Annotated in this window: 54 protein-coding genes and 3 tRNA genes (1 of these 57 running past the window's edge); 12 read left to right on the top strand and 45 right to left on the bottom strand. The window is 46.5% G+C overall.

Features of this window, described 5'->3' with window-relative positions:
- From AAAT87_RS07605 to AAAT87_RS07595, 3 genes are all read left to right on the top strand, one after another.
- Window positions 1–1,591 carry the 3' portion of a helix-turn-helix domain-containing protein gene (locus AAAT87_RS07605; RefSeq protein WP_349226093.1) on the top strand. Its footprint begins 14 nt before the window's first position, so only the last 1,591 of its 1,605 coding nucleotides appear in the window; its start codon lies off the left edge, out of view; its stop codon occupies window positions 1,589–1,591.
- A gap of 179 nt (window positions 1,592–1,770) precedes the next feature.
- Window positions 1,771–4,308: a glycoside hydrolase family 31 protein gene (locus tag AAAT87_RS07600; RefSeq protein WP_349226092.1), complete on the top strand. Its 2,538-nt coding sequence runs from the start codon at window positions 1,771–1,773 to the stop codon at window positions 4,306–4,308.
- 72 nt (window positions 4,309–4,380) lie between these two features.
- Window positions 4,381–4,842 (top strand): CBS domain-containing protein, encoded by a 462-nt coding sequence (locus AAAT87_RS07595; protein ID WP_349226091.1) that lies wholly within the window; start codon window positions 4,381–4,383, stop codon window positions 4,840–4,842.
- 103 nt (window positions 4,843–4,945) lie between these two features.
- Here AAAT87_RS07595 and AAAT87_RS07590 read toward each other — a convergent pair whose 3' ends face one another.
- Together AAAT87_RS07590 and AAAT87_RS07585 are read right to left on the bottom strand one after the other, a co-directional pair.
- Entirely contained in the window at window positions 4,946–6,391 is a 1,446-nt protein-coding gene (locus AAAT87_RS07590) for a TonB family protein (protein ID WP_349226090.1), read from the bottom strand.
- A 77-nt stretch (window positions 6,392–6,468) separates the two neighbouring features.
- Window positions 6,469–6,831: a BlaI/MecI/CopY family transcriptional regulator gene (locus AAAT87_RS07585; RefSeq protein WP_295025603.1), complete on the bottom strand. Its 363-nt coding sequence runs from the start codon at window positions 6,829–6,831 to the stop codon at window positions 6,469–6,471.
- Window positions 6,832–7,205: 374 nt separating this feature from the next.
- Here AAAT87_RS07585 and AAAT87_RS07580 point away from each other — a divergent pair, with 374 nt between their 5' ends.
- The 3 genes from AAAT87_RS07580 to AAAT87_RS07570 all read left to right on the top strand — a co-directional run bounded on the left by AAAT87_RS07580 (window position 7,206) and on the right by AAAT87_RS07570 (window position 9,249).
- Window positions 7,206–7,412 (top strand): hypothetical protein, encoded by a 207-nt coding sequence (locus AAAT87_RS07580; protein ID WP_349226089.1) that lies wholly within the window; start codon window positions 7,206–7,208, stop codon window positions 7,410–7,412.
- Between the two features lie 251 nt (window positions 7,413–7,663).
- Window positions 7,664–8,410: an ABC transporter ATP-binding protein gene (locus AAAT87_RS07575; RefSeq protein ID WP_349226088.1), complete on the top strand. Its 747-nt coding sequence runs from the start codon at window positions 7,664–7,666 to the stop codon at window positions 8,408–8,410.
- Window positions 8,407–9,249 carry a CvfB family protein gene (locus AAAT87_RS07570; protein ID WP_349226087.1) on the top strand — a complete coding sequence of 281 codons (843 nt, stop codon included), beginning with the start codon at window positions 8,407–8,409 and terminating at the stop codon, window positions 9,247–9,249. Before AAAT87_RS07575 ends, AAAT87_RS07570 begins: the two co-directional genes overlap by 4 nt.
- Window positions 9,250–9,361: 112 nt before the next feature.
- On the opposite strand, the gene AAAT87_RS07565 is transcribed toward AAAT87_RS07570, so the two are convergent.
- The 11 genes from AAAT87_RS07565 to AAAT87_RS07515 all read right to left on the bottom strand — a co-directional run bounded on the left by AAAT87_RS07565 (window position 9,362) and on the right by AAAT87_RS07515 (window position 18,453).
- Entirely contained in the window at window positions 9,362–10,924 is a 1,563-nt protein-coding gene (locus tag AAAT87_RS07565) for an ATP-binding protein (protein ID WP_349226086.1), read from the bottom strand.
- Window positions 10,925–11,122: 198 nt separating this feature from the next.
- Window positions 11,123–12,463, bottom strand: a complete 1,341-nt coding sequence (locus AAAT87_RS07560; RefSeq protein ID WP_349226085.1) for an ATP-binding protein — start codon at window positions 12,461–12,463, stop codon at window positions 11,123–11,125.
- 118 nt (window positions 12,464–12,581) lie between these two features.
- Window positions 12,582–12,923: an addiction module toxin RelE gene (locus AAAT87_RS07555; protein ID WP_349226084.1), complete on the bottom strand. Its 342-nt coding sequence runs from the start codon at window positions 12,921–12,923 to the stop codon at window positions 12,582–12,584.
- Window position 12,924: 1 nt separating this feature from the next.
- Window positions 12,925–13,206 carry a hypothetical protein gene (locus AAAT87_RS07550; RefSeq protein WP_296972324.1) on the bottom strand — a complete coding sequence of 94 codons (282 nt, stop codon included), beginning with the start codon at window positions 13,204–13,206 and terminating at the stop codon, window positions 12,925–12,927.
- A 130-nt stretch (window positions 13,207–13,336) separates the two neighbouring features.
- Entirely contained in the window at window positions 13,337–13,753 is a 417-nt protein-coding gene (locus tag AAAT87_RS07545; protein WP_153098156.1) for a putative toxin-antitoxin system toxin component, PIN family, read from the bottom strand.
- A 2-nt stretch (window positions 13,754–13,755) separates the two neighbouring features.
- Entirely contained in the window at window positions 13,756–13,977 is a 222-nt protein-coding gene (locus tag AAAT87_RS07540) for a DUF8507 family protein (protein WP_153098155.1), read from the bottom strand.
- Window positions 13,978–14,125: 148 nt separating this feature from the next.
- On the bottom strand, window positions 14,126–14,467 hold the full coding sequence (locus tag AAAT87_RS07535; protein ID WP_295024988.1) for an addiction module toxin RelE: 342 nt from the start codon (window positions 14,465–14,467) through the stop codon (window positions 14,126–14,128).
- 2 nt (window positions 14,468–14,469) lie between these two features.
- A complete protein-coding gene (locus AAAT87_RS07530; protein WP_349226083.1) occupies window positions 14,470–14,748 on the bottom strand; it encodes a hypothetical protein in 279 nt (92 codons plus the stop codon).
- A 70-nt stretch (window positions 14,749–14,818) separates the two neighbouring features.
- Window positions 14,819–16,579: an ATP-binding protein gene (locus AAAT87_RS07525; protein WP_349226082.1), complete on the bottom strand. Its 1,761-nt coding sequence runs from the start codon at window positions 16,577–16,579 to the stop codon at window positions 14,819–14,821.
- Window positions 16,580–16,672: 93 nt separating this feature from the next.
- Window positions 16,673–17,311, bottom strand: coding sequence for an HU family DNA-binding protein (locus AAAT87_RS07520; RefSeq protein WP_349226081.1), 639 nt, complete (start codon window positions 17,309–17,311; stop codon window positions 16,673–16,675).
- A 377-nt stretch (window positions 17,312–17,688) separates the two neighbouring features.
- On the bottom strand, window positions 17,689–18,453 hold the full coding sequence (locus AAAT87_RS07515) for a YaaA family protein (protein WP_296972331.1): 765 nt from the start codon (window positions 18,451–18,453) through the stop codon (window positions 17,689–17,691).
- A 191-nt stretch (window positions 18,454–18,644) separates the two neighbouring features.
- On the opposite strand from AAAT87_RS07515, the gene AAAT87_RS07510 reads away from it, so the two are divergent.
- The 4 genes from AAAT87_RS07510 (at window position 18,645) to AAAT87_RS07495 (ending at window position 20,947) form a co-directional block, all read left to right on the top strand.
- Window positions 18,645–19,154 carry a methylated-DNA--[protein]-cysteine S-methyltransferase gene (locus tag AAAT87_RS07510; RefSeq protein ID WP_153127805.1) on the top strand — a complete coding sequence of 170 codons (510 nt, stop codon included), beginning with the start codon at window positions 18,645–18,647 and terminating at the stop codon, window positions 19,152–19,154.
- A gap of 77 nt (window positions 19,155–19,231) precedes the next feature.
- Window positions 19,232–19,711, top strand: coding sequence for a DUF4186 domain-containing protein (locus tag AAAT87_RS07505; protein ID WP_349226080.1), 480 nt, complete (start codon window positions 19,232–19,234; stop codon window positions 19,709–19,711).
- Between the two features lie 41 nt (window positions 19,712–19,752).
- Window positions 19,753–20,340, top strand: a complete 588-nt coding sequence (locus AAAT87_RS07500; RefSeq protein WP_349226079.1) for a cellulase N-terminal Ig-like domain-containing protein — start codon at window positions 19,753–19,755, stop codon at window positions 20,338–20,340.
- 100 nt (window positions 20,341–20,440) lie between these two features.
- Window positions 20,441–20,947 carry a glycoside hydrolase family 9 protein gene (locus AAAT87_RS07495; protein WP_349226078.1) on the top strand — a complete coding sequence of 169 codons (507 nt, stop codon included), beginning with the start codon at window positions 20,441–20,443 and terminating at the stop codon, window positions 20,945–20,947.
- Window positions 20,948–21,007: 60 nt separating this feature from the next.
- On the opposite strand, the gene AAAT87_RS07490 is transcribed toward AAAT87_RS07495, so the two are convergent.
- The 25 genes from AAAT87_RS07490 to lptB form a co-directional block, all read right to left on the bottom strand.
- Window positions 21,008–23,017 carry a glycoside hydrolase family 20 protein gene (locus AAAT87_RS07490; protein ID WP_349226077.1) on the bottom strand — a complete coding sequence of 670 codons (2,010 nt, stop codon included), beginning with the start codon at window positions 23,015–23,017 and terminating at the stop codon, window positions 21,008–21,010.
- 80 nt (window positions 23,018–23,097) lie between these two features.
- A complete protein-coding gene (locus AAAT87_RS07485; protein ID WP_349226076.1) occupies window positions 23,098–23,646 on the bottom strand; it encodes a 2-oxoacid:ferredoxin oxidoreductase subunit gamma family protein in 549 nt (182 codons plus the stop codon).
- A 5-nt stretch (window positions 23,647–23,651) separates the two neighbouring features.
- Window positions 23,652–24,416, bottom strand: a complete 765-nt coding sequence (locus AAAT87_RS07480) for a thiamine pyrophosphate-dependent enzyme (protein ID WP_089544971.1) — start codon at window positions 24,414–24,416, stop codon at window positions 23,652–23,654.
- A complete protein-coding gene (locus AAAT87_RS07475; RefSeq protein WP_349226075.1) occupies window positions 24,413–25,495 on the bottom strand; it encodes a 3-methyl-2-oxobutanoate dehydrogenase subunit VorB in 1,083 nt (360 codons plus the stop codon). Before AAAT87_RS07475 ends, AAAT87_RS07480 begins: the two co-directional genes overlap by 4 nt.
- 3 nt (window positions 25,496–25,498) lie before the next feature.
- A complete protein-coding gene (locus AAAT87_RS07470) occupies window positions 25,499–25,729 on the bottom strand; it encodes a 4Fe-4S binding protein (protein ID WP_349226074.1) in 231 nt (76 codons plus the stop codon).
- 77 nt (window positions 25,730–25,806) lie between these two features.
- Window positions 25,807–25,986 carry a tetratricopeptide repeat protein gene (locus AAAT87_RS07465; protein WP_089544974.1) on the bottom strand — a complete coding sequence of 60 codons (180 nt, stop codon included), beginning with the start codon at window positions 25,984–25,986 and terminating at the stop codon, window positions 25,807–25,809.
- A 197-nt stretch (window positions 25,987–26,183) separates the two neighbouring features.
- The gene (locus AAAT87_RS07460; protein WP_296972368.1) at window positions 26,184–27,470 is read right to left on the bottom strand and encodes an MATE family efflux transporter; all 1,287 of its coding nucleotides are present in this window, start codon (window positions 27,468–27,470) and stop codon (window positions 26,184–26,186) included.
- 82 nt (window positions 27,471–27,552) lie between these two features.
- Window positions 27,553–28,638: a tryptophan--tRNA ligase gene (gene trpS, locus AAAT87_RS07455; protein ID WP_006848325.1), complete on the bottom strand. Its 1,086-nt coding sequence runs from the start codon at window positions 28,636–28,638 to the stop codon at window positions 27,553–27,555.
- Between the two features lie 174 nt (window positions 28,639–28,812).
- Window positions 28,813–30,240 carry an asparagine--tRNA ligase gene (gene asnS / locus AAAT87_RS07450; RefSeq protein ID WP_089544977.1) on the bottom strand — a complete coding sequence of 476 codons (1,428 nt, stop codon included), beginning with the start codon at window positions 30,238–30,240 and terminating at the stop codon, window positions 28,813–28,815.
- 66 nt (window positions 30,241–30,306) lie between these two features.
- Complete coding sequence (locus AAAT87_RS07445) at window positions 30,307–31,773, bottom strand: pseudouridine synthase (protein ID WP_349226073.1); 1,467 nt, start codon at window positions 31,771–31,773, stop codon at window positions 30,307–30,309.
- 116 nt (window positions 31,774–31,889) lie between these two features.
- Window positions 31,890–33,236, bottom strand: coding sequence for an adenylosuccinate lyase (gene purB, locus AAAT87_RS07440; protein ID WP_089544979.1), 1,347 nt, complete (start codon window positions 33,234–33,236; stop codon window positions 31,890–31,892).
- A gap of 129 nt (window positions 33,237–33,365) precedes the next feature.
- Window positions 33,366–33,443: transfer RNA gene (locus AAAT87_RS07435), tRNA-Val, on the bottom strand.
- A gap of 47 nt (window positions 33,444–33,490) precedes the next feature.
- Window positions 33,491–33,565: transfer RNA gene (locus tag AAAT87_RS07430), tRNA-Val, on the bottom strand.
- A 48-nt stretch (window positions 33,566–33,613) separates the two neighbouring features.
- Window positions 33,614–33,688, bottom strand: a tRNA-Val gene (locus AAAT87_RS07425).
- A gap of 150 nt (window positions 33,689–33,838) precedes the next feature.
- Window positions 33,839–34,723, bottom strand: a complete 885-nt coding sequence (locus AAAT87_RS07420) for an OmpA family protein (protein ID WP_349226072.1) — start codon at window positions 34,721–34,723, stop codon at window positions 33,839–33,841.
- Between the two features lie 92 nt (window positions 34,724–34,815).
- Window positions 34,816–36,693, bottom strand: coding sequence for a DNA mismatch repair endonuclease MutL (gene mutL, locus AAAT87_RS07415; RefSeq protein ID WP_349226071.1), 1,878 nt, complete (start codon window positions 36,691–36,693; stop codon window positions 34,816–34,818).
- 14 nt (window positions 36,694–36,707) lie between these two features.
- The gene (locus AAAT87_RS07410) at window positions 36,708–38,525 is read right to left on the bottom strand and encodes an OstA-like protein (protein ID WP_349226070.1); all 1,818 of its coding nucleotides are present in this window, start codon (window positions 38,523–38,525) and stop codon (window positions 36,708–36,710) included.
- On the bottom strand, window positions 38,522–39,976 hold the full coding sequence (locus AAAT87_RS07405; RefSeq protein ID WP_089544983.1) for a peptidylprolyl isomerase: 1,455 nt from the start codon (window positions 39,974–39,976) through the stop codon (window positions 38,522–38,524). Before AAAT87_RS07405 ends, AAAT87_RS07410 begins: the two co-directional genes overlap by 4 nt.
- A gap of 28 nt (window positions 39,977–40,004) precedes the next feature.
- Window positions 40,005–41,435, bottom strand: coding sequence for a peptidylprolyl isomerase (locus tag AAAT87_RS07400; protein WP_349226069.1), 1,431 nt, complete (start codon window positions 41,433–41,435; stop codon window positions 40,005–40,007).
- Window positions 41,436–41,451: 16 nt separating this feature from the next.
- Window positions 41,452–42,936 (bottom strand): IMP dehydrogenase, encoded by a 1,485-nt coding sequence (gene guaB, locus AAAT87_RS07395; RefSeq protein ID WP_298530243.1) that lies wholly within the window; start codon window positions 42,934–42,936, stop codon window positions 41,452–41,454.
- 103 nt (window positions 42,937–43,039) lie between these two features.
- A complete protein-coding gene (recQ, locus tag AAAT87_RS07390; protein ID WP_295024153.1) occupies window positions 43,040–45,223 on the bottom strand; it encodes a DNA helicase RecQ in 2,184 nt (727 codons plus the stop codon).
- Window positions 45,224–45,331: 108 nt separating this feature from the next.
- The gene (gene clpX, locus AAAT87_RS07385) at window positions 45,332–46,561 is read right to left on the bottom strand and encodes an ATP-dependent Clp protease ATP-binding subunit ClpX (RefSeq protein ID WP_117662330.1); all 1,230 of its coding nucleotides are present in this window, start codon (window positions 46,559–46,561) and stop codon (window positions 45,332–45,334) included.
- An 82-nt stretch (window positions 46,562–46,643) separates the two neighbouring features.
- Entirely contained in the window at window positions 46,644–47,306 is a 663-nt protein-coding gene (gene clpP / locus AAAT87_RS07380) for an ATP-dependent Clp endopeptidase proteolytic subunit ClpP (protein ID WP_089544988.1), read from the bottom strand.
- Between the two features lie 134 nt (window positions 47,307–47,440).
- Window positions 47,441–48,799 (bottom strand): trigger factor, encoded by a 1,359-nt coding sequence (gene tig, locus AAAT87_RS07375; RefSeq protein WP_153090981.1) that lies wholly within the window; start codon window positions 48,797–48,799, stop codon window positions 47,441–47,443.
- Between the two features lie 163 nt (window positions 48,800–48,962).
- The gene (gene lptB, locus AAAT87_RS07370; RefSeq protein ID WP_089544990.1) at window positions 48,963–49,781 is read right to left on the bottom strand and encodes an LPS export ABC transporter ATP-binding protein; all 819 of its coding nucleotides are present in this window, start codon (window positions 49,779–49,781) and stop codon (window positions 48,963–48,965) included.
- Window positions 49,782–49,913: 132 nt separating this feature from the next.
- Here lptB and AAAT87_RS07365 point away from each other — a divergent pair, with 132 nt between their 5' ends.
- Together AAAT87_RS07365 and AAAT87_RS07360 are read left to right on the top strand one after the other, a co-directional pair.
- Window positions 49,914–50,660, top strand: coding sequence for an MlaE family ABC transporter permease (locus AAAT87_RS07365; RefSeq protein ID WP_349226068.1), 747 nt, complete (start codon window positions 49,914–49,916; stop codon window positions 50,658–50,660).
- 11 nt (window positions 50,661–50,671) lie between these two features.
- Window positions 50,672–51,439, top strand: a complete 768-nt coding sequence (locus AAAT87_RS07360) for an ABC transporter ATP-binding protein (protein ID WP_153098129.1) — start codon at window positions 50,672–50,674, stop codon at window positions 51,437–51,439.
- Between the two features lie 89 nt (window positions 51,440–51,528).
- On the opposite strand, the gene AAAT87_RS07355 is transcribed toward AAAT87_RS07360, so the two are convergent.
- The 7 genes from AAAT87_RS07355 to AAAT87_RS07325 all read right to left on the bottom strand — a co-directional run bounded on the left by AAAT87_RS07355 (window position 51,529) and on the right by AAAT87_RS07325 (window position 57,505).
- Complete coding sequence (locus AAAT87_RS07355) at window positions 51,529–51,927, bottom strand: hypothetical protein (RefSeq protein WP_118312284.1); 399 nt, start codon at window positions 51,925–51,927, stop codon at window positions 51,529–51,531.
- A 49-nt stretch (window positions 51,928–51,976) separates the two neighbouring features.
- Window positions 51,977–53,290: a ribosome biogenesis GTPase Der gene (der, locus tag AAAT87_RS07350; protein ID WP_254953337.1), complete on the bottom strand. Its 1,314-nt coding sequence runs from the start codon at window positions 53,288–53,290 to the stop codon at window positions 51,977–51,979.
- Between the two features lie 149 nt (window positions 53,291–53,439).
- Complete coding sequence (gene era / locus AAAT87_RS07345; protein ID WP_089544995.1) at window positions 53,440–54,321, bottom strand: GTPase Era; 882 nt, start codon at window positions 54,319–54,321, stop codon at window positions 53,440–53,442.
- 121 nt (window positions 54,322–54,442) lie between these two features.
- Window positions 54,443–55,456 carry a beta-ketoacyl-ACP synthase III gene (locus AAAT87_RS07340; protein WP_153090983.1) on the bottom strand — a complete coding sequence of 338 codons (1,014 nt, stop codon included), beginning with the start codon at window positions 55,454–55,456 and terminating at the stop codon, window positions 54,443–54,445.
- On the bottom strand, window positions 55,456–55,641 hold the full coding sequence (gene rpmF, locus AAAT87_RS07335) for a 50S ribosomal protein L32 (RefSeq protein ID WP_006848356.1): 186 nt from the start codon (window positions 55,639–55,641) through the stop codon (window positions 55,456–55,458). The genes AAAT87_RS07340 and rpmF overlap by 1 nt, the downstream gene beginning before the upstream one ends.
- 29 nt (window positions 55,642–55,670) lie before the next feature.
- Window positions 55,671–56,189, bottom strand: a complete 519-nt coding sequence (locus tag AAAT87_RS07330) for a YceD family protein (protein ID WP_296972387.1) — start codon at window positions 56,187–56,189, stop codon at window positions 55,671–55,673.
- Window positions 56,190–56,335: 146 nt separating this feature from the next.
- Window positions 56,336–57,505, bottom strand: a complete 1,170-nt coding sequence (locus AAAT87_RS07325) for a sensor histidine kinase (RefSeq protein ID WP_349226067.1) — start codon at window positions 57,503–57,505, stop codon at window positions 56,336–56,338.
- Between the last annotated feature and the right edge of the window lie 166 nt (window positions 57,506–57,671).

Raw genomic sequence — 57,671 nt, 5'->3', positions numbered from 1 at the left:
ACCATATATCATCAAACTATGCATCGTTTTCCTCTGCTTTGGCAGCCGGATACTTACCAGCTCTGCCCAGAAGGTAGAGACAAACGATTATTTCTATGTACTCAATACCCAACAGGGGCTTTCTGATAACCATGTCCTACAGATGATGCAGTTGACAGATGGCAGATTGGCGGTGAGAACTCCCAAGGGCATCAATCTCTATGATGGAAGGCGCTTCTCCTTGATTCCCCTTCCTGCAGAAAAGGCAGAAAACATCACGAAATACAAGGGGCAGACGCATCTTTATGCCGATAGCCAGGACAGGTTATGGGTAAAGGAATACCAGAAGATATTCTGTATTCTGCTTGCAGAGGGCAGAATTCTGGAACATCCCCTTGACGCTCTGTCAGGAAATGGAAAAGAGAATAAGATGAAAATGATGCGAAACGGCCCGACCCGGAATGACATTCAGGATCTGTTTGTAGATAGCAGGAAAAATGTATGGGTTGTTATGGGTGATTCGCTGCTCAATACGCAGGATGGCAATCTAATCCATTTGAAGAAGGAATGGGGGTGTCTGCAGGATCTGGATACCGATGGCAGACAGGTTTATACTTTCATGGATTCAGGAATCGTGGCGGTTTTTCAGAATGATAAGCTGACCTATACCGCTTCTGCCTATTCAACAGCCGAAGCTCAGCATTATCAGAACACCTCACTCACCGTTCAGACACCGAGCGGACAGTTTTACCAGATAAGAACCGGACGTGATGAAAAGAACAAGACGGATGCTTCCATCTTCCTGCATTTTAATCCGGAAACCCGGAAATATTCCAGGATATACGCATGCGATTACCTCTTGCATACATTGAACATGTCATCAGACAATCAGGCTCTGATCAGCTGTCAGCATGGTTATCTGATGTTCGACTTCAAGTTGGGCACTACTCCACGCGAGGTAAAGGAATTGGCTTTGCCTGACGGAAAATCGCTCACAACAGGCATCAATACGGTTTATCGGGATAAGGAAGGAGCCATCTGGCTGGGAACCTATCACGATGGTCTGATTTATGTTTCACCAATGTTGGGTCTCTTTTTTACCATAGACCAACCCTGGTGGAAGTCGGGATGGGCGATAGCTGGCTTGGTGGTTTTCCTCGTGATTCTGGTGGGCATCATCATTCTTTATCTTCGTAGAGAAAAGAAAACAAATGTAATAAATACCGATTTTACAAAAGATGACATTCCTTCCTTGCCAGAGGATAGCCTGCTACCGGAAACAGCCGAGGCTGTCAATCGGGAACCCGAGCTGATTCTTCAGGTGCGTGCTCTGATAGAACAGCATCTTGAAGATGGCGAATATGGCGTGGAACAACTGGCACAGGATCTCTGTATGGAGCGGACAGGACTTTATAAAAAGCTGACGGCTCTGACCAATACTACTCCCGTGGCATTTATCCGCAGCATCCGGCTTCATCGTGCAGCAGCCTTGCTTCAGGAAGGTAAGCAGAGTGTGAATGAAATTGCCGAGCGAACGGGCTTCAGCTCGCCCAGCTATTTCACCAAGTGTTTTAAGAAGGAATTTGGCGTATTGCCTTCCGAATATAGATAAATGATGCCGGAATAGCCCTGGGATGGGGCTTTTCCGGCATTTTTCAACAAATGTACCACTCGAATCTTCATTTGTTTTATCCCTTTTTCACCATTTAGCATTACTTTTGCAGTCGAAATACAATCTTATGTATTTGGAACAGTACAAATCATAAACCCTCTAATAAAATAAACAGAAGTATGCTAAAGAATTTATCTTTCATTGCCCTTTTGGGCATCGCTGCTGTTGGCGTTCCAAGTGAACTCAGCGCCAAGATCGTAAAGGTGGCAGGCACCCAGAAAGGTGCGGCTGCCAAGTCTATCACCCGTCAGGTGGCTCAGCAGAATGTAACCATCGAATTCTATTCTCCATCCATCGTCCGCATCTTGAAATCTGATGCCGGACTTGGTGCTCCTGTTCAGAAGAAAAGCTATTCTGTCATCTTGAAACCTCAGCAGATGAAGGGCGTTCAAATACAGGAAAACGGTGATATTGTAAAAATCAATTCTAGTTTTATTTCCGTCGAACTGAATCAGCAGACTGGCGAAATCCGCTTCCTTTCGAAGGATGGAAAGCTGCTGCTTACTGATACGAAGACCCGTCTGGAAGCCCGCAAGGATGAAGCCAACAAGGGCAAGTACCGCATAGAGCAGGACTTCCGTCTTGCTGATGACGAAGCAATCTATGGTCTGGGACAGTTGCGCGATGTTTACATGAATCAGCGTGGCCGACAGAACATCGAACTCTGGAATCATAACACCTATATCGCCATCCCTTATTTCACCAGTGAGAAGGGCTATGGTCTTTACTGGGACAATGCAGGAAAAACCTATTTCAATGATGTAGTAGCATCCAAGGATAATGGCAATCAGCCATCCCGAACTTCCTTTACCAGCGAAGTGGGAACCTGCGCCGACTACTATTTCATGTACAAGGATGGTACGCAGGATGGAGTCATCGCCAGCATCCGTGAACTCACCGGACAGGCTACGATGTTCCCGAAATGGGCGATGGGCTTCTGGCAATGCCGTGAGCGCTATAAGACCAGCGATGAACTGGCTGGCGTATTGGATAAGTATCGCGAACTGAAGATTCCTACTGATGCCATCGTGCAGGACTGGCAGTATTGGGGCTGCGACTCCAACTGGAATGCGATGAAGTTCCAGAACCCATACTATATAAATAAGGTGGGCGACCCAGCCTATGCCAAGTATCTTCCTACCGATATGAAGCAGATGAAGGCACAAGGAGAACCCCGTCTGAAGAGTCCGGAAGAGATGGTGAAGTATGTTCACAAGAACGATGCCCACCTGATGATTTCCATCTGGGCAAGTTTCGGTCCTTGGACAGAGCAGTATCGTGAACTGAAGAAGATGAATGCCCTCCTTCCTTTCGAAACCTGGCCAAGAAACAGTGGCGTGATGCCATACGATGTCTTCAATCCGAAGGCTCGCAACCTCTACTGGAAGTATCTTACCCACCTCTACCAGATGGGCTTCGATGCCTGGTGGACCGATTCAACGGAGCCAGACCATTTTGAGAAGCCGGGCGATGAGAACTATCAGACCTTCGATGGTTCATGGCTGGGCGTGAAGAACGCCTTCCCATTATTGCACAACAAGAGCATCTACGAGCACCAGAGAGCGATGAAGGGCAACACAAAGCGTTCGCTCCAGATGACCCGAAGCGGCAGTTTCGGTATTCAGCATTATGGCACCCTCTGCTGGAGCGGTGATGTGGTGGCTTCCTGGAATGAGATGAAGAATCAGATTCCATCGGGCTTGAACTTCTCGCTCTGCGGTATCCCATTCTGGAACACCGACCTGGGTGGTTTCTTCTACTGGGAGTTTGAACAGAATCCAAAGAACCCTGCCATTCAGGAACTGCAGACCCGCTGGATGCAGTGGGGAACCTTCATGCCATTGATGCGTAACCACTGTTCTTCGCCGATGGTAAGCGAACTGTATGAATTCGGAAAGCAGGGCGACTGGGCTTATGATGCTATGATTAAGGCCATCAAGCTGCGCTATCGCCTTTTGCCTTATATCTACAGTACGGCTGGAGACTGTGTACAGAATAGCGGAAGCATGATGCGTGCCCTGGTAATGGATTATGCAGCAGACAAGAAGGCTTCCCGCCTGAACGATGAGTATCTCTTTGGCCGCAACATCCTGGTGAAGCCGGTAACCGATCCTTTATACACCTGGAAGGATAAGGAAAAGAAGGGCCATACCATCTATCCTGATGTAAGGAAGGCAGCTGCGCCTGTGAATGTTTACTTGCCAAAGGGCAATAAATGGTATGATTTCTGGAGCAATGCCCAGTATGAGGGTGGTCAGGATATCCAGCGCCTTTGTCCTATCGACATCATGCCTGTATTCATCAAGGCTGGTACCATCCTGCCATTCGGTCCTGAAGTGCAGTATAGTTCAGAGAAGCCTTGGGATGAGCTGGAAATCCGTGTCTATCCTGGTGCTGATGGCAAATTTACGCTCTATGAGGATGAGGGCGACAACTACAACTATGAGAAAGGTAAATTCTCAGAAATCAAGTTTGTATGGAATGAAGCAGACAGAACCCTGAGCATCGCTCCACGCAAGGGCAGCTATAAGGGAAGGCTCCAGCATCGCAGATTCCACATCGTGATGGTGGGCGCTGATTGCGGCGCAGGCGACCAGCCTATGCAGGCAAGCAAGAGCGTGGAATATGACGGAAAGGCTGTAAAGATACAGCTGTAAGATTATAGACCAAAGGGGAAAGAATAGATTTTCTTCCCCTTTGGTCTTAATAAATCACTAAAATCTGCTAATATGCATCTAACCACCAAGGAGTTTTACGAACAGAAGGAGTGGAATTTCTCACGCATTCCTGTATATGATAACAATAAGGACTACATCGTGGGCTACGTTCTGAAGGATGTGGTTCTCAAATCGGTTTCAGACGATGAATTTCAAACCCGATTATCCGAACTGATGCGCCCGATACTTTCCTTCAACGAGGAAGAATCGATATATCAGATTTGGGAAAAGATGTTGGAAAAGCGAGAGCACATCTCCATTATCGTAGATGAATATGGATGCCTTCGCGGCGTAGTTTCCATGGAGGATGTGATAGAAACGATGACGGGCGTGGAAATCGTAGATGAAGACGATGTTGCCGTGGATATGCAAGCCTTGGCTAAGGAAAAATCACGCCTGATGATGCAGAAAATGCAGAAGGCGGCTTCTTGCATCACGCAAGAAAACCGCCCTTTTCATTCTACATGTCAATAGAGAATACATACCCTATCGCTGAGATGAGATTTATGCTCTTTTTTATTGAGTTGAGATTTATGCTCTTTTTTATTGAGTTGTTTTATAACCCGAAATTGATATTCTATTTTACTTCTTTCTTCCCTGGGGTTACATCTTTTTGAAGAGAGAATACAACAGGGATGGTATATCTTACGTTTACCGGTTTACCATCCTGTGTACCAGGAGTCCAGTTAGGCATCGCCTTCACGATTCTCAAAGCCTCAGCATCCAGTTCCGGATCTACAGATCTTGCAATTCGGGCTTCGGTAACGCTACCATCCTTCTGAATGACAAAGGTTACAATCACACGGCCCTGCTTTTTGGCTTTGACAGCGGAAGCCGGATACTTGATGTTTGCAGCCAGATACTTCATCATTACTCCCTGACCACCAGGAAATTGCGGCATCGTCTCTGTTACGTCATAAACCACATTCTTGGTTGTATCGGCTGGGGCTGTCGCATCAGAAGCCTTTGCTTCCGCCTTCTGTTCAGCTTCCGACTTTGCCAATTCAGCAGCCTTAGCTTCTTCTGCCTTTTTGGCTTCTGCGGCAGCTTTTGCTTCTTCAGCCGTCGGATTCGCCACAGCCACATCAGCATTCAGAGCCTGCTCAGCCTTCTGCTGAACCTCGGCTACTTCCGGAATCTGCTCGCCAATCTCACGAGCCACACTCTCGATGTTGCTCACCATAAGCAACGCTCCTGCTAAAGGTGCGAAAAGGAGGTACTTCGCCTTGCCTATTTCACTTGTTCTACGTTTGTTCATCATTTTAATTCTTTTTTTAAGAGGTAATAAATTAAAATTATTAGCAATCTTGGTCGATTCATTCGGCTGTCGATATGCCAAACCTAGAAGGTGATACTGATAGGATTTGCGCGCGTTACCATCAGATAATACACTTTCATCGGCTAAATATTCCAAATTCATTCTTACTTCCTGCTTCATCAGCCAGGCAAACGGATTAAACCAGCAGGCGATGGAGAAAAGCTCGGAGAAGAGGGTATCCAGGGAATGGAGACCCGAAACATGGGTGCACTCGTGAACCATCACTTCGTGCAACTGCTTGCCCTCCAGGGTAGATGGATACATAAACACCCAGCGGAAGAAGGAGAACGGACTCCCCTCGCCTCTGAGAAGATGTACCGTAATGCCTTCCACCTCCTGCTTCCGGGAAATAGCTGCAAGGCGGATGATACTGAAGAGCTGCCATACCAAACGCAATGAGAGAACGGCAACTCCTGCCCAATAGATGCCCAGCAGCATATCTATCCAGGTTATGCTGGGAGCCTGAGCCTTTACAACCACCACGGGATAAAACGTGTCGGCATATACATTCGCCATACTCGCCATCGTTGGTGTATCGCGCACCCAATATTCCAGATTGAGTGCCGGAACCATCAGGGCAACGGCATAGATGAGCCAGAGGGTAAGGCGGCGAAGACCGAAGAAAGTATCGCGGCTCACCGTGAGGCGATAAAAGCCATAAAGGAGCATCAGGGCTACATTGATTTTTATAAGATATATTGCCATACAGTTTCGATTTTTGTTTGAAATGAACTTAATAATTATTCTTCCGAAAGCTTGATTTATTCTTCAAAGTTCTCGAGTCATTCTTCCGAACTCTCAATTTCACGGATGATATCCTTGAGGTCCTCGGGACTGATTTTCTCGTCCTTGGCAAAGAAGGAAACCATTTCCTTGAAGGAATTCTTGAAGTAATTGCTCACGAAACCCGACAGGAACTTCCGCTTGTAATCGCTCTCGGCAATGAGTGGAGAATAGACATACCCCTTACCATCCCGCTCCGCCTTGACATATTCCTTGCGCTTCAGATTGTTCACAATAGAAGCCACCGTAGTATAAGGTGGACGAGGTTCTGGCAACAGTTCCATAATCTGTTTCACGGCACATCGTCCCAATCGCCATATCCGAAGCATAATATCTTCTTCCTGATTCGTCAGCTTTTCCATATTTCTATCTTTATTCTTTTAAATTCAACATTCTTGTTTCTAAATCGCGCTGCAAATCTACGAACTTTTCGTATAAACACAAAACAATCTACGTTAAAAAACATAAATTCAGCTATATTTTAACGTATTACGAGCTTTTCGTAATACTAAAACATATATTGTTACGAGTTTATCGTAGATTACATATAAAAAGAACCAATATATAATAATATACGAGAACACATAAGTTTGTACAATATCACATATCAAAAACCAATTGTTTTATTTATCTTTGCATAAGATAAGCTGCACTCGGCAATTTGTAAGCAAGCTTACATTGCGCTCGTTTGCATTATCTTTGCAAGAGAAATTAAAAACGCAACAAAACAACCATTATGTGGTATCGCAAGCACTTCCATATCCAGGAAGTGGGCGACCGCAAGTATTTCATCGAATGGGGTGTTCAGCAGGGCATTCTTCCTAGAGCCACCTATCAGAAAGCGATGGACACGGCATGGAAGGCGCTTGCCGCATCAGTTCACGAGTCACCTGCACCGACAAGAAGACGGCATTCGATGCCAACCTTATCGAGAACACCATAGCGAAGAAAGTGAATATCACTCCTCGCGAAAAGAGCAACGGATTGAAGACCACCGGCGATGCTGATGGGTTGAAATAACACATACATTTTATAGAAAGTAATACAGAATTGAGTACTGAAACGAGCTTTATTTGCAAGAATAAGGCTCGTTTTGTTTTTTTATATCCCTCCTTATTTCTTTTTATCTCTTAAAATTAGGCATTTCCAAATATTTTGCTTAATTTTGCCCTCAAAATAATTTTGAGTTAGAAAATGATTGATATAAAAGGTATAACCAAGAGCTTCGGCTCCCTGCAGGTGCTTAAGGGCATCGACCTGCATATTGACAAGGGCGAGGTGGTAAGTATCGTCGGACCTAGTGGTGCCGGCAAGACCACTCTTCTCCAGATTATCGGTACCCTCGACAAGCCAGATAGTGGCAGTATAGAGGTGGACGGCATTGATGTGCGCAGCCTCAGCACCAAGAAACTGAGCGATTTCCGCAACCAGCATCTCGGTTTCGTCTTCCAGTTCCATCAGCTTCTCCCAGAGTTCACCGCCCTGGAGAACATCATGATTCCTGCCTTCATCGCCGGAAAGGGCAGAAAGGAAGCCAAGGAGCGTGCCGAGGAGTTATTGGATTTTATGGGCTTGAGCGATAGAGCCAGCCACAAACCTGCCGAGTTGTCAGGTGGTGAGAAACAGCGTGTAGCCGTGGCAAGAGCCTTGGTCAATAATCCTGCCGTCATCCTTGCCGATGAGCCATCAGGAAGTCTCGACTCCAAGAACAAGGCAGAGCTTCACCAGCTCTTCTTCGACCTGAGAGACAAGTTCGGCCAGACTTTCGTCATCGTTACCCACGATGAGGGTCTTGCTTCCATCACCGACCGCACCATCCACCTCAAGGATGGAATGATTGAGAAGACAGTGGAGGCAGGAGCTGCTGATAGCCAGGAAGAAACTGCAGAAGTTGCAGAAACCCCAACAACAGAAGAAAAAACTGAAGATAATATTATATGAGCAAAAAGATAAAACTCGGCGATTTCAATCGCCTTCGCATCGTAAAGAAAGTAGATTTCGGTCTGTATCTCGATGGTGGTGACGAGGGAGAAATCCTCCTTCCATCTCGCTACATTCCTGAAGACGCTGGCATCGGCGACGAGCTGGATGTCTTCATCTATCTCGATCAGGATGAGCGCCTCATCGCTACCACCGAAACCCCATTGGCTAAAGTGGGCGACTTCGCCTATCTCGAAGTGAAATGGGTCAACGAATACGGAGCCTTCCTGGGCTGGGGACTGATGAAGGACATCTTCTGCCCATTCCGTGAGCAGAAGAAGCGCATGGTGCTCGGCAACTCCTACATCGTGCATATCCACATCGACGAGGAGAGCTATCGCATCGTTGCCTCAGCCAAGATTGAGCGTTATCTCAACGAAGACCATCCTCACTACAAGCATGGCGAAGAGGTGGATCTCCTCATCTGGCAGAAGACCGACCTCGGCTTCAAGGTTATCATCGACAACCAGTATCCGGGTCTGCTCTATCAGGACCAGATTTTCCAGTACATCCACACGGGTGACAAGATGAAGGGATACATCGGAAGAGTTCGTCCTGACGGAAAGATAGACGTTACCCTGCAGAAGACCGGTATTCAGCAGACTGCCGATTTCGCAGAAACCCTCTACCAGTATCTTCTGGACAACGATGGCGAGTGCAACCTTGGCGACAAGAGCGAGGCCGACGACATCTACGAGCGTTTCCACGTGAGCAAGAAGGTTTACAAGCGTGCCATTGGCGACCTCTACAAGAAGCGCCTCATCACCGTAAGCCCTATGAGCATCCGATTGGCAGAATAAGGCAGTTTTAATTCTACTTCAACCCAAAAAGACCGAGCAACTTCCAATAGAAAAGTTACTCGGTCTTTTTTTTTATTATGGGTTGCTACCACTATTAAAAGTGGACTCTTATTTATGGTTCTATGGTCCAATCCTCAATATTCCCTTTCTTGGCATCAAAGTTTACACCAACTTTTACTATCGGCTTGCCACATCTCGCAAAACGCTGGTCATATTGCTTGAGGTTGATTTGCTGCATGGCGGCCTGGGCGCTCTTGTTGAGTTTCAGTTCGATGAGATAGAGAGTATCCTCAGTCTCCATCACTACATCCACCCTTCCATTCGGTGTGTGAACCTCCACATCCACCACAAAGTGAGTCAAGAGAGTGAAGATGATGAAAAGCACCTGCTGGTAATGCCCCTCGTAATTGGTATTGTTACAATAAGGCACCGTGCCCAAGAACTCCTGGAGCAAGCGCAAGGCACCATCCATGTCGCCTTGGCGAATCAAGACAGACATCTGGGCGATTGCCACATCTCCCTCCTCGGCATACATGCCTTCCAAATAATAAGGCAGAAGGCTCTCAAATAAGCCCACCTTGATTTCCTTGTTAGGCAAGTCGAGCGTGAAGAGTTGGCTCATCTTGTCATAGCCCTTGATAGTGATGTAGCCGCTCTGATAGAGCAAAGGCGTGATGGTCTTCAAGTTCTCCGTAGGAGCATCGAAAGCTGAGGAACGAGCCAATGACCTGCCTATCTTGGCTGGCAAGACCTTAAACTTGCGAAGCATGTTGATAAGATAGGTAGGTGTGCCTGAGCTGAACCAATAAGCACCGAAGTTCTTATCATCAAAACAGTTGAGCAAGCTATAAGGATTAAACACATCAGAGGATGCTGGCGAGAAGTGATAGCCATCATAATTCTCCTTGAGTTTAGCAATAGTTTCCTCTCTTGTCATCTCCAGTGCCTCTGCCAACACATCTATATCCTCACTCATCTGGGTAAGCAATTCTTCCTTGGTGATTCCGCAAACTCCAGCATATTCATCATCCAGCGAAATATTTTTGATGTTATTCAACTCGCTAAAAATGCTCACTTGCGAGAACTTGGTGATGCCAGTCAGGAAGACAAAACGAAGCATGGGCTCACACATCTTGAGTGGGCTATAGAAATTGCGCATCACATTACGAAGCTCATCCAAAGTTTTTCTCTCATGAGCTACATCGAGCATAGGCGCATCATACTCGTCGATGAGCACGACCACCTGCTTGCCACTAATTTCATAAGCGGTGGTAATTAATTCTGTCAAACGATCATTTACACCTCTTTTAGAATGGGTAATCCCCCATTTTCTCTCTTCTGCCTCCAAACGATTTGAGAGATAATCCTCCAACTGCTCCTTCTCCATGTGCTTACCTCCACTCATGTCGAAGTGCAGCACAGGATATTCCATCCATTCCTGCTCTAACTTTTCGATGGCAAGCCCCTCAAACAGTTCTTTCTTTCCAGAGAAATAACTCTCAAAAGTTGACACCAAAAGTGACTTACCGAAACGGCGTGGACGACTTAAGAAGAAATAACATCCACCAGAATGTGTCATTCGATAGATATATTCCGTCTTGTCGATATAGAGCTTGTTTTCCTTTCGAATACGCTCAAATGTTTGGATTCCTACAGGATATAATTTCAATGCCATAATTGCTTCGTTTTGAATTCATATTGCAAAAATAGGCAATTTTTCCGAAATAGCTATCAGAAAATAGAATATTTAACGGAAAACTTACATCTTCTTGGTAAAAGCCAAGGTAACGAGCTGCCAACCTGCATATATCTTGGAACAAGGAGTTGAATAGCCAAGATGCTAATTTGCTGAATTCTTTTTTGTATCTACCACTCATTCATCTACAACAGCATCCAATACGTTCCGCAAATTACCTATCAGATAAAACGGAAGATTGATCAACGTAAACTCCTTGCCATGAATGGTCTTGACCTTATCTACAGAATAAGGCTTTGACCAGATACGGATGGCTATGTTTACATCAGAACTATCCATAAATACCTGGAGAGAACGTAGATGGGCATTGGTTCCACTCTTTACCTCTATCGGATAAAGCTTGGAGTTATGAGTAAAAATGAAATCAACCTCTGCACCATTATTCGGCTTTGCCCAAAACGAGCGATGCTGTCCCACCCTATCTTCCAAAGCCAATAACTCCTGAGCCGTAATTTGTTCTGCAATATGCCCACGCCAACTGTCCACCATATCGGTGGAACCAATGATTTCCTTTCTGATTCCCGCCTGATAGTTCACCAATCCCGTATCAAACCAGATGAGTTTTGGCATTCGCTTGGTCTCAGGGATAATCGGCAACTGGGTAGAAGACACAGGGTAAACCAACTCCAGGAGCATAGCCTTCTCCAGCAATCTAAAAGCCTCGCCCACCTCTCTTGACTTATAGCCAGAATTGGCAAAGTTGCCCAACGTAATGGTCTCACCCGAAAAAGCCCAACCATAGGAGAGGATGAACCTCACCACGTCTGTCAACTTATTGCCTCTGACGTATTTTTCAGAATCATCCTTATAGGCTTGCACCAGAGTTTCATAAACATCTTCGATACCAATGACATCCTGGGTTTCAGCATACTGCTGCACAGCTTCAGGCATACCTCCCACAATGGTATATTGATTAAAAAGATGCATCAACTGTTCATGGAAGGCAACCGTATATTCTGCCTTCTGCGAGAGTACGGCAAGCAGATTATTCTTGCCGATAGCTCCCAGGAATTCCGAAAACGAACAAGGTCGCAAAGCCAGATATTGTACTCTTCCCACAGGGAAACTGACTTTAACATCCACCAGATTCTCCAACAGACTGCCAGCTGCAATAACATACAAATCAGGTCTCAGTTCATAGAAATACCTAAGAAGTGCTATGGTTTTAGGAGAATTCTGAATCTCGTCGATGAAAACAAGGGTAGTTCCTTCTTTCTTAACCTTACCGACACTGGCATACAGCATATTCACCAGGTCGTCTAAAGGAATCTCCATTTCAAACAACTTGGCATTCTCATTTCTTTCCAGATTGAAATATAGATAATTATCAAACTGAGAGCCAAACTCATTGACCACAGTTGTCTTGCCAACTTGTCGAGCTCCTCTCAGGATAAGGGGCTTATGCTTTTTGTCTTGCTTCCAAGCCTCCAGTTTACTGATGATATTTCGTCTAAACATACGCATTTGTTTCAAATCAGGGGCAAAGATACTACTTTTTTGTCGCAAATCAGCGGCAACAGCGTTAAAGTTTGTTGCAAATCAGGGGCAAGGACAAAAAAGAGACCTATTCTACGTATTAGACATTTTCACGTTTATCAAGCAAAAAACTGATAAACTCATCAGAGATATTAGAGATTTCTCCTTTATCATAGATTGTCAACAAATCAATAATAACGGAATTTCCTTCCTGGTAAAGATTATAAGTGATGACCCTTGCACCACCACTCTTACCTTTACCCTTACTAGCTATTGCCATTCTTACCTTTCTGACACCTTTGCCAAGACTAGTACCTTGAAAAGGATCCTGTTCTAAGCCTGTAAGAAAAGCATCGTAATCATCAAGCATTGAACGATATTTCTTGGAAAGCTTTCTAAGTTGTCGCTCAAATTCTTTTTCCGTATAAATCTTAACATTCATACTACGCCTCCTCTTCTCGAAGTCTTCTCAACAATTCACGAGCATCCATCGGCTTCGTCCCATTCTTCTTATGAGCTTCCATTTCATCAAGAGCACGGTTGAGGCTTTCTGCCACGTAGGCTTCCTGCTCTGCCTGGCTCATATATCTTTCCTGGTAACCATTTCCAGACTTGGAGATAGAACTGGCTAATTTTTCTGCATAGTCTTTGAGCTTGGCGACAAATTCGTCAAGCGTATATTGACCTGTAGAAGGTACTTGAAACTGAATATTAATCGTTTCCATCTTATTCCTTTCTTTTAAATTAACGCCACAAAATTAACGAAAAGAATTGGAAATGCCAAAGAAAAGAACAACTTTCTTCGCTTTAAGACACAAAAAACCTTTCAGCATCAAAAATACTGAAAGGCTGGATTTATTCTGAGATAGTTTGAAGTTCCAACATAAACTCCCTTAACTTAATCACATCTACCTTAGGAAACGGGATTTCTTTCAAGACATCATAATGATGATCTTCAGTTACTATGTATTTGGCATTAGCCACAATCGCACAATCTACGAACTTGTTATCATCAACATCTGCCTCAATTAAATGGAAGGAAAAAGAAGGAGAGATCTTCTTTACGTTCTTCCTATTCAAAATGGCAGAAATGAAGAGTTCTGATACCAAAGGGGAGATGTTACGAGACAACACCTCACTATATTCCTCGATAATCTCATTGGTTATACATAGAGTATATTTACCAGCAAGAAAATCTTGCCATACTTGATGGTATTCGCTTTGCCTTGAAATTGCAATAACAAGGCAATTGGTATCCAAAACAATATTCATAACTATCGGCGATAAGGAGTTCTTTCGTGCAATGTCTCAAAGCTCTTCAGCTTTTCTTCTGTCATTTCCCCACGCTCCCACATTGCATCTAATTCTTCCTGTCCCTTCTTGGCAAAGAAATCAGAGATAACCTGCTTCAATTCTGCCAATGCTTCCGGGCTTTTTACCCATTGCATCATATCTAAAAGTTCAAGCTGTGCTTGATTAAAAACAGTTGCTGCCATATCAAAATCCTTTCTTTTAAATTAACGCCACAAAATTAAAGAAAAGAATTGGAAATGCCAAAGAAAAGAACGACTTTCTTCGCTTTAAGACACAAAAAACCTTTCAGCATCAGATAATACTGAAAGGCAATGATACTAATTCTGTATATTATCCATTTTCACGTTTATCAAGCAAAAAGCTGATAAATTCATCAGAGATATTAGAGATTTCTCCTTTATCATAGATTGTCAACAAATCAATGATAATGGAATCTCCTTCCTGGTAAAGATTATAAGTAATGACCCTTGCACCACCACTCTTACCTTTACCCTTACTAGCTATTGCCATTCTTACCTTTCTGACACCTTTGCCAAGACTAGTACCTTGGTAAGGATTAATTACAAGAGAGTCTTTCAATTCTTTAATATCGCTTTTTAAAGAACGATATTTTTTAGAAAGACGCTTAAACTGTATTAAGAACTCACTCCCAACACGTATTTCAACTTCCATAACTAATCCTCCTCATCAAGTTTAGCCATAAAATCATCAAAACTCATCGGCTTAGTCCCATTCTTCTTATGAGCTTCCATTTCATCAAGAGCACGGTTGAGGCTTTCTGCCACATAGGCTTCCTGCTCTGCCTGGCTCATATATCTTTCCTGGTAACTGTTTCCTGACTTGGAAATAGAACCGGCTAATTTTTCTGCATAGTCTTTGAGCTTAGCGACAAATTCGTCAAGCGTATATTGACCTGTAGAAGGTACTTGAAACTGAATATTAATCGTTTCCATCTTATTCCTTTCTTTTAATTAACGCCACAAATGTAATCTGCATAATTCATATACAATTATCCCAGTAAGATTATTCTATCTCCTCACACACCACCATATCCACGCTCCTGAATATCACAACTATCTTGTGAAGGCGGGTGGTCTTTACCTCAGTCTTCACCACATCACTATCTGCATAGCGATTAACCTGAGCGATAGCTGCCTCTCTCTGCTTCGCCACCTGCTCATCGGTGGCATCCGACTTGCAATATTTCAACTCCACAATGTATGAATGCTCCATATCCGGATAATTCTCCAGGAGCGGACGCAGGAAGATGTCGGCATAACCAGCCTGGTTGTCCAGTTCTGAGATTGGACGATAGAACATATTCTGACAAGTCATTGCCAAGGTAAAGCCATGCACATACGACTCACCCTTCTGTCGGTCACGCTGCGAAGAATAACGCTTGATGGCATCAGCTATAAAGCCGAAATAAGATTTATAATCACCATCATAAGCAAAGCCACTCTCCAAATCACTCTTCTGATAGGTATCGTAAGCCAGTTCGTTCTCCTTATAGGTGCTCAGCAAATAAGCATAAATCTGCTCTCTAACCACCTCATTAGGAATCACAAACTTGGTCTTGCCACGATAGGTTCCATCAATGGTCAACATGCCAAAGTAGAAGAGCAAACTGACGAAATTGTCCGGATCGTTGATACTCTCGGCAGGAAATCCCCTTTTCAAGTTTCCCGTAACAAATCCATCCGTAACCAGATGCTGGATGATGCTGGCATCATGGGCAAACTCCTTGTCGTGGCGGATGAGCATACGAAGCTTGTTATAATCTACACGGATGTTATCCTCTATCATATCACGAGGAATATCACAATTATTGTGAATATACTGGTCGATGAAATACAGCACCATCACAGAGTTATACATCGTTACCTGACCATATCTGTTGATAGCAAAGCAGTAGTTATCATACCATGGCTTCATCACCTGGATAAGTTCATCCACGGAATGACGGAAAGGACAAACCGAAGAATAGTAGGTCAACATCTCACGTACTTCTTCCTCCGTAAATCCCGTCATCTCGTTAAACTCAGCGCTCAAGGAATAGTTGGTGCCGATGTTGAAACCACTGGTCAAATCATCCATCGTCACAGGACTGACACCTGTTACGAAAACACGCTTCAAGGATGTACTTGTAGCCGCCTTCACCGCATCGAAGAAGAGACGCAGATAGCCTTCGCCATGCGTCTGCTTGCGATAATTGGTCATATATTGCGGCTCTGCAAGAATCTTATTGGTAAAATGGTCGTACTCATCTATGAAGAGATAGATTTGCTGACCAACTTTATCACACTCCTGACAGATATATTGCAATTGGTCGATACACCCTTCCTGCTTATTCATTTCCTCCTTGATATTTTCAGGAAGATACTGCTGATAAACATCACAGAAAAAATTATAAGCCATGTTACAGGTAGCATCCAAACCATCCTTATAATCGTCGATACCAGCTGCAACTACAGAGAAATTCAGATTCAGCACCAAAAAGGAATTACGCTCAGGGGTTGGATTCTTACCTATATAAAGATCACCAAAGAGCTGCTCAAACTTATCCTTCTTGTTCACATCATAGTAATTCTGGAGCATAGAAAGGGTAAGGCTCTTGCCGAAGCGGCGAGGGCGAATATAAAAGAAAAACTTATTTGCTGCCTCCATTTCTTCTATGAACGGAGTCTTATCCACATAATAGCAATCATCCTTTCTAACATCCTCAAAATTCATCATGCCATAAGGGATGCGCTTGCGATATACGCGTTTCTTCTTCTGTTCCATATCTACTACTTTTTAGACTTTTTCTTTCTTTGTGCAAAACTACAATAATATTTCCTAACTACCAAAGAAAATGATGAGAAATCATACTTTATCTTATTTTTTTCTCCTCACCCAGACCTTATGGCTGTGCTGACCCACAGAGCGGATGGGAACAGTCTCGTCATGGGCTATCTCCTTCAGCTCCAAGGAGGCGGCGGTGCGGCTCAAGTTGTTGATGTAGGCATAGTCGGTAAGACCGATGAAGCCATTCTCATCGATGACATCCAGGGCTCGGGCGATCCGCTCCTCTCGGGTATATTTCTTTTTCAATATCAGTTTTACGCCACCCATATCCCGCTCCAGATCACGGTCGGCTGCCTGCTTCACAGACTTGATGAAATCGGGAGATGCCTTGAAGTTCACATCTCTTACGCCTACCTTGCGATAGGTCATCTTGTCATCATCGCCCTGCATCTCCGTAGGTTTGTCATCCTCGAAGCCCAAGGATAAAGAGAAGGTACCGAGGCCCTCCAGATTCACATTATAGCCCATGGAGAGCATCTCAACCAGCATATCTTCCACATCCATCAGCACAGCCTCCGTGGTGCTTGCCGAAATACCACGATGATAACCCTGCATCCTTTCGATAAACTCCTTGCGAGATAGAGTCCGGTTGACTACCATCTTGGGATAAACCTTACGCTTGCCAGTATGATGAACATCCGACATCTCCTGCAACTTGTACTTTGCCATATCGATTCCTTTCCTTATTAAGTTCTACATCATCATTTATAAAGAGAGCCCATAGTCCTGGAAGAGATAGTTTGCATCCTTAAATGCATTCACCTATACTCTTAAGGATAATAGTCTTTATCATTAGAAGAAATCTCCGTTCAGCGATGTTGAATCTATGTTCAGCAGTGTTGAACTTAAGTTCAGCAGTGTTGAATACAAGTTCAGCAGTGCTGAACATAACTTTCTCCACGGCAAAGATACAATTTTACCTAGAGATAAACAAGAATTGTTCAGGATTTAAACTAAATTAAACAAGGGAGCGGACTAAAGCATTATCTAGTCCGCTCCCTTGTCTTCTAAGATATCATCTTTGATGTAGGAAAAGTAAGAAAGTACTATTTTGTTATATTACGAACGAAATGCGGAAAAGCCACTTCTCCTAATTCTGGTGCGTATTCAAAACCTTCGTAACTGAAGGCTGCCAATTCTTCTGGAGTAGCAAGTTGGTTGCTTAGAATGTATCTCACCATAGCTCCACGGCAGGATTTAGCCCACACAGCCTGCATTTTCAGCCCACCATCCTTCTGGCGAACATAAAAGAGGGGCTGGATGACTTTCACTTCCCTGCAAATTCTCTTCCAATCAAACAGATGTTCATATTCTGCCGTAGAGAGATGGATAAGTATGCCATCGTCAGCTTTCACACTGTGGATAAGAACATCGGTCAGTTTATCTTTCCAAAATTGATTGATCGGCTTGTCGTTTGTAGCTTCAAGCGTCACGCAATGCTCCATACGATAAGGCACGATGCCATCCATCGGCCGAAGCAATCCATAGAGAAAGCAGGTAATCCAGAGATGTTTCTGGGCATACTGCAGGGATTCTTCTCCCAAAGTGTTGGCGCGTAGATGCTTATACGCCTGTCCATTGTAGGAAAGTATGGCAGGCATCTTCTCTGCAGCCATAAAATTACGATAGCGTTTCCAGTTTTCAGAAGCTATCTTGTGGCTGCAATCAAGTTGCCTAGCCAATTCCTCTACGTCCAGCTTAGCCATTTCTGCAGCCAACATTTCAGCCACAGATTGGAAAAGTGGCTTTGAAACAGCTGCCCTATCTGCCTTATCAAACATGATTTTGGCATTTGCCAATAATATCTGCATAATACGTTTATTTTAAAGGGTAACTCTTAATGATAGTTTTGCTGGCAAAGTTAATGAAAATATGGCAAAACTCAAAGAAAAGTTCAATAAAAGTATAATATATTATAAATAAGAATGCCATATTGTACTTTATCTTGCAAAATCTGAGAATATTTATTATTTTTGCAAAAAGTTTAATCGTATTTGATAGAATGCAGCAAATAAACATCCAATATTACAACTCGCCCTGTGGAGAGTTAATTCTGGCATCAGTGGGTGATGAATTGTGTCTATGTGATTGGAACGAAAAGCCATGTGCAGAGCGCAATAAGCTTCGACTAGCAAGGTATATGAACGCAGATTTCAAGATAGAGACATCTTCTGTCCTGGAGCTGGCTAGGCAGCAACTGGATGAATATTTTTTAGGCATCCGCAGGTCATTCGAAATTCCGTTGCATCCTGTAGGAACAGATTTCCAGAGAAAAGTATGGAATGCATTGCTTGATATACCATACGGTGAAACCAGAAGCTATAAGGAAATCGCTCAAAGTATAGGCAATCCCAATTGTGTCAGAGCCGTGGCTGGAGCAATCGGAGCCAACGGCATCAGCATCCTTATCCCCTGCCATCGCATTATCGGCAGCAACCGTTCCCTGACAGGCTTTGCCGGAGGACTGGAAGCAAAGAGAATTTTGCTGGAACTGGAGACTGAAAAATCATAAATGCATTCCATTATTTGTAAATTCGATAAGAATGTATCTATCTACAAGGATGAAACAGATATAGGAGATAAATAGATATGAAAAAAGATTCAAGGGCAAACCATGCCAGATATGTAGAACTCAATTTGTTTCCAGAGGAGAAAGAGGATTATCAGAAAGATACTGTCTCTTCAGAAAACGAGGAAAACCATACCTCTCCAGACAAAGAGTATGACTTGACAGGTCTGTTTGAAAGACTTTCCAAATCAGCATTCCGCAGCCGTTTCCACCTTTCGAAGAGGGATAAGGAATATATTGCAGAAAAGGGCCTGGAAACCATCCGTAAGCATGCAGAGGATTTCGTTGCCAAACGCCTTGCTCCTGCCGTGATTCCCAATGACGGCAAGCAGACGCCTATGAGAGGGCATCCTGTATTCATAGCCCAGCATGCTACAGGCTGCTGCTGCCGTGGTTGTTTCTTCAAATGGCATCATATACCTGCCGGAAGACAGCTGACAGGAGAAGAACAGCAGTATGCTGTAGCAGTACTGATGGCATGGATTGAAAAACAGATTTAAATAAGCATAAAACAACTATAACACTTTAAAAACAAGGAAAAATGAAAAAAGTAATCTTAACCACTATGGCGCTGCTGACAGCAGTAACGATGCCAGCTTCTTCAGTGAAGAATCCCATCAAGGTTAACCAGGTTGGCTATTTGACCCATGAAAGCAAGATAGCAACCATAGAGCCGGAGGCAAAGACCAAAAGCTTCCTCATCAGAGACCAAGAGGGTAAAACCGTCTGGCGCACAAAACATGCAACCACCAAGAAATCCCCATTCTCCAGCAAGATCCGCCAGGAGATAGACTTCACCTCTATCACCAAGCCTGGCAGGTACACCCTGGTAGCAGGAAGACATCAACAAAGCTTCATCATTTCCAGCGATCCCTATACGGAAGCCTTGAAAGCATCCATCAAAGGCTACTACTATCAGCGTTCTGGGGAGAGCTTGGAAAGAAAGTATGCTGGCGAGTATGCACGCCCGGCAGCTCACCTGGATACTCATGTCATGGTGCATCCTTCGGCAGCAAGCCCTAAAAGACCGGCGGGAACCATCATATCCTCTCCCAAGGGATGGTACGATGCTGGCGACTATAAATTCCGGAATCCGACAATAAGATACCGGATATCCTGGATGAGATGATGTATAACCTGGAGTGGATGCTCACCATGCAGGATCCAACCGATGGAGGAGTATATCATAAACTCACCACCCCTAACTTTGAGGGATTCGCAAGCTCCCTATGAAAGAGATCAAAGAATCTCTTAAGAAAAAATGTGATGAGGATATCCAAGAACTGGCTACCTCTTCATTCCACAGTATCTTCGGCAACAGCGCCCAAGACTTCCACTGGGGAAGCAACTCTGAAAGCTGCCTGGGAAGAGGCATTGCCCAAATGTACGAGTATGCCCTGACAAAGGACAGCAAGTATAGGCAAGCCGCCCTTTCTACCTTAGATTATTTCTTTGGACGTAACGCCACAGGCTATTGCTACCTGACAGGCTTCGGCACCCAGAGGGTCATGAATATCCACCACCGTATCTCTGCAGCCGACAATATCAAGGAGCCAGTACCTGGTCTTGTGGCTGGAGGAGCCAACAAGGGACAGGAAGATGCCGAATTCGTACCAGCCTATGCTTCCAATATACCAGATGAATCCTACCAGGATAACGTCGGCAGCTATGTCTCAAACGAAATTGCCATCAACTGGAACGCCTATCTGGTGTCCCTGCTTGGATGGATAAACTAAGAGCAGATTGCATTATGTAACTGCATAATGCAATCTGCATAATTCATATACGAAATCGTATTATTTCACGATTATCTCATCAACAAACAGCCAGCCGCCGAAGCTGCTTGGCTTCGCCTGAACACGGATGTAGCGGGCTGTCTTGTTGCCCTTCCAGGTAAGCGTCTTGAAATTCAGAATCGGCTCCTTGCTCGACTCATACTTCTTGTCAAATACCTGGGTGAAGTTCTTGCCATCCTCACTAACTGATACCGTATATTGAGAAGGATAGAAAATCTCAGGACCGCTGCTCTGCATGAAATCGGTACCTACACTGCTGATCTTGGTAGAATTACCCAGATCGATGGTCACATCGAAGCAATCCTTGCCGATAAAGCCCTGCCAGCGACCATCGCCATGAGCCCAACCGCCCATATTGCCATCCACCAGCGTCTGTTCACCAGCCGCCGGATAATAGCGGTTGTAAGCATGGTTGTAGGTAACCTTGGCACCCACAGCCTTGTGCTGCACCGGCATCATCTTTTCCTTGCGCTCGCCAATCTCCTTCTTCAGCTCGAATGGATTTACGCCTTCAGCCTTCAGATGTTCCACCTGCGCCAGGGCACGGGTCTTGAACTCAGGATAGTTCTTGGTCTTGGTTCCGTTCCATCCTATCTCAGCCAGAGCCAAGGCACGAGGATAAAGCATGTACTCAGCATACTCTGGAGTAGGAATATGCTCGGTCCAGAGGTTCGCCTGCACACCCGTAATCATATTACGTTCTGCCTCAGGAAGATCGCTTCCCGGCACGTAGCTATACACCTTCTCGGTAGGAATGAAACCGCCATTTGCCACAGGCTGGGTGCCCGGCGCATCCTGATACATATCGAAGTAGCAGTAAGCTCCCGGCGACATCACCACGTCATAGCCATGCTTGATAGCCTCGTGTGCCAGTTCGGTGCCACGCCAAACCATCACGGTGGTATTCTTGGAGAGATTTCCAGCAATCACCTCGTCCCAGCCCACGAGCTGTCTGCCATGCTCGTTCAGGAACTTGCCCATGTGGGAAATGAGATGAGCCTGCAATCCATCTACGTTGTCGATGCCCAGCTCCTTCATCTTCTTCTGACAGAGGGCACAACTGCCCCATGACTTCTTCGCAGCCTCATCGCCACCCACATGAATGTAATGAGAAGGGAAGATATCCATCACCTCCTTCAAGACATTCTCCAGAAAATCGTAGGTTCCGATGTTGCCCGGACAGAAATCTGCCTGCTTGTATGGCTCATGGGTACAGGATAACTCTGGATAGGCGGTAAGCACCTCCTCTGAATGACCCGGCATTTCGATTTCCGGAACGATGGTGATGCCACGCTCGGCAGCATATTTCACCAGGTCGCGGAGTTCATCCTGGGTATAGTAACCACCCTCGGCACCCTCGCTGCCCTGCTCCAGATACTTGTTGCCATTGGCATTCCAGTCTTTCCATAACTTACCCGAACGCCAGGCTGCAAAGTTGTTGAGTCGAGGATAGCGCTTGATTTCAATGCGCCATCCGGCAGCATCGGTCAGATGGATATGGAGACGGTTAAACTTATACTCCGACATCACATCAATCTGCTTCTTGAGAAAGGAAATAGGGAAGAAATGACGGGAAACATCAAGCATCAATCCACGCCACTTATAGGCAGGGGCATCCACGATGTCGCAGCATGCAATGCCCTTCTTGGTGGTAAGCTGCTCCATGGTCTGCCAGGCACGTAGGAAACCCTCGCTGCTGGCGGCACTGATTTCAATGGCATCAGGTGCCACATGAAGCTTGTATGCTTCCGGCGAAGAGGCGTTGGCAAGCTTGGTGAACTTCACCACCCGCTTGGCAGCATCGTTCACCTTGGCGTTCCACGCCTTGGTATAGACATTCTCGGCATCAGCGCCTACCTGGTTTTCTACTTTCACACCGTCGCTGGTTTTAAACACGCCCTTGCCCATCGTAACCTGCTGCGGTTTTGGCAACAGATTCTGAGCCTGAATCGGAGATGAAAGCAATAATGCCCCGAAAAGGGATAATAGATAGTTGGATTTTTTAGTCATACGGCTTATCTATAAATGATTAATATCAGTCCGCTAAGCTATCGACCTATTGTCTCTAACTTAGCGTACTATTTTGAAACTTATCGTTCTACTTTCTCGATGATTTTCATACCCTCTTCCACGGCCTTCATGTTCAATGGAATCAGGTTGTGATAGCGCTCTGGCAACGACTTGTAGAGTGCCTTGTTCAAACCGTCGGTGCTCACCACAGGGCAAACCTTCAGCAGTCCGCCCAAAACAATCATGTTAAACACCTTGGAGTTTTTCATCTCAGCAGCCTTGTTCATCGCATCGATGCGATAAACGGTGATGTCCTTGCGCTGAGGTGGATTCATGATGCCATAACCATCATAAATCAGGATGCCACCTGGCTTGATCTTCGGCTCAAACTTATCGAGTGATGGCTGATTGAGCACAATGGCAACATCGTAATGGCTCAGGATAGGCGAAGAGATGCGGCTGTCGCTCACGATGACCGTTACATTGGCTGTACCGCCACGCTGTTCCGGACCATAAGCAGGCATCCAGGTCACCTCCTTGTCCTCCATCAGTCCTGAGTAAGCCAGGATCTTTCCCATCGAAAGGACGCCCTGACCACCAAAACCGGATATAATGATTTCTGTCTTCATTGTTCTTACAAATTTGTTGTATCCTTCAGGTCGCCCTTAGGATACTGCTTAAACATATTCTCCTCCATCCACTTGTTTGCCTCAACAGGTGAGAGCTTCCAGCCGCTGTTGCAGGTAGAAACGATTTCTACCAGGCTGGAACCCTTGCCCTGCATACTTGCCTCGAAAGCCTTGCGGATTGCCTTCTTTGCCTTCTTGATGCTTGCCACGGTCTCCACACTCTGGCGGGTTACGTAGCAGGTACCCTGCAGATGGCTGGCAAGTTCGGTGATGTTCAGTGGATAACCATGAAGATCAGCCTCTCGTCCGTAAGGACAGGTAGCGGTCTTCTGACCCAACAGGGTGGTTGGAGCCATCTGTCCACCCGTCATACCATAGATGGCATTGTTGATGAAGATAATGGCAATATGCTCGCCACGGTTCAGGGCGTGGATAGTCTCGCAGGTACCGATGCACGCCAGGTCGCCATCACCCTGATAGGTGAAGACGAGACGGTCTGGCCACAAACGCTTGATGCCCGTAGCCACAGCAGGTGCACGGCCATGGGCAGCCTCCTGCCAGTCGATATCCAAATAGCGGTAAGCGAAGACGGCACAGCCCACCGGACAAACGCCCACCGTCTTATCCTCCATGCCCATCTCCTCGATGACCTCGGCAACGAGCTTATGAACTACGCCATGCGAACAACCCGGACAATAGTGCATCGGGGTATCGTTCATCAGCGTAGGCTTCTTATATACCAGATTCTCTGGTGAAATTATATCATTCATTTTATTAACTTCTTTAATGCTTCAACGATTTCCTCCGGCTCCGGCACAATGCCGCCCAGGCGACCGAAGTGCTCTACTGGAGCCTGTCCATTCACAGCCAGGCGCACATCCTGAACCATCTGACCGGCATTGATCTCGGCAACCAGAATGCCCTTCTTGGTCTTTGCCAGCTCATGGAGTTCCTTCTCAGGGAAAGGCCAGAGGGTGATAGGACGGAAGAGACCCACCTTGATGCCCTGCTCTCGGGCATTCTCGATGCTCTTCTCGGCGATACGTGCCGCACTTCCGAAGGCTACGATCACATAGTCGGCATCCTCCATCTGCTCGGTTTCATATCGAACCTCCGTTTCACGAATCTTCCTGTATTTCTCCTGAAGGGCGATATTGCGCTGCTCCATCACCTCTGGCTTGAGTTCCAGAGAGGTCATGATGTTGACAGGGCGACTCTTAGGACGGCCGATGGTAGCCCAAGGACATTCCTTCGCAATCTCCTCCTCGGTACGGCGAGGTTTCATAGGTGGCAGCACCACCTTCTCCATCATCTGTCCGATGACGCCATCGCTCAGGATCATCGCCGGATTGCGATACTTGAAGGCGAGGTTGAAGGCAAGGTCCACAAAGTCTGCCATCTCCTGAACAGAAGCAGGAGCCAGCACGATGACGTTGTAGTCGCCGTTACCACCGCCGCGGGTAGCCTGGAAATAGTCACTCTGAGATGGCTGGATGGTACCCAGTCCCGGACCGCCACGCTGCACATTGACGATGACTCCAGGAATCTCAGCACCTGCCATATAGGAAATACCCTCCTGCATCAAAGCCACACCCGGACTGGATGAGGTAGTGATGACACGCTTACCGGCGCCGGCGCCACCATATACCATATTGATAGCCGCCACCTCACTCTCTGCCTGGAGAACCACCATACCCGATGTCTCCCAAGGCTTGAGCAGAGCCAGCGTCTCTATAATCTCACTCTGAGGTGTGATAGGATAGCCGAAGAAGCCATCCGCACCACATCTGATACAGGCATGGGCTATCGCCTCATTGCCCTTCATTAATGTTACTTCTTGATTTGCCATTGTTTAATCCTCCTTCTTACGATAAACAGTGATGCAGCCGTCAGGGCAGACGATGGCGCACGAGGTACACCCCACACACACATCGGCATTGACAGCCTCAACATAGCGATAGCCATGCACATTGACCTTCTTCAGAGCCAATGCGATGACATCTTGAGGACAAGCTTCTACACAGAGTGCGCATCCTTTGCAACGCTCCGTATCGACCACAATGGCCCCTTTAATTTTGCTCATATTCTATATATTTTCTTTTTCTTATATTATCATTCTTCACTGGAGTAGCCAAAACTGCTGCTGTCCACAACAGATTGCTATGGATTGTAGTAGTCTTTGCAATAAAAGCTCATGATATCATCCAGCATCTCCTTGGCTGCCACGGCAGGACTCTCCGGATCGAGAGCTATCGCCTCCATATAGCTGTCGAGGGCACGCTTGAAGTCGCCTTGCTTTCGCCAGGCATTTCCTTCCTGATAATACTCTTCTGCTGTCATTTTACTCTTTATATTTTTAAATTTTATTCTGCGAAAGTACGAAAATTATGCTAAGAAAAAGAATAAAAGCGTAAGTTTTAAACTAAATTAATGTAGTTTTTCCATAAAATGCGCACACTATATTTCAAGTGTGCAATTTTTCAAGAACAATGTGCGTTATTTCTATTATTATATTCTATTAAAACACAATTCGCCATTTACCGCAGTTTTCTACGGTAAATGACGAATAATACGATACCCCTCAAAACGAGGTAGAGAATAAAGGCAAGCCACAGGGCATGATTGCCCAACAAAGGATGAAGGGCGAAATACATTCCGAAGAATGAAGCAGAAGCTACAGCGGTGGAACAAAGCATAGACTTCGACTGGGTGATGCCCACAAAGATGCCATCGAAGACAAATGCCGACATACCTGCCATCGGAATAAGCACCGCCCATCCCAGATACGAACCCGCAGCCGCCACCACCTGCCTGTCGCTGGTCAGCAAAGAGAGAAAGTTTTCTCCACCCACTATATATAATAAGGTGAAAAGAATCGCCACCACGACACCGAAGCCCATCGTCCGCTTCACCACTTCCCGGAACGCCTCCCTATTCCCGGCTCCATAATACTTGCCGCTCAAAGCCTCTGCCGCATACGCAAAACCATCCATGAAATAAGAGAAGATGGTAAAGAGCGTCATCAGCAGGGTATTCACTGCCAGCACCAGCGTACTCTCTCTGGAACCGGCTGCTGTAAAGAAGAGGTTTACAGCCACCAGACATACAGTACGGAGAAAAATGTCTCTGTTCAGGGAGAAGAATCGCTTCAGCGGTTCTGAGGCAAAGAGATGCTGGCGATAATCATATTTGCCCAACCGGCGATAGTAGAGCCGATAGAGCACGCAGGCCATCAGAAATCCCCACCATTGGGCGATGACCGTTCCGAGTGCCACACCTTCTACCGTCATCCTGCAGACGAAGACGAGCACCAGAGAGGCTACGATGTTCACCACATTCTGAGAGAGCGATACCACCATCGGAATGCGCGTGTTCTGCATACCGATATACCAGCCCGTGAATCCATAGAGTCCGAGCACGGCGGGAGCTCCCCAGATGCAGACATAGCAGTATCTGCGAGCCAGTTCCACGACATCAGTTTCCGGCGACATAGCCCACAATCCACATCCGATGAGCCATCTCTGAAGGATAAAGAACAGCAGTCCTATCCCCACGCCAATGCCCAGGGAACGAATCAGGAGTCTCACCACCTCGGCAAAGTCCCTCCTGCCCAAAGCCTGCGAGGTCATTCCGCTGGTTCCCATTCTCAGAAATCCGAACAGCCAGTAGATGACATTGAAGAGCATCGAGCCCACGGCAATGGCTCCGATATACGCTGCATCGCCGATATGTCCGACGATGGCGACATCTACCAAACCCAAAAGCGGTACCGTGATATTGGATATTATCGACGGTACCGCTAATTGCAATATTCGTTTATTCATAATTAAGTGTTGAATGTTGAATGTTGAGTGTTGAATTATAGGGCGCATGCCTAACTCAACATTCAACATTAAACATTCAACATTAAATTTTATACTTCGCAGCCTGCTCCTCAATATAGGCAGCATCGCTGAAGTAGTCGATGCGCATCGCCTTGCGAACCTCGTCCATAGTCTGGGCAGCAAACTCGCGGGCATCCTCGCTACCCTTCTTCAAGATATTGAATACCTCAGGAATATCCTGCTCAAACTCATGACGGCGGGCACGGATTGGGTCAAGCATCTTGTTGATGACGCTGTTCAGGAACTTCTTGCAGGTACCATCACCGATACCACCCTTCACATACTGCTCCTTCAACTCATCCAAAGTCTTGAACTCCGGCCAGAACTCAGCGAAGTCCTCAGGAGTAGAGAATGCCTCTAGATAGGTGAACACGGCATTTCCCTCCAGATGTCCAGGCTCTTCCATGCTCATGCGTGGCTCACCGTTAGACATCTTCTTCACCTTCTTCCAAACGGTCTTCTCGTCATCGCTCATGTAGATGCAGTTGCCGAGACTCTTGCTCATCTTCTCCTTACCATCGGTTCCTGGAAGGCGACGGCAGCAGGCAATCTCTGGAAGCAGAATCTCTGGCTCTACCAATACAGGCGCATAAGTCTGGTTGAAGCGGCGAACCAACTCACGGGTTACCTCCAGCATAGGCTCCTGGTCCTCACCGGCAGGCACGGTTGTAGCCTTGAAAGCGGTGATGTCGGCTGCCTGGCTCACAGGATAGCAGAAGAAACCGAGAGGAATGTTTGCCTCGAAGTTACGCATCTTGATCTCAGTCTTCACGGTTGGGTTACGCTGAACACGAGATACAGAGATGAGGTTCATCAGGTAGGTAGTCAACTCAGCCAACTCCGGAATCATACTCTGGATATAGAGTGTACACTTCTGTGGATCGAGACCCGCAGAAAGATAATCAAGTGCTACCTCTGTAATGTTCTGGCGAATCTTCTCAGGATTGTCAGCATTATCTGTCAAAGCCTGAACGTCTGCCATGAATACGAACATTCTGTCAAAGTCACCAGCATTCTGAAGCTGTACTCGGCGCTGCAAGGAACCGATGTAGTGACCCAGGTGAAGTTTACCTGTTGGACGGTCGCCCGTCAATATAATCTTTCCCATTTTTCTTACGATTTTATATTTTTAGGTGCAAAGGTACAATAAAATAATGAGAATGAGGAAGAAAAGATGTAAAAATAAGCAAAACCTAGAGCTTAGTTGGCAAAATAAAAGCGAGACCTCCGAAAAAGAAGCCTCACTTATCCTATATTCTGTTTTCGTTGATATCAACGAAGATTAGAACTCTGCATTCTTTGGTGTACGTGGGAATGGAATCACGTCACGGATGTTCTGCATACCGGTTACGAAGAGGATCAGACGCTCGAAACCGAGACCGAAACCTGCGTGTGGGCATGAACCATACTTACGGGTATCAAGATACCAGCTCATATCCTTCATAGGAATATTGCGAGCCTCAATCTCACCCATCAGCTTGTCATAGCTCTCCTCACGGACAGAACCACCGATAATCTCACCAATCTGTGGGAACAGTACGTCGGTACCCTGAACGGTCTGACCGCTCTTGCCGCCGAAGCCGCTCTCCTCCTCGTCTATTTTCATATAGAATGCCTTGATAGCCTTTGGATAGTTGGTCATGATGACTGGGCGCTTGAAGTGCTCCTCTACGAGGAAGCGCTCGTGCTCTGAAGCCAGGTCATCACCCCACTCACATGGGAACTCAAACTTCTTGCCGTTGGCGATAGCCTCCTGCAGGATGCGGATACCCTCTGTATATGGAAGATGAACGAAGTCTGAATTCAAAACGCCCTCCAAACGAGCAATCAAGCCCTTGTCGATCATCTTGTTCAAGAAAGCAAGGTCGTCCTTGCAGTGCTCCAGTGCCCAACGGATACAATACTTGATGAAGTCTTCCTCCAGCTCCATCAAACCATCCATATCCAGAAAAGCAACCTCTGGCTCAACCATCCAGAACTCAGCCAGGTGGCGAGGTGTGTTACTGTTCTCTGCACGGAAGGTAGGACCGAAGGTATAGATAGCACCGAGTGCTGTAGCACCCAGCTCACCCTCCAACTGACCAGAAACAGTCAATGAAGTCTGCTTACCGAAGAAATCATCAGAATAATCGATCTTGCCATCCTCTGTCTTCTTCAGGTTGTAGAGGTTCTTGGTTGTTACCTGGAACATCTGACCTGCACCCTCACAGTCACTGGCAGTGATGAGAGGAGTGTTGAAGTAGAAATATCCATGCTCGTGGAAGTAAGTGTGGATAGCCATCGCCATATTGTGGCGGATACGCATCACAGCACCAAAGGTATTGGTACGGAGACGGAGGTGAGCATACTGACGCATGTACTCGAAGCTCTGTCCCTTCTTCTGCATTGGATAGTCGTTGCCGCAAAGACCATAGATTTCGATGCTTTCGCACTGAATCTCAACACTCTGACCGGCACCCTGGCTCTCTACCAAGGTACCTACTACGCTGATGCAGGCACCAGTGGTAATCTGGCGGAGCTGATTCTCATCGACCTTTGATGGGTCGACTACTATCTGAATATTATTAATAGTAGAACCATCGTTAAGAGCGATAAAATCGACTGCTTTGCTACTACGATGGGTACGAACCCATCCCTTAACATTCACGATTGAGTCGTAGGCTGTGCTCTTGAGCAAGTCAACGACTTTAGTTCTTTTTACTTTTTCCATTGTTTATTAATAGGTTAAAAAGGAGACTAAACAGATAGTCTCCTTTCTTATTATATCTTATTATCCTTATTCAAAAGCACCCATACGGAGCATATCTACTTCCTTCTCAGTAAGGAAGCGCCAGTCACCGCGACGGAGATTCTTCTTGGTCAAACCTGCAAACTGTACACGGTCGAGCTTGGTTACACGATAGCCGAGGCTCTCGAAGATACGGCGAACGATACGGTTCTTACCGCTGTGGATCTCGATACCTACCTGTGACTTGTCACGCTCGTCAGCATAAGCTACTGCATCTGCCTTGATCTCGCCATCTTCCAAAGTGATACCCTCGCTGATCTGCTGCATATCGTGAGCAGTGAGGTTCTTGTCGAGGTGTACGTGATATACCTTCTTTTTCAAGAACTTAGGGTGAGTCAGCTTAGAAGCCAGGTCACCATCGTTGGTCAACAGGAGTACACCTGTTGTGTTACGGTCGAGACGACCTACAGGATAGATACGCTCAGGGCATACATCCTTTACGAGGTCCATCACAGTCTTGCGCTGCTGAGGATCGTCGCTGGTTGTCACGTAATCCTTTGGCTTGTTGAGCAATACATATACCTTTTTCTCCAAAGATACTACTGCATCATGGAACTTCACCTCGTCGGTGCGAAGAATCTTGGTACCCAACTCGGTAACTACCTGACCATTGACAGTTACCAGACCAGCCTGGATGAACTCATCAGCCTCACGGCGAGAGCAGACACCAGCATTGGCAAGGAACTTATTCAAGCGCAATGGCTCTGTTGGGTCGATATTCTCCTCCTTGTATTCGATACGCTTCTTCATGCTATACTTAGCATTTGGATCGTATCCTGGAGTGTGCTGACGGAAACCACCACCACGCTTGTTGCCATAGCCACCACCCTGTGGACGACCATAGCCGCCACGGTTGCTATTGTAACCACCCTGCTGAGGACGGCCATAACCACCACGGTTGCTGTTGTAGCCACCATGCTGAGGACGGCTGTTGTAACCGCCATGCTGAGGACGACCATTGTAACCACCCTGCTGACGTGGCTGATAGCCACCAGTTGATGGATGCTGATCGGCACCTTCTGCGTTATTATTGAAACGAGGACGGCTGTTGTAGCCACCCTGCTGTGGACGGCTGCCATAGCCACCCTGCTGAGGACGACCATTGTAACCACCACGGTTGCTGTTATAGCCACCACGGCTGTTGTAGCCACCCTGCTGTGGACGGCTGCCATAGCTGCCACGGCTGCTACCATAGCTGCGCTGTGGACGCTCGCTGCTAGAGCTGGTAGAACTGCTCTGCAAGCCAGCACCGAAGCCTTCCGGACGGAAGCCACCCTCGCTACTACTGCTACTTCTATCGCTGTTGAATGATGGGCGATGACTGTTAATACGTGGACGCTGTGTGCGACCTACACTACGATAACTCTTCTGATAACCGCCTGCGTTGAAGCCCTCTCGGGTGTTCTCGCTCTCAGACGATTGACTCTGTGGTTTGTTCTCGAACTCTGAATCCATAATTTATTCAATATAAAAGCCTCACGGCCGGGTTAATAAATCTATTATTATTAATTATGTTATATATGATATGTCTTGATATATCCTTGGTGCCCGTTAGGGAAACTGCTTTTTGATTAAATACCGGTGTAATTGCTAGGAGTGATAGCCATCAGTTCTGCCTTCACGCTATCGCTTACATTCAATCCCTTGATAAACTCATGAATGGTCTCCTCTGTCATATGGGTATTGGTGCGGGTAAGCGCCTTCAATGCCTCGTATGGATGTGGATAAGCCTCACGACGAAGGATGGTCTGGATAGCCTCAGCTACTACAGCCCAGGTATTATTCAAGTCTTCCTGCAACTTCTCTTCATGAAGGATGAGCTTACGCAAGCCCTTCAATGTGCTCTGGATGGCGATGACGCTATGACCGAGAGGCACACCGATGTTACGGAGTACGGTGCTGTCAGTAAGGTCGCGCTGCAGACGGCTAACCGGGAGCTTCTGTGCCAGGAACTGGAGGATGGCATTGGCAATACCGAGGTTACCCTCACTGTTCTCGTAATCGATAGGGTTCACCTTGTGTGGCATGGCACTGGAACCTACCTCACCAGCCTTGATTTTCTGCTTGAAGTAATCCATAGAGATGTACATCCAGAAGTCACGGTCCAAGTCAATGATGATGGTGTTGATTCTGCGGATGGCATCAAAGATGGAACCCAGATGATCATAGTTGCTGATCTGAGTAGTATATTGCTCACGTTCCAAGCCCAGCTTCTCGCTGACGAACTTGTTGCCGAAAGCCTTCCAGTCATACTCAGGATAAGCTACATGATGAGCATTGTAATTACCGGTAGCACCACCAAATTTAGCCGTAAACTTGCAAGCCTTCAAAGAATCGAGCTGCTCGGTAAGACGATATACATAAACCATGATTTCCTTGCCCAAACGGGTAGGAGAAGCAGGCTGACCATGAGTCTTAGCCAGCATAGGTACATCCTTCCACTCATCAGCATAAGTCTGAAGCTGGGCAATCAGCTCTTCAACCTGAGGATAGAAGCACTCCTCCAGAGCTTCCTTCACTGAAAGAGGCACACTGGTGTTGTTGATGTCCTGAGATGTCAAGCCGAAGTGGATAAACTCCTTGTAGGCATCCAAGCCACCAATCTTGTCAAACTCTTCCTTGATAAAATACTCAACAGCTTTCACATCGTGGTTGGTAACCTTCTCAATGTCTTTCACACGCTGAGCATCGTTTTCGTTGAAATTACGATAGATGTCACGCAAACGCTCAAACAGCGACTGATCAAAAGAAGCCAGCTGCGGCAATGGTAACTCACATAAAGTAATGAAATACTCTATCTCTACTCGAACACGATAACGAATGAGAGCATACTCTGAAAAGTAGTTAGCGAGTTGCTCTGTTTTTCCCCTGTAACGACCATCTATAGGTGATATGGCTGTCAATAAATCTAAATTCATAACAATACGTATTATTAATATAGGGTGCAAAGTTAATGAATTCCTACGAAAAAACAGAAAAACTGAGAATTATTTAGCTTTAATTAAAACAAAAAGGTCTTTCAACGATTGTTGAAAGACCTTTTAACTTGGTGGGCGCTGACGGATTCGAACCGCCGACCCTCTGCTTGTAAGGCAGATGCTCTAAACCAGCTGAGCTAAGCGCCCAAGTATAATATAAATCATAATGTTTTTTACCACGGAATTGAGTTCCGTGGGCGCTGACGGATTCGAACCGCCGACCCTCTGCTTGTAAGGCAGATGCTCTAAACCAGCTGAGCTAAGCGCCCTAAAAAAATCCCTGCAACCACAAATGTGAATCACAGGGAACACCCCTGTGGGCGCTGACGGATTCGAACCGCCGACCCTCTGCTTGTAAGGCAGATGCTCTAAACCAGCTGAGCTAAGCGCCCTTACTTTTCGTAAGCGGTTGCAAAGGTACTACAAATATTTGATTCCACCAAACTTTTTCCGACTTTTTTTTCATTTTCGTTGAAAAAACATGAAAAAAGGCATTTTCCACGGGGAAAAATGCCCTTTATATAGGCTATTTTAGCCAAAACTTACTGTTCTACTGAATCTGCAGGAGCATCTTCTGAATCTGCAGGAGCTACGTCGGTAGCATGCTCTGTCTCCTTCTCTCCAGCCTGCTTTTTCTCCAAAAGTCCTCTCAAACGCTCGGTTTCTGCATTGGCATCTTCCAAAGCAGCATTCAGGGCATCCAGTTCCGACTGGTGAAGCGTATCAACAATATCCATATCCGGAGCCTTTCTCCAACGGGAAGAGCCCAGATTGTAGGTAACACCCAATTCGAAATAGTAATTCTTGCATCGGCGGGTCCAAGACTGGGAGGCACTTCCTGCACAATTATCAATGTTATGATCGAAGGTATTCAGACCAGCCTCAGCAAAAAGCTGAACCTTTTCTGCCACCTTCCATGCCGAATGAAGACCCAGACTGTAATTCATGGCATAGTTGTCGTGAGTCATCGATCGGCCCACACCGGCACCGGCAAACGCCATCATGTTCCAGACGCGCTCTTCCTTATAACCCTTGAAAAGGTTGGTCAGGTTGAACATCACCTGCTCATTGGCTACCCAATACTTGTTACCGTTGCCCTCATTGGTATCCTCGTTCCAGTCGGCATCCACCTTCTTTCCCCAGAATCCCTGAATCTTAGTACGAAGACCGATACCTGGCGTAAACCACTTACCGAAAGCCAGGGAGATGCCCGGATTGCTGCGGAACTTCTTGAAAGGACTCTTCGACAGATCGTGTCCTCTCTCTTCGGCAGAATACCATGCATTCCAGTCCAAACCAGCCTGCACAAACCAATTACTGCCAAAAGAATTGGTGGCAATACTATATTTTTCTTCAGGAACTACGTCCTGAGCAAAACTTCCCATAAAAACACTAGCCAAAGCCAGCAAAGCAAATATCTTTTTCATACCTATCTATTTTTAACTTTCAGTTTAACTACACCTTATTATATATAGCAATCTTCGATATTATATATAGCATTCCTTGATGATAGAAGCAACTACCCCAGAAGATGCTCTATCTCCTGCTGCTGGAGGATGCAGAGCACCGACTTACCATCAGGAGTATAGTTCACATTCTCGCAGGCGAAAAGTCCATTGACCAATCCTTCCATCTCCTCATTGCTCAACACCTGTCCGTGCGGTATCGCTGCTTGACGGGCAAGCGAAAGAGCCAGGGCTTGGTTGATTTCATCCATGGCAGAGACTCCTTTCTCCACAGCACTGGATACCATATCCTGTACCAGTCTTACCGGATTCATACCTTCCAGACCGGCAGGTACGGAGTTGACGGCATAGCTGCCACCTCCCAGATCTTCCAATTCAAATCCCATCCCGTTCATTTCCGGCAAGATCTTTTCGAAGATTACCTTCTCCGACATCGGGAACTGCACCACTTCCGGGAAGAGAACCTTCTGGGAATGGAAGGTGCGCTCGGCAAGCTGCTTGAGATACTGTTCGAACAGGATACGCACATGGGCACGATGCTGGTCGATGATCATCAATCCCGATTTCACGGCAGTCATGATATACTTGCCTTTATACTGATAATGGGATGGCGACTTCTCGGCTATAATACTGTTAGCCGTAATACCTGCAGCAGTAGCCTGTTCGGGCTCATCAAAGAGTTCCATCGTATGCTGCTGTTCATCCTGATCTTTCAACCCCTCGTAAAGCTGTTCCCAGTTCTGGTCTATCTCCGGTTTGGTACTGGAAGGACCAGGAAAACAGGCTCCTACAGGCTTCGCCATAGTAGTAGAACGGGTTTTGAAAGGATTATATCCTGGATTGACGCTGATCTTCGGAGCCGATGCCGAAGGAATCTCTTCCGGATTGAACATCGGGATTTCCGGCTTATCCTCGGTATCGAAGTCGATGGTAGGTACATCATTAAACATACCGATGCTCTCCTTCACGGCAGCCGAGAGAATCTGCCAGATAGCCTGCTCATTCTCAAACTTGATTTCGGTCTTGGTAGGATGGATGTTCACGTCAATGTCCTTAGGATCCACCTCGAAATAGAGGAAGTAAGGCACCTGCTCTCCTACCGGAATTAAACGGTCGTAAGCCGCCATCACCGCCTTGTTGAAATAAGGATGCTTCATGTATCTGCCGTTCACAAAGAAGAACTGATGCACTCCTTTCTTGCGGGCAGCCTCCGGTTTGCCGGCAAATCCGGAAACCTTGCACATGGTTGTCTCTACATTGACGGGCAAGAGATCATGATTGAACTTCTTGCCAAACACATCCAGAATACGCTGGCGCAGATTGGCAGCCCGAAGATTGAACACTTCCGTGCCATTGCTGTGCAGGGTAAACGAAATCTGCGGATTCACCAAGGCAATGCGCTCAAAAGCGGTAAGGATGTTATTGAGCTCGGTAGAATTCGATTTCAGGAATTTACGGCGGGCAGGAACATTGTAGAAGATATTGCTCACAGAAAAGTTGGTTCCCACAGGACAGGCACAAGGTTCCTGGCGCTCATACCGGGAACCCGATATGGCTACGAGGGTACCTATCTCGTCAGACTCCTGACGAGTTTTGAGTTCCACCTGTGCCACGGCAGCGATAGAAGCCAAAGCTTCTCCTCGGAATCCCATCGTACGGAGGGCAAAGAGATCGTCTGCCTTACGGATCTTAGAGGTGGAATGGCGCTCAAAGGCAAGGCGGGCATCCGTCTCCGACATTCCCTTGCCATCATCAATGACCTGGATGTTGGTGCGACCCGCATCCACCACGACCACCTGAATATTCCTGGCGCCGGCATCAACAGCATTCTCCACCAGCTCCTTGATGACAGAAGCTGGTCGCTGTATCACTTCTCCTGCTGCTATCTGATTGGCAACAGAATCTGGTAAAAGTTGGATGACATCACTCATCGTCGTTTCTTTTTTTATTTACGTTTGTTTTTCTTGGTAACTTTTGGCGCTACCTTTGAGATTTTTCTGGAAGCTGCACGAACAGTTTTCTTAGGAGCTGTCTTGGATGCCTCCTTGTCAGTTTTCCCTGAGGCAGTCTCAGCTTCAGCCTTTTCCTTGTCCTTCTTGAGAGATTCCTTCTTCAGGGATTGCAAAGGTGCCTCATGGCGCTTGATGGATTTCAACTCCGTGCCACTCGACTTGCCACGCCAAACAAAAATATCATTCTTATCCTTTGGTCGGAGGTCCTCAAACCATGCAAAGTTAGGTAGCTTATACTTGGCAGGCGGAACCTGGGTAATCGGATACATGGTACTGGTAAACTTATTGGTCCAGATTTTATCCAACTTTCTGGCTGCTCCCAGATACATACGCATGGTATCGGTCTCCAGATAGTTGAGTCCCACCAGGGAACTGTCCTTGTCGTTGGTCATATAATAGACCGTCTGCACATTGCCGATTGCTTCCGTCATCTTCATTTCTCCTTTTTCGAAATAGGATTTCATTTCAGAAGAAGTAATCTGATTATAATGTACGCTGTCTGGCATCTGCTCGATAGAGAGAGCCTGACCGATGACATGGGCAAAGCGGATGGTGGAGTCTGCCATATAAGCTCTGATTTCCTCACCGAGCATCTGCCGGTTGGCATTCCAGATAACAGGATCCTTATACATCGTCATACAGGAATCCTTGGAATTGAAAACCAGGGAATCGCAGATAGCCTGCATGTCGTTGCGGAAAGCACGGACATGCGGATAGGCATGCACCTTGCGATATACCGAATCTGTATTGATATTGAAAGTATAGATGCGCATAGTATCTGAATGCATCCACAACGTATCTTTTTGAGAATAGTCGATGGCTACAGGTCGCTTGGTAGCGAATCCCATTCCCGTCTTCTCATTATAACGGAGATAGTTGCAGGTAAGTGAATTTTTGTTCTTCTTATCCACATATACAACATTGCCATAACCCGTACTCTCGCCATTCTTCACATAGTAGAGACTGTCACCGGTAATCGACTTATCCTTATCCACCAAGGTAGAACGGCCGAAGAGCTTAGCCTTATCGGTCTTGGTATCATAATAACCATCTGCCGTATGCACCACGCTGGAACCGGAAACAATCTTGGAAGGTCCCACCATGTGGGCGGTAGAGGTTGGAACGTCATAATACAAGGTATCGGTGGTAACCACATCCTTACCACTGCGCAACTTCACATTGAAGACGAACTTTGCCTCTCGGGTCTCGGTATGATATTCTCCCCAGTCGGAAACCAGTCGGTCCTTACCGTCGATGAGCGTACCTCCGTCAAAGAAGTTCGCCATGTTATACAGACGGTCAAAATCCAGACTGTCCGTCTTCAGGGTCTGTCTGCGATGGTGCAGTACCACATTTCTGCGGGCATGCATCATCTGCATCATACCATCATATTCTGCCCTCTCGCAGGTAAGCGACAAAGTATCACCCTGACGGTAATGCACATGACCGAAAGCCTTCACAGAGTTGGTACCCTGATAGAAATAGGCACTGTCGCAGGTGAGATGACCTCCCTGGTGCATAAACGAAACCTTGCCCTTTACAATCTGGGCATCAGGGTTTCTGCCAAACATATCGTAGCGCAGCTCATCGGCATGAAGAAGATAGACTCTCTCACCCTTAGGTCGCTTCTTATGTTTCTTCCTAGGTGCCTGCATAGCCTGCACCAGACAAAACCCAAATAGGCATAGAATCAATATGAAAAAGATTCTATGCCCGTTCTTGTTAATATTATGTTGCTTGTTATTGATCATTTAACCCAACCTTGATATTCAAAATTGCAATTCTTGTAGCGATCGTTCATACGAACGTAGGTCTTCTTAATCTTGTCAACCACCCAGTCATGCAACGTTTTTTCTCTTTCCTTGGCAAGGACGACATCCTTCATTACCTGGAAATCTTCAGTAATGGTAGCTCTATGGCCCTCTACCCTACTCACCAACTTGATCAGGGCGCAGGTAGTCTTGCCCTTGCTGTTGACCATGGTAAAAGGTGCAGAAATCTGGCCTACCTTCATGGTATCTACCACACGTGCCACCTCTGTAGGAAGATCCTTCATCTGGAACTTAGAGGTACGGTTGTCTGCCTGGGCTGTATTTGCCATCAATCCCTTGTTGTTGCGGGTATCCTTATCATCAGACAATGCCTCTACGGCTGCCTCGAAGGTAAACTTCTTGGCACGGATATCATTACCGATGGAATCCAGACGACCGATAGACTTGTCGATAGCCTCCTGTGAAACCTTTGGCTTGAGCAGGATATGACGGCACTTGATCTTGTCACCTCGCTTATCAATCAACTGGATGATGTGATAACCGAACTCAGACTCCACAATCTTGGAAATCTTCTTTGGGTCAGTCAGGTTGAATGCCACATTGGCAAATGCAGGATCCAACATACCACGTCCGATATAATCCATCTCACCACCCATTCGGGCTGAACCCGGGTCTTCACTGTACAAACGAGCCAAAGTAGCGAAAGTAGTCTCACCCTTATTCACACGGTCGGTGAAGTCACGCAACTGGTTCTTCACACGGCTGATTTCTTCCATAGGAATACGAGGCTGCATGGTAAGAATCTCTACCTCCACCTCTGTAGGAACGAATGGAATACTGTCTGTAGGCAAGTCATTGAAATACTTACGCACCTGTGCAGGTGATACCTTGATATCCTTCACCAGTTCCTGCTTCATCTTCTGGATGAGCTGGCGGTTCTTGAAATCATCATGCATCTGCTGGCGCATCTGGGTGATGCTCTGCTTTCGGTATTCCTCCAGCTTCTCACGGGATCCAATCATGGAAACCCAGTAGTTGATCTGGTCGTCGATGCCCTGCATGACTTCCGATTCAGACACCTCGATACTGTCGATGGCAGCCTGGTGCAGGAAAAGTTTCTGCACGGCAATCTGCTCAGGAATAGAACAGTCTGGATCGCCGACGAACTTGATGCCATCAGCCTCCGACTGCAAGCGGGTAACCTCGACGTCAGACTTGAGGATAGCCTCATCTCCAACTACCCAGATCACCTCGTCAACAATACTTCCCGGGTCGATTGACTGCGAGTCGTTCACCGCTTCCAACTTTGCCGAATCACTGTCGGCAACCGAAGCATGGCGACTCATGCCCATACGTGAGGCGCTTGCGCTCATGCCCATGATAAGGAGCAATGCGATAAACGCCAGACTCATTTTATATCCAGTCTTCATAGATCTGTATTCTGCTTGAATTTTATATTTAATGTTTGTTTACCGTGGCTAATACCTCAGGGTACACCACAAACTGATATTTCTTTCTTAATGTTGCCACCCATTCCTTCTCCAGCTGGTCCTGATAGTCGGCTATCACCCAGGCTTTCACATCCGTGTATTCCTTAGGTCCCTTCTTGAGAATTTTTCCGAATGTAGCATCGTAAGGATATCCTTTAACCTTCTCTACCTTGGCACTTGTCTTGAACACCAGTGAATCCACTACAGGATGATCTCCCTTCTTGAAGATTCCTTCCTCCACCTGGACACGCACCACCGAATCGGCATTAAACTTCCTTCGAAGCAACTCTGCCCATTGGCTGAAAGGCTTACCCTTTACGCATTTCTTGACCGCTGCCACATCGGCAGCATCCTTTGTATGGTAAGCAATACCCTTGAAGCGGGGATGCTCCCATCTGTATTTCTTCTTGTTCTTGGCAAAATAAGCAGCTTGTGCCTGTTCATCATTCGCCGCTTTCTCCCATACCATCCGGTTGCTGATTTCATAGAGCAGCAATCCTTCGTGATACTCCTGCATGAGATATTTCAGATTCTTGTCGTGAGCCGACAATTCTGAAGCTTTCTGATCCAAGACGGTTTCACGGTCACTTCCCGCAGGCAACGTCCTGGCAATGGAATCCAACTTTTCGTTGATGATTCTTTCTCTGATTCCCTTGGCATCGATGAAACGAAGGATATCGTTCTTCACCGAATCATAAGGATAGAAGTCCTGCTTTCCCATCAGCTTGATGATGTGATAGCCAAACTCGGAGAGGATTGGCTTGCTGATTTCTCCCACCTTGAGTGAGAACGCAGCATCCTCAAAAGTCTTCACCGTCTGCCCTCTTGATATCCAGGAGATGTCTCCGCCCTTGACGGCAGAACCCTGGTCATCAGAATACTTTCTGGCATATCCGGCGAAATCGCCTCCTTTGCATAGAGCCTGATAGATAGATTGAGCCTTCTGTCGCGCCGTTTCCTGGTCTGCAGCAGAGGCTTTCTGTCCCAAACGGATCAATATGTGGGCAGGATGAACCATTCCGCCCGACTTACTGACACGTTGTTTCGCTTCTTCGTAAATTTTCTGCGCTTCCGCCTCCACATCTCCCGAACTGATCATCGCCGGACGTACCTGTTGGTCACGATACTGCAGGAACTCCTGTTTGAAAGAAGCCGTTGTATCGATACGGGCATCCAATGCCGCCAAAACCTTAAGTTTGTAATTAACAAATAGGTCAACATACTCATTGACTGTCTTCTTGTCAATCACGCCCTCGGAATTGTTTTTGTTATAAGAATATTCAAATTCCGAACGACTGACAGGCTGACCATTGATAGTCATGATAGTAGGGTCGTCGTTTTGAGCAAAAGCTATGCTCCCCGAAAGGAGCATAGCTGCAAAAAGCGCATAAAATCTCATATTACTTTTCAAATAATTATTCTGGGCGGCTGTAATTAGGAGCCTCACTGGTGATAGTGATATCATGTGGGTGGCTCTCCAATACACCGGCATTTGTAATGCGGGCAAACTTAGCGTTGTGCAAGTTCTCGATAGTAGCAGCACCACAGTAACCCATACCAGAACGCAAACCACCAATCAACTGGTAGATAACCTCCTGTACAGTTCCCTTGTAAGGAACACGACCTGCGATACCCTCTGGTACAAGCTTCTTGGCATCCTTGGTATCACCCTGGAAGTAACGGTCCTTAGAACCATTCTTCTGCTCCATAGCCTCGAGAGAACCCATACCGCGGTAGCTCTTGAACTTACGGCCGTTGAAGATGATAGTATCGCCAGGGCTCTCCTCAGTACCAGCTACCAATGAACCGATCATTACGCAGCTACCACCAGCAGCCAGAGCCTTCACTACGTCACCAGAATAGCGCAAACCGCCATCGGCAATCAGAGGAACGCCTGTACCCTTCAAGGCAGAATATACATCATAAACAGCACTCAACTGAGGCACACCTACACCGGCAACGACACGGGTGGTACAGATAGAACCAGGACCGATACCTACCTTTACGCCATCAGCGCCATTCTCTACCAAATACTTGGCAGCCTCGCCAGTAGCAACATTACCTACTACTACATCTACCTGTGGGAAGGCAGCCTTAACCTGCTTGAGCTTCTCGACAACACCCTTAGAGTGACCATGAGCAGTATCAATAACGATGGCATCAGCACCAGCCTCAACCAAAGCCTTGGCACGGTCCAAGGTATCAACAGTAACACCTACACCGGCAGCCACGCGAAGGCGACCCTTGGCATCCTTGCAAGCCATTGGCTTGTCCTTTGCCTTGGTAATGTCCTTGTAAGTAATCAAACCTACCAAGTGATTCTCATTGTCAACTACAGGGAGCTTCTCAATCTTGTTCTCCTGTAAGATGGCAGCTGCGGCAACCAAGTCGGTCTGGATGTGAGTGGTAACCAGGTTCTCGCTGGTCATTACCGCATCTATCTTCTTGTCCATGTGACGCTCGAAACGAAGGTCACGGTTGGTCACGATACCAACGAGATGATTCTCGTCATCCACCACTGGAATACCACCGATATGATAGTCGTGCATCATATCCAGCGCATCCTTCACTGTACTGCCACGACGGATGGTGACAGGGTCATAAATCATACCATTCTCAGCACGCTTCACGATAGCCACCTGACGAGCTTGCTCCTCGATGGTCATGTTCTTGTGGATGACACCAATACCACCTTCGCGGGCGATAGCAATCGCCATTGAAGCCTCGGTAACGGTGTCCATCGCTGCTGTAACGAATGGAACGTTCAACTCGATGTTACGAGAGAACTTGGTTTTCAACTCTACCTGTTTTGGTAGTACCTCTGAATAAGCAGGGATCAGAAGGACGTCGTCGTAAGTGAGACCGTCCATTACAATTTTATCTGCAACAAATGATGACATATTGTAACCTTTAAAAATTTATTGCGTGCAAATTTAGCAATAATTTCTCAGATAGAGTTCGCTTTTTACGAAAATCTTACCTTATTAATGCTATTTAACGTGATTAGTTGGCTTGTTCGGACAAAAACTTGATTCTAATCAGTCGAATGTCCTCTTCTGTGTAGTCTTCATCCAACTCATCGAGTGCCGCATCCAAGTCGTCTGTTTCGCTCTCCATGAAATAGTCATAGATGTCGTCGATCTTGTCGTCATCCATCCTGCCTTCGATGAAATAATCGATATTCAACTTGGTTCCGCTATACACGATTGCCTCGATTTCGTCCAAGAGATCAGCGAACTCCAAACCTTTGGCGCTGGCAAGATCTTCGAGGTCGATCTGTCGGTCGATGCTCTGGATGATATTCACCTTGAGCAATGACTTCTTGGCAACGGTCTTCACGCGCAACTCCTCTGGTCGCTCTATTTCATTTTCTATACAATAGTTCTGGATCAGCTTACAGAATTCCTTGCCATAACGCTTTGCCTTACCAGCTCCCACGCCCTGGATGTTCTGCAACTCCTGCAAGTCGTGCGGATACATGGTAGCCATCTGCTCCAGCGATACATCCTGGAAGATGACGTATGGTGGCAACTTGCGCTTTTTCGCCACACTCTTACGCAGGTCTTTCAACATGGCAAAGAGAGTTGGATCCAGTGCTTCTCCGTTGTTACTGCCTTCGTGAGCACTCTCTACATAATCGTCCTTAAACTCCTTGTCGGCAACGATCATGAAAGAGGTTGGATTCTTCAGATAACGCTTGCCGGCGGCAGTCAACTTCAAGAGTCCATAGTTCTCTACATCCTTCTTGAGATAACCGGCTATCAATGCCTGGCGGATTACCGGATTCCATACCTTGGCATCCATATCCTCACCGGCTCCAAACTCTTCCAGGTTGTCGTGCTTGTGGGAAACGATGTCGTCGGTGGCACGGCCTTTCACGAAATCGATGATGTACTCCTGACGGAAGTTTTCCTTCACGGCAGCCACAGCCTCCAAAACCACTATCAGGGCATCCTTAGCCTCAAACTTCACGGAAGGATGCAGACAGTTGTCGCAATTGTGGCAGTTTTCCACATCATATTCTTCTCCGAAATAATGGAGCAGCATCTTGCGGCGGCAGACAGATGATTCAGCGTATGCGGCAGTCTCCTGCAGGAGCTGTCGGCCGATATCCTGTTCAGCCACAGGTTTGTTCTCCATGAATTTCTCCAGTTTTCTCAAATCCTTGCGTGCATAGAAAGCGATGCAGATACCTTCTCCTCCATCGCGTCCGGCACGACCGGTCTCCTGATAGTAACCTTCCAGACTCTTTGGAATATCATAGTGGATGACAAATCTTACATCCGGCTTGTCAATACCCATACCGAAGGCGATAGTCGCCACGATGACATCGATACGCTCCATCAGAAAGTCGTCCTGAGTCTGCGAACGGGTTGCAGAATCCAGACCTGCATGATAAGGAGCAGCCTTGATATCGTTTGCCTTGAGTACTTCAGCCAGTTCTTCCACTTTCTTTCTGGACAGACAATAGATGATGCCACTCTTACCTGGATGCTGACGGATAAACATGATAATCTGGCGATCGATGTCGTTGGTTTTCTGGCGCACCTCGTAGAAGAGATTCGCACGGTTGAAGGAACTCTTGAATTCCCTGGCATCCACGATGCCGAGGTTTTTCTTGATATCTGTACGCACCTTGTCGGTAGCCGTTGCCGTAAGGGCAATGACCGGTGCCTTGCCTATTTCGTTGATGATAGGGCGTATGCGTCGGTACTCTGGGCGGAAATCATGTCCCCACTCAGAGATACAGTGTGCCTCATCCACGGCATAGAAAGAGATTTTGATGGTCTTCAAGAACTCTACATTATCTTCCTTGGTCAGAGATTCCGGTGCCACATAGAGGAGCTTGGTCTTGCCACTCAATATGTCGCCCTTCACCTTCTCAATAGCCGATTTGTTCAGAGATGAATTCAGATAGTGAGCCACGCCATCGTCTTCGCTCAGTCCATTGATTACATCCACCTGATTCTTCATCAGGGCAATCAGTGGTGAGATAACAATAGCTGTTCCATCCATGATCAAGGATGGAAGCTGATAACACAAGCTCTTGCCACCACCAGTAGGCATCAACACAAACGTATCGTTGCCTTCCATCAGGTTCCTGATGATAGATTCCTGCTCGCCTTTAAACGAATCGAAACCGAAATAATGTTTCAACTGTTCTGTAAGATTTACCTGTTCCGTCATATCCAACTTTAATTTTATATGTCTTTATATGGTATATAGAAATCAGCCGGGATTCTCTCCCAACTGATTTGATTATATTTACAAAGAAGATGCTTGCCGGAATCCTCCTTACGCAGACTCCAGCTGTCCAAGATGAGCCTTGTCGAGCTGTCCCTTGGCATAATCCAATGTCACTTCAAACTTCTTGATCTTCTTGGATGGTACCTCAAACATCGCATCGGTCATCACTGCCTCTACGATAGAACGAAGTCCACGGGCACCCAACTTATACTCCACAGCCTTATCTACCATGAAGTCGAGTGCTTCCTCTGTAAAGCTGAGTTTGATGCCATCCATCTCGAAGAGCTTCATATACTGCTTCACGATAGAGTTCTTTGGCTCTACCAGAATCTTGCGCAGCGCATCTCTATCCAAAGGATTGAGATAGGTGAGCACAGGCAGACGACCGATGATTTCAGGGATCAGACCGAATGACTTCAAATCCTGTGGCAGGATGTACTTCATCAGATCCTTCTTATCTACCTTGGCAACATTCTGTACAGAGTTGTAGCCTACCACGTGGGTGTTCAGGCGCTGGGCAATCTTGCGCTCGATACCGTCGAAGGCACCACCGCAGATAAAGAGGATATTCTTGGTATCCACATGGATGTAATCCTGATCAGGATGCTTGCGTCCACCCTTTGGCGGTACGTTCACCATAGTTCCCTCCAGGAGTTTCAAAAGTCCCTGCTGTACACCCTCTCCACTTACGTCGCGGGTGATAGATGGGTTGTCGCTCTTGCGGGCAATCTTGTCAATCTCGTCGATGAAGACGATACCACGCTGGGCAGCCTCCACATTATAGTCGGCTACCTGGAGCAGACGGGAGAGGATACTCTCCACATCCTCACCTACATAACCAGCCTCGGTAAATACCGTAGCATCCACGATGGTGAAAGGTACATCGAGCAACTTGGCAATGGTACGTGCCAGCAATGTCTTACCGGTACCGGTACTACCCACCATGATGATGTTGCTCTTTTCTATTTCCACGCCTTCCTTATCCTCAGGCTGCTGCAGACGCTTATAGTGATTATAGACAGCAACGGCAAGATGACGCTTGGCCTGTTCCTGTCCGATGATATATTCATCGAGATATTCCTTGATCTCCATAGGCTTTGGCACCTGCTTCAAGGCAAACTTCGCGTCATCGCCCTTTGGATTCAATACGCCAGTCTGCTGCACTATCTCAAATGCCTGCTTGGCGCACTCCTCACAGATAAAGCCATTGATACCCGTGATCAACAACTTCACTTCATTCTCGCTTCTTCCACAGAAGCTACATGCTTTCTTTGGCATAATGTCTTTTCCTTTTTCTTCTTTATACCTTATTATAATATATACCTTATATTATATATAGCAATCTTGATATACCGTCCCGTTACTTGCGTACCAGGATATTATCAATCATACCATATTCCTTTGCCTCCTCGGCAGTCATCCAGTAGTTACGGTCGCTATCAGCATAAACCTTGTCGTATGGAGTATGAGAATGCTCAGAGATGATGGTATAGAGTTCCTTCTTCATCTTCAGGATCTCACGAGCCTCAATCTCGATATCAGAAGCCTGACCCTGAACACCACCCAATGGCTGGTGAATCATCACACGGCTATGTGGCAAGGCAGAACGCTTGCCTTCCTGACCTGAAACGAGCAATACGGCAGCCATGGAAGCAGCCATACCTGTACAGATGGTAGCTACATCACTGGTAATAAACTGCATAGTATCATAGATACCCAGACCGGCAGTAACGCTACCGCCAGGACTGTTCAGATAGATGGAAATATCCTTGCCGCTATCTACAGAGTCGAGATAGAGCAGCTGTGCCTGCAGGGTGTTGGCTGTATAATCATCAATTTCTGTACCCAGGAAGATGATACGGTCCATCATCAAGCGAGAGAACACGTCCATCTGGGTAACGTTCAACTGACGCTCCTCCAAGATATAAGGGTTCAAATACTTAGCCTGCGACTTCATCACGTCGTCAAGCACCATCCCATTCATACCAAGATGCTTGGTAGCATATTTTCTAAAATCGTTCATATCTATATTACTTTTTTCTTCAAAATAAGGAACAAAAAAGAGGTTATCGACCTCATTATCTCATTCGGTGGAACAAAGATAATAAAAAAAGTCGATAACCTCGTATTTATTTGAAGTTTTTTTTCAAAAAAGTGTTATTCCTGCATCATCTTGTTGAAATCCTCTACAGAAATCTCCTTTTCATTGAGCTTAACAGCGCTCTTGAGAGCTGTAGCCAACTTACGGTCGATAGAGCGATCTACCAATGCGTCAACAGAGTCACCCTTCTTGAGAATCTCGTTAGCATAGTTCTCGATATACTCCTCTGGGATGTTTGTCATACCATACTGAGCGAACTGAGCACGAGCTGCCTCCTTAGCGGTCTCCTTGATATCCTCGTCGTTCACCTTGATATCCTGAGCCTTGATGAGCTGCTCCTTGATGAGGTGCCATGTCAACTCCTTGATGCTCTGCTCGTAGTTCTTCTCTACGAACTCCTCACCCTTGTCCTTGTTGTTAGCCAACATGATGCGCTTCAAGAGTGCATCTGGGAATGTCAACTCGCCAACCTTCTTCTCGCAGTGCTCGCGAACGTCGAGGATGAACTTGTAGTCAGAGTCGTTAACCAACTGCTCCTGCAAGCCCTCAGCGATCTTAGCACGGAAAGCAGCCTCGTCCTTCACGTCAGTATCCTCACCGAATACCTGCTTGAAGAGCTCCTCGTTAACCTCGTGCTTCTTGAAGCGCTGGATCTCTGTGATCTGGAAGCTGAAATCAGACTCCAAGTCAGCAACAGCCTCACGCTCGATCTTCAAGAGAGAAGAAACCTCTGTATCGTTCTCTGGATAAGCCTTCTTAGGGTTGAAAGTGATTACATCACCCACCTTAGCGTCATTAAAGAGATTCTTCTGCTCCTCTACCTTGATGTAGCTAGGCATCAGGATAGCACCCTCAACAGTAATACCACCTTCCTTGGTGTTACCGTTCTCGTCGAGCTCACGGATATCACCCTTCAAAAGGTCGTTCTCCTCATACTTCTCGCCCTTCTCGTAGCTACCTGCACGCTGAGCGTACATCTCTACCTGCTGGTCGAGGATCTTATCGTCAACCTTGATGTTATAGTAATCAACCTTATCGCGACCGTTGAGAGTAACCTTGAACTCAGGTGCAACAGCGATGTCGAACATGAATGTGAAGGTTGTATCCTTCTCCAGGTCAGCTGGCTCCTGCTTCTCTGATGGGAGAGGCTCGCCGAGCATCTGGATATTGTTGTCCTGTACATACTTGTAAATCTCCTGGCCAACGAGCTTGTTGATGGCCTCCATCTTTACAGATGCACCGAACTGGCGCTTAATCATACCCATAGGAGCCTGACCAGGACGGAAACCTGGAACGTTAGCCTTCTTTCGGTAATCTTTCAATGTCTTCTCGACTTCGTTCTTATAGTCTGCCTCCTCTACAACGAGAGTCATAAGACCATTAATCTTGTCAGGATTTTCAAATGAAACTTTCATCTTGATTTTTTATTTTTATTATTATTAATTATTATCTTGTTCAATCGGTTCAGGCTCTCCCTGACGCTCCAGGATAAGCCTTTTACACAATCGGCTTGCAAAATTACGCATTTTTAGCCGATATACCTAATATATAAGAGAAAAATTTGTTTTTTTAACCTAATTACTCCTTATCTCTTGCTTTTTTCTGCTCATCCAGCAGCTGGAAGTCCTTCTTTCTAAGCACAAAGCTGGTTGTAAGGTACTTCTCCTTCACTGTCTTGTTTTCTGCCAGCTCCTCCGGAGTTCCCTGGAAGAGGATGCGGCCTTCGAAAAGCAGATAGGCTCTGTCAGTGATGGTAAGTGTCTCATCCACATTGTGGTCGGTGATGAGGATTCCGATGTTGCGGTACTTCAGTTTCCAAACGATATGCTGGATTTCCTCTACCTGGATAGGATCGACTCCGGCAAATGGCTCATCGAGCATGATGAACTTAGGATCGTTGGCAAGACAACGTGCGATTTCCACTCTTCGGCGCTCACCTCCGGAAAGCTGGTCGCCCAGGTTCTTGCGCACCTTCTGCAGGTCGAAGTCCTTGATCAGGCTCTCCAGTTTCTCAAGCTGATAGGCTCTTGGCTTGCCGGTCATCTCAAGCACCGACATGATATTGTCTTCCACACTCATCTTGCGGAATACGCTCGCCTCCTGTGGCAGATAGCCGATTCCGGCACGGGCACGCTTATACACAGGAAACTTGGTAATTTCCTGATCACCCAGATATACATGTCCCTCATTAGGTACCACCAGTCCGGTGGTCATATAGAATGAAGTAGTCTTACCCGCACCATTCGGTCCGAGCAAGCCCACAATCTCACCTTGCTTTACATTGATGGTTACACCATTGGCAACGGTTCGCTTGCCATAGCGCTTTACCAGTCCTTCTGTTCGCAGTACTAATCTGCCGTCAGAAGACTGCTGCTCTGAATTCATTATTTCGTCCATAATTAGCTAATTTGACTGCAAAAATAATAAAAAACGGGGAAATATCACCTTAAAAAACTAAAACTATTCATAATATTGCAGTTTTTTAGAGGATTTTGCTTAATTTTGCAGCAAAATTCATAGAATATTGACATGATAATAGAAAAATGGCTTACCACCTTCGGTAAATATTTGATATTGATGGGCCGCTCGTTCTCGCGACCAGAACGTATGCGCATGTTCCTCAAGCAATATATCAAGGAAATGTCTCAGCTGGGAGTCGATTCCATCGGCATCGTACTCCTCATCTCATTCTTCATCGGTGCAGTTATCTGTATCCAGATGAAACTGAACATCCAGAGTCCATGGATGCCTCGATGGGTTTCGGGTTATACCACCCGAGAAATCATGCTGTTGGAGTTCTCTTCCAGCATCATGTGTCTCATCCTCGCCGGAAAGGTGGGTTCCAACATCGCTTCCGAGCTGGGTACCATGCGAGTAACCCAGCAGATCGATGCACTCGACATCATGGGTGTCAACTCTGCATGCTATCTGGTGCTGCCCAAGATTCTCGGTCTGGTCACCATCATGCCTTTCCTCGTCATCTTCTCATCTCTGATGGGCATCATCGGTGCATACGGTACGGCATTCATCGGACATATTCTCCCGCCGGATGACCTTACCCTGGGACTCCAGCATTCCTTCAACCAGTGGTTTGTGTGGATGAGTATCATCAAGAGTCTCTTCTTCGCATTCATCATCTCCAGTGTTTCCTCCTACTTTGGATACACCGTGGAAGGTGGTTCGGTAGAGGTAGGTAAATCTTCCACCGATGCCGTGGTATGCTCCAGCGTTCTCATCCTCTTCTCGGATGTGTTCCTTACTCAATTACTCTCTTAAAGACTCTGGCTATGATAGAAGTTCAAAATCTTACAAAAGCTTTCGGCGACAAGACCGTACTCGATAATATCAGTGTGAAATTTGAAACGGGAAAGACCAACCTCATCATCGGACAGAGTGGTTCGGGAAAGACCGTGTTGATGAAGAACCTTGTCGGACTCCTCGAACCTACCAGCGGAAAGGTACTCTACGACGGCCGCGACTTCGTGCAGATGAGCAAGAAGGAGAAGGTGATGATGCGACGCGAGATGGGTATGATCTTCCAGAGCGCAGCCCTCTTCGACTCGCTCAATGTGCTGGAGAACGTGATGTTCCCCCTCGATATGTTCTCGAATATGAATTACAGGGAACGTGTGAAGAGAGCACAGGAATGTCTCGACCGTGTCAACCTGATTGACGCCCAGCAGAAATACCCTGGCGAAATCTCGGGTGGTATGCAGAAACGTGTTGCCATCGCCCGCGCCATCGTGATGAATCCGAAATACCTCTTCTGCGATGAACCGAACTCGGGTCTCGACCCAAAGACTTCGCTCGTCATCGACGAACTCCTCTCGGGCATCACCAAGGATTACAATATGACAACCATCATCAATACCCACGATATGAACTCTGTAATGGGTATCGGTGAAAACATCTGCTTCATCTGCAAGGGTCACAAGGAATGGCAGGGCAACAAGGACCAGGTAATGTCTTCTACCAACGAGCAGCTCAACGACCTCGTCTTCGCTTCCGACCTCTTCAGAAAGGTGAAGGAAGTGGAAATGAAAGAGAAGAAATAAAACAGAGAAACAGAAAGTTTCAAATCCGATTTCAATAAAAAAAGCTATCTGCCAGCAAGCAGATAGCTTTTTTTATTGAAATCGGATACTTATCTCATTTTCCATTCACCTTTCACCTCTACCATCGGAACCACGATCTGTTCCTTGGTACTGTCTCCATAAGCCACCTGCAGGAAGACATCAGCCACATGGCGGGCGGTATCAGCCTTGGCATTCAGCACATCAATCTTCTTCATACCTGCATGCTCTTTCTGCTGCTGCTCCACATACATTTCCGCATTGAGCACCAGCTGCTCGTGATATCCTTTCGGAATACGGTAAGGTTGGTTGAAACCAGCCACATACTCCTCATACTTTCCTTCCAGGAGCAGGTCGTAATATCCCTTGGCTGCGATACCTGCCAAATAGCCAGGGTCAGGACTCTCCTCCTTGCAGGAAGAAAGTCCCAACCCCATGCTGAATATCATAAAAAACAAAAGTTTCTTCATTTTATAGATGCTTTTGCCCTTTCAGGGCGTCCTATCCATTACGCTTCAATTACTTCTGACGGATGAAGACATTGATTGGACAACCATGCAATGACCAGTTCTCACGGATCTTGTTCTCCAGGAAGCGGCGATAGTTCTCCTTTACATACTGTGGCAGGTTGGCATAGAACACAAACGATGGAATCGTAGTGTTAGGCAACTGTGTACAGTACTTGATCTTGATATACTTACCCTTCACGCTCTGTGGTGGATAAGCCTCGATGATAGGCAACATCACCTCATTGAGCTTGGAAGTACCGATATGAGCCTTGCGGTTCTGGTAAACCTCCTTGGCAGTCTCCAGTACACGGAAGATACGCTGCTTGGTCAATGCAGAAGCAAAGATGATAGGGAAATCCACGAATGGAGCCATTCGGTTGCGGATGGCATTCTCGAAGGTATCGATCACCTTCTGGTTCTTCTCCTCTACCAGGTCCCACTTGTTGACTACTACCACCAGACTCTTGTTGTTCTTCTGGATCAGCTGGAAGATGTTCATATCCTGTGTCTCGATACCACGGGTGGCATCCAGCATCAGGATGCAGACATCACTGTTCTCAATGGCACGGATGGAGCGCATCACGGAATAGAATTCCAGGTCCTCGCTCACCTTGTTCTTTCTGCGGATACCGGCAGTATCTACCAGGTAGAAGTCGAAGCCGAACTTATCGTAACGGGTATAGATACTGTCACGGGTAGTACCGGCAATCTCGGTAACGATGTTTCTATCCTCACCGATGAAGGCATTGATGATACTGCTCTTACCTGCATTAGGACGACCTACCACAGCGAAACGAGGAATATCCTCCTCGATAACTTCCTCAGGATTATCCTGAAGCTTGTCCAATATGATGTCGAGCAAGTCACCCGTACCACCACCTGTTGCAGCACTGATACACTGAGGATCACCCAAGCCCAGCTTGTAGAACTCGGCAGCCTCATAATACTCAGCACTGTTATCCACCTTGTTGGCAACAAGGATTACAGGCAGCTTGGCACGACGCAAGATGAGGGCAACATCCTCATCCCAGTCGGTCAAACCGGTGTTTACATCTACCAGGAAGAGCACCAGGTCGGCCTCTTCTGTAGCTACCAACACCTGCTTGCGGATAGCATCCTCGAAAATGTCATCTGATTTAACGACCCAACCACCGGTATCCACCACAGAGAATTCTCTGCCGTTCCAGCTGCACTTGCCATACTGACGGTCGCGGGTAGTACCAGCCGTATCACTAACGATAGCGCGACGAGATTGAGTCAAACGATTGAATAAAGTAGATTTACCCACGTTAGGGCGACCTACGATTGCTACTAAATTTGCCATAAATAGTCATTCGCCTCCTTCCTTTCAGGAGGTATCATGGATGTGGTCTCTGCATCCAAGTTAATAATTTGCCGAAGCTGACCTTGCTCCGGCCCTCGCTCCTCTGGCGAGAGTCACTCCCTCGATTACATTCAGGGAGGAGAAAGTTGTTATTCCGGATTATATCCGAAGGCATCGAGTTCTCGCTGAGAACTGCGCCAATCCTTATCAACCTTTACGAAGGTCTCCAGGAATATCTTCTTGCCGAAGAACTTTTCCAATGCCTTTCTACTCTCGGTGTTCACCTTCTTCAGAGCCACGCCCTGATGGCCGATGATGATTCCCTTCTGGGAGTCACGCTCTACGTAGATCACGGCATTGATGTGGATGCGGGTATCATCCTCCTTGAACCGCTCCACTCTCACCTCTACAGCATAAGGAATTTCCTTGTCGTAGTAGAGGAGAATCTTCTCACGGATAATCTCCGATACGAAGAAACGGGCTGGCTTGTCGGTCAACTGGTCCTTGTCAAAGAACGCAGGCGACTCAGGCAACAGCTCCTTGATACGCTTCAGGAGCATATCCACTCCAAACTTGTTTTTCGCAGAAATAGGAAGAATCTCGGCATTCGGCAACAGAGAGTGCCATTTTTCCACGATATCTCCCAACTTCTTCGGGTCGCTCTGGTCAATCTTGTTGATGAGCAGGAGCACCGGAATCTTCATCTTCTTCACCTTCTCCAGGAATTCGATGTTCTTCTCAGGATTCTCTATCACATCAGTAACATAAAGCAGCACATCGGCATCAGCCAATGCACTCTCCGAGAAGGCGAGCATCATCTCCTGCATCTTGTAGTTTGGCTTCAAGACGCCAGGGGTATCCGAAAACACGATTTGCATATCATCGGTATTCACGATACCCATGATACGATGACGAGTGGTCTGCGCCTTGAAGGTAGCGATGCTGATACGCTCGCCCACCAGTTGATTCATCAGCGTACTCTTACCCACATTAGGGTTACCCACGATATTTACAAAACCTGCTTTATGCATACGATAAAAATTGATTTTAAGCTAAAGAAACGCATCCTTGCTTATTCACTATATTATAGATGAAGTAAGAAAGATGCGTTTCCTTATATAGATAATTATTCTATCCTATTTTTGATATGTCTTACTTGCCGCAAGCAGCACCATCGTATGCCCACTTATAGAAAGAGGCACCATGTACGAAACCTGCACCAAAGGCTGTGAAGATGATGTTGTCACCCTTCTTCAACTGGCTTTCAGCATCCCAGAGTGCCAATGGAATTGTAGCAGCACTGGTATTTCCGTAACGCTCGATGTTTACTACCACCTTGTCAAGTGGAATTCCTGCACGCTTGGTCACTGCCTCGATGATTCGGAGGTTCGCCTCGTGAGGAATCACCCAGTTCACATCATCAGCCTTCAGATTGTTCATCTCCATGATCTTCATCACGTCGTTGCTCATATCGGTTACTGCGTAACGGAATACGGTACGACCTTCCTGATAAAGATAATGCAGACGATGATCTACGGTGAAGTGTGAAGGAGGGCAAACAGAACCACCAGCCTTCATGTGGAGGAAAGGCAAGCCTTGTCCATCGGTACGAAGGTATGAGTTCTGAACACCTACATTCTCCTCTTCTGTAGCCTCTACAAGAACTGCGCCGGCACCGTCGCCGAAGAGCACACAGGTAGCACGGTCGGTATAGTCAACCAGTGAAGACATCTTGTCTGCACCGATGACGATGATCTTCTTGTATCTTCCACTCTGGATCATGCTTGCCGCAACATCGAGAGTGTAGAGGAATCCACAGCAAGCTGCAGAGAAGTCGAATGCGAAAGCGTTCTTCAATCCGAGCTTACCGAGGACGATAGATGCTGTAGAAGGGAACTTGTAGTCAGGTGTTGTGGTTGTCACAATCAAAGCATCGATTGTGTCTGGATCCACACCAGTCTTCTGAATCAACTGCTTAGCAGCTTTACGTGCCAAGTAGCTGGTTCCGAGACCTTCCTCTGTAAGGATGTGGCGCTCTTTGATACCCACACGGGTGGTAATCCACTCGTCTGTAGTATCAACCATGCGAGACAACTCCTCGTTGTTGAGGATGTAGTCTGGCACGTATCCACCCACACCTGTAATTACAGCATTGATTTTACCCATTATTCAGCTGCTTCCTTAACGATAGCCACCTTGCCTCTGTAGTATCCGCAAGTTGGGCAAACAGTGTGGTAAACATAATATGCACCACAGTTAGGGCAAACTGCCAATGTAGGAGCTACTGCCTTATCATGAGTTCTTCTCTTAAGTGTACGTGTCTTTGACTGTCTTCTTTTAGGATGTGCCATAATTTTTTAAATGTTTTAATTTTTGAATTTTACTTTTTTAATTTTAAAAGAGCTGCCCATCGTGGATCTACAGTTTCTTCGTCTTCCTCACCGCTTCGGGCGGCAGAATGCTGTTGGAGCATTTCAATCATAGCAGGATTGCATTTTCCAGGTGCATGCACGTGCTTGATGGGAATGTTAAGATCTATAAATTCATAGATGAACCACGAGATATCGAGCATTCCTTCGTTCTCGGCCACAATCACGAGGTCATCTTCTTCTGAGTAGTCGTCTCCGAACTTGACCATGAGTCTGTCATCGGTCTCAATGGACTGGTCCATATCATCCAGACAGATGTCACATGGTATGTGTACCACTCCCTCTGTGTGAAAATTGAGCTCGAAGAAGTCGTCCGTCCTGTTGATGGACAGACTACTCTGCAACTCGCCTCTCTGAATATCAGGAGCGTCTATTGCCTGAAAGTATTCATCGTCTAGCTTAAACTCCAAGTTTGTTACCCCTTGAGGCAAAGCTTTCAAATCAATCTTAAAAGACTCTATATTACACATAATTCAATATATACCATATTGGTTTCGGGCTGCAAAGTTACAAATAATTTTTGAGATAAAATAATTTTTTATGTAAAAATCACTAAAATCTCTCATTATTAAACGATTATTCTCGGATAATTTGCCATTTTCTGGCTTTTTCAGGCTCAGGATTCCATCTTGAGTTCGATTCTGAAGGTTGTACCCTTACCTGGTTCGCTGCTTTTTATCCATATCTTGCCATGATGGTATTCTTCCACGATTCGCTTCGCCAGCGACAGTCCCAGTCCCCAGCCACGCTGCTTTGTGGTAAAACCGGGACGGAATACATGCTTCAAATCCTTCTTCCTGATGCCCTTACCTGTATCTTCTACTTCAATGATGGCACGATGTGAAGCTTCCATCAAACGGAGGGTAATCCGTCCGCCTTCTGCTCCCATCGCATCTACGGCATTCTTGCAGAGGTTTTCGATCACCCATTCAAAGAGGGAAGCATTCATCCTGACGATAACTTCATGAGAAGGCATTTCCTTCACCAGCTGCACCTTCCGAGATGTTCGACGGTCCATATACGCTATGACATGCTCCAGCACCTCGTTCAGACTAGCTGGTACCGGCTCCGGCAGCGAACCGATCTTGGAGAATCGGTCGGCAATCAACTGGAGCCTCTTCACATCCTGGTTCATCTCAGGAATCAGTTCATCATCGGGATAATTCATACGGAGGATTTCAATCCAGGCCATCAGACTGGAGATTGGGGTACCCAACTGGTGAGCGGTTTCCTTCGACAGTCCCACCCATACATTGTTCTGTTCCGCCTTTTTGGAAATAAGCAGAGCAAAGATAGCGATGACCACAAAGAGCAGCACAACCCCTAATTGTATATAGGGATAAACAGAAAGCCTGCGTATCATCACCGATTCATCATAACACACCTGCAGATAATCATGGGCAGAGTCATCGAGTTCTATCTTGATATTCTTGCCCTGAGCCAGCAGTCGCTGTCCGATAAGAGAAGCCTGACGCAAGGAATCCTGTTCATCCCTAGCCTCAATCTCCACATTTCTGAAGGTTTGAGCCTTATTCTGGTCATCGAGCACGATGACAGGGATACTATGATTTTCATTAATCACCTTGAGCACCAGACTCAGATCCGTATTTTCATCAGCCTTATTGAGAGAGCGCATAGCTTCTGCCCACACCTCCATCCTATTCCGTTCCTCCAGCGCCAGATCCCGCACCAGTAAATGAGACACGAGCAAAGAGGCGACAGCAATCAAAACCGCTGCTATCACCCAGTAAATCTTCACCTGTCGTATCCTATCTGTCCAATTCATGCTGCAAAGATACAAAAAATCTGTGAGTATCTGTGAAATCTGTGGGAAAACAAAAAAAAGCCTCAGAAATCTTTCGAAATCTGAGGCTCTTGATAAAAGAAGGCGGCTACCTACTCTCCCGCATTGCATTGCAGTACCATCGGCGCAAGTGAGCTTAACTTCTCTG

Origin of the sequence: Segatella sinensis, assembly GCF_040095255.1 — a bacterium.
GTDB lineage: Bacteria > Bacteroidota > Bacteroidia > Bacteroidales > Bacteroidaceae > Prevotella > Prevotella sinensis.
Note: the sequence above shows the minus strand (reverse complement) of the source record. Positions and strands in the feature narration are given on the sequence as shown.

Excerpts from the sequence above, each read along its gene's own strand:
- AAAT87_RS07600 (WP_349226092.1), top strand. The coding sequence starts at position 1,771 with ATGCTAAAGAATTTATCTTTCATTGCCCTTTTGGGCATCGCTGCTGTT.
- AAAT87_RS07595 (WP_349226091.1), top strand. The coding sequence starts at position 4,381 with ATGCATCTAACCACCAAGGAGTTTTACGAACAGAAGGAGTGGAATTTC.
- AAAT87_RS07590 (WP_349226090.1), bottom strand. The coding sequence starts at position 6,391 with ATGGCAATATATCTTATAAAAATCAATGTAGCCCTGATGCTCCTTTAT.
- AAAT87_RS07585 (WP_295025603.1), bottom strand. The coding sequence starts at position 6,831 with ATGGAAAAGCTGACGAATCAGGAAGAAGATATTATGCTTCGGATATGG.
- AAAT87_RS07580 (WP_349226089.1), top strand. The coding sequence starts at position 7,206 with ATGTGGTATCGCAAGCACTTCCATATCCAGGAAGTGGGCGACCGCAAG.
- AAAT87_RS07575 (WP_349226088.1), top strand. The coding sequence starts at position 7,664 with ATGATTGATATAAAAGGTATAACCAAGAGCTTCGGCTCCCTGCAGGTG.
- AAAT87_RS07570 (WP_349226087.1), top strand. The coding sequence starts at position 8,407 with ATGAGCAAAAAGATAAAACTCGGCGATTTCAATCGCCTTCGCATCGTA.
- AAAT87_RS07565 (WP_349226086.1), bottom strand. The coding sequence starts at position 10,924 with ATGGCATTGAAATTATATCCTGTAGGAATCCAAACATTTGAGCGTATT.
- AAAT87_RS07560 (WP_349226085.1), bottom strand. The coding sequence starts at position 12,463 with ATGTTTAGACGAAATATCATCAGTAAACTGGAGGCTTGGAAGCAAGAC.
- AAAT87_RS07555 (WP_349226084.1), bottom strand. The coding sequence starts at position 12,923 with ATGAATGTTAAGATTTATACGGAAAAAGAATTTGAGCGACAACTTAGA.
- AAAT87_RS07550 (WP_296972324.1), bottom strand. The coding sequence starts at position 13,206 with ATGGAAACGATTAATATTCAGTTTCAAGTACCTTCTACAGGTCAATAT.
- AAAT87_RS07545 (WP_153098156.1), bottom strand. The coding sequence starts at position 13,753 with ATGAATATTGTTTTGGATACCAATTGCCTTGTTATTGCAATTTCAAGG.
- AAAT87_RS07540 (WP_153098155.1), bottom strand. The coding sequence starts at position 13,977 with ATGGCAGCAACTGTTTTTAATCAAGCACAGCTTGAACTTTTAGATATG.
- AAAT87_RS07535 (WP_295024988.1), bottom strand. The coding sequence starts at position 14,467 with ATGGAAGTTGAAATACGTGTTGGGAGTGAGTTCTTAATACAGTTTAAG.
- AAAT87_RS07530 (WP_349226083.1), bottom strand. The coding sequence starts at position 14,748 with ATGGAAACGATTAATATTCAGTTTCAAGTACCTTCTACAGGTCAATAT.
- AAAT87_RS07525 (WP_349226082.1), bottom strand. The coding sequence starts at position 16,579 with ATGGAACAGAAGAAGAAACGCGTATATCGCAAGCGCATCCCTTATGGC.
- AAAT87_RS07520 (WP_349226081.1), bottom strand. The coding sequence starts at position 17,311 with ATGGCAAAGTACAAGTTGCAGGAGATGTCGGATGTTCATCATACTGGC.
- AAAT87_RS07515 (WP_296972331.1), bottom strand. The coding sequence starts at position 18,453 with ATGCAGATATTATTGGCAAATGCCAAAATCATGTTTGATAAGGCAGAT.
- AAAT87_RS07510 (WP_153127805.1), top strand. The coding sequence starts at position 18,645 with ATGCAGCAAATAAACATCCAATATTACAACTCGCCCTGTGGAGAGTTA.
- AAAT87_RS07505 (WP_349226080.1), top strand. The coding sequence starts at position 19,232 with ATGAAAAAAGATTCAAGGGCAAACCATGCCAGATATGTAGAACTCAAT.
- AAAT87_RS07500 (WP_349226079.1), top strand. The coding sequence starts at position 19,753 with ATGAAAAAAGTAATCTTAACCACTATGGCGCTGCTGACAGCAGTAACG.
- AAAT87_RS07495 (WP_349226078.1), top strand. The coding sequence starts at position 20,441 with ATGAAAGAGATCAAAGAATCTCTTAAGAAAAAATGTGATGAGGATATC.
- AAAT87_RS07490 (WP_349226077.1), bottom strand. The coding sequence starts at position 23,017 with ATGACTAAAAAATCCAACTATCTATTATCCCTTTTCGGGGCATTATTG.
- AAAT87_RS07485 (WP_349226076.1), bottom strand. The coding sequence starts at position 23,646 with ATGAAGACAGAAATCATTATATCCGGTTTTGGTGGTCAGGGCGTCCTT.
- AAAT87_RS07480 (WP_089544971.1), bottom strand. The coding sequence starts at position 24,416 with ATGAATGATATAATTTCACCAGAGAATCTGGTATATAAGAAGCCTACG.
- AAAT87_RS07475 (WP_349226075.1), bottom strand. The coding sequence starts at position 25,495 with ATGGCAAATCAAGAAGTAACATTAATGAAGGGCAATGAGGCGATAGCC.
- AAAT87_RS07470 (WP_349226074.1), bottom strand. The coding sequence starts at position 25,729 with ATGAGCAAAATTAAAGGGGCCATTGTGGTCGATACGGAGCGTTGCAAA.
- AAAT87_RS07465 (WP_089544974.1), bottom strand. The coding sequence starts at position 25,986 with ATGACAGCAGAAGAGTATTATCAGGAAGGAAATGCCTGGCGAAAGCAA.
- AAAT87_RS07460 (WP_296972368.1), bottom strand. The coding sequence starts at position 27,470 with ATGAATAAACGAATATTGCAATTAGCGGTACCGTCGATAATATCCAAT.
- trpS (WP_006848325.1), bottom strand. The coding sequence starts at position 28,638 with ATGGGAAAGATTATATTGACGGGCGACCGTCCAACAGGTAAACTTCAC.
- asnS (WP_089544977.1), bottom strand. The coding sequence starts at position 30,240 with ATGGAAAAAGTAAAAAGAACTAAAGTCGTTGACTTGCTCAAGAGCACA.
- AAAT87_RS07445 (WP_349226073.1), bottom strand. The coding sequence starts at position 31,773 with ATGGATTCAGAGTTCGAGAACAAACCACAGAGTCAATCGTCTGAGAGC.
- purB (WP_089544979.1), bottom strand. The coding sequence starts at position 33,236 with ATGAATTTAGATTTATTGACAGCCATATCACCTATAGATGGTCGTTAC.
- AAAT87_RS07420 (WP_349226072.1), bottom strand. The coding sequence starts at position 34,723 with ATGAAAAAGATATTTGCTTTGCTGGCTTTGGCTAGTGTTTTTATGGGA.
- mutL (WP_349226071.1), bottom strand. The coding sequence starts at position 36,693 with ATGAGTGATGTCATCCAACTTTTACCAGATTCTGTTGCCAATCAGATA.
- AAAT87_RS07410 (WP_349226070.1), bottom strand. The coding sequence starts at position 38,525 with ATGATCAATAACAAGCAACATAATATTAACAAGAACGGGCATAGAATC.
- AAAT87_RS07405 (WP_089544983.1), bottom strand. The coding sequence starts at position 39,976 with ATGAAGACTGGATATAAAATGAGTCTGGCGTTTATCGCATTGCTCCTT.
- AAAT87_RS07400 (WP_349226069.1), bottom strand. The coding sequence starts at position 41,435 with ATGAGATTTTATGCGCTTTTTGCAGCTATGCTCCTTTCGGGGAGCATA.
- guaB (WP_298530243.1), bottom strand. The coding sequence starts at position 42,936 with ATGTCATCATTTGTTGCAGATAAAATTGTAATGGACGGTCTCACTTAC.
- recQ (WP_295024153.1), bottom strand. The coding sequence starts at position 45,223 with ATGACGGAACAGGTAAATCTTACAGAACAGTTGAAACATTATTTCGGT.
- clpX (WP_117662330.1), bottom strand. The coding sequence starts at position 46,561 with ATGCCAAAGAAAGCATGTAGCTTCTGTGGAAGAAGCGAGAATGAAGTG.
- clpP (WP_089544988.1), bottom strand. The coding sequence starts at position 47,306 with ATGAACGATTTTAGAAAATATGCTACCAAGCATCTTGGTATGAATGGG.
- tig (WP_153090981.1), bottom strand. The coding sequence starts at position 48,799 with ATGAAAGTTTCATTTGAAAATCCTGACAAGATTAATGGTCTTATGACT.
- lptB (WP_089544990.1), bottom strand. The coding sequence starts at position 49,781 with ATGGACGAAATAATGAATTCAGAGCAGCAGTCTTCTGACGGCAGATTA.
- AAAT87_RS07365 (WP_349226068.1), top strand. The coding sequence starts at position 49,914 with ATGATAATAGAAAAATGGCTTACCACCTTCGGTAAATATTTGATATTG.
- AAAT87_RS07360 (WP_153098129.1), top strand. The coding sequence starts at position 50,672 with ATGATAGAAGTTCAAAATCTTACAAAAGCTTTCGGCGACAAGACCGTA.
- AAAT87_RS07355 (WP_118312284.1), bottom strand. The coding sequence starts at position 51,927 with ATGAAGAAACTTTTGTTTTTTATGATATTCAGCATGGGGTTGGGACTT.
- der (WP_254953337.1), bottom strand. The coding sequence starts at position 53,290 with ATGGCAAATTTAGTAGCAATCGTAGGTCGCCCTAACGTGGGTAAATCT.
- era (WP_089544995.1), bottom strand. The coding sequence starts at position 54,321 with ATGCATAAAGCAGGTTTTGTAAATATCGTGGGTAACCCTAATGTGGGT.
- AAAT87_RS07340 (WP_153090983.1), bottom strand. The coding sequence starts at position 55,456 with ATGGGTAAAATCAATGCTGTAATTACAGGTGTGGGTGGATACGTGCCA.
- rpmF (WP_006848356.1), bottom strand. The coding sequence starts at position 55,641 with ATGGCACATCCTAAAAGAAGACAGTCAAAGACACGTACACTTAAGAGA.
- AAAT87_RS07330 (WP_296972387.1), bottom strand. The coding sequence starts at position 56,189 with ATGTGTAATATAGAGTCTTTTAAGATTGATTTGAAAGCTTTGCCTCAA.
- AAAT87_RS07325 (WP_349226067.1), bottom strand. The coding sequence starts at position 57,505 with ATGAATTGGACAGATAGGATACGACAGGTGAAGATTTACTGGGTGATA.